Genomic DNA, 54932 nt, shown 5'->3' with positions numbered 1-54932 from the left:
CCGAACTGCGGGTTCAGCATCCCGGCCCAGACGAGCGCGGAGAGGAAGGCGGGGAACGCGTAGGGCAGGATCAGGACCACCCGGTAGACGTTCCGGCCGCGCATCCGCATGTCGTTGAACACGATCGCGAGGAACAGGCCCAGGCCGAAGGTGGTCAGCACGGAGAGGAACGCGAACGCGAACGTCCACAGGGTCACGCTGATCAGCGGGCCGCGGATCGACTCGGAGCCGAACGCCTTGGCGAAGTTGGCGAGGCCGACCTCGACCTTCCAGCCGGGCAGCAGTTCGGTGCCGTCGGCGGCGACGAACGAGCCGGTCTTGCCGTTGTCGGTGTAGACCGTGTTGGTTTTGGTGTCGGTCATCGTGCCCGCGGCCTCGTCGTAGACGAGGTCGGAGAGGTAGAGGTAGGCCTTGGACCCGTCCGGGGTGCGGAGCGTCCCGTCGTTCGGGTCGTCCGAGAGCGGCACCGACAGCGCCGCGATCTTCTCCTGGTTGGCGACGATGTCGTTGAACTTGAGGCTGGTGTAACCGGGGAGCGCCACGGCCTTGCCGGTGTCGTCGAGGGTGGCGTCGGTGACCGTGCGGAGCGGGGCATCCGTTCCACCCAGGCTGACGGTGCCGTCGGGCTCGGTCACCAGGAAGCTGTAGTTGCCGAGCTGCTCGACCACGGTGAGCTTGTAGGTGGCCGAGTCGGGCACGCGCTGCTGGGAGGAGACGATCAGGGCGCTGATCGCGTCCTGCTTGGTGCTGTTGTGGCCGGTGCCGTAGTTGGTGAACGCGATGTAACCGGAGTAGCCGACCACGAAGATCTGGAAGATGAGCAGGAAGATCAGCCCGGGCGTGAGGTACTTGGCCGGCAGCTTCTGCTTGCTGAAGTAGATCCAGTTGACGATGAGGGTGACCAGGAGCACGGCGCCGAAGACGACCCAGTCGGCTCGGAGGAGGAGCACGAAGAGGGCGTACACGCTGATCGCGTCGACGATGGCGAGCAGGAAGATCTTGACCAGGAGCGTCTTCACCCCGGCGGATGCCGCTTCGGCGATGCGGGCGGCCTGCCTCGAGCGCTTCGACTCTCTGACCTGCGCCTCGTCGCGCTCGGTGCCTGGGTGGGTCATCTTCGTCCGCTCTCTGCCGCTCTGCATTGTGGTTCTGTGCGCTTGTGGTTCTGTGCGCCTGTGGTTCTGTGCGCCTGCCGGTGTCGTGCCGGACAGGGGGAACAGGTGGTCCGGGCCGCGTGACGCGGCGGGGCCGGTTGTCGCCCGGCTGCCCCCGGCCTCGAACGGAGGCCGGGGGCAGCCGGGTAACGGGGTGGTGCGCCTACTTGATGGCGGTCTGGATGTCGGCCGTCATCTTCTGCCACAGCGCCGTGGGGTCACCCTGGCCGCTGATGATCGCGGCCTCGGTGACGCCCCAGAACTGCCAGACCTTACCCATCTGCGGGATGCTGGGCATCGGGACGGCCTTGGCCGCGACCGCGCCGAAGCCGGCGGTGATCGGGTCGGCACTGGCTGCCTCGAACGCCGAGGTCAGGGCCGGTGCACGGCCGCCGACCTTGTACAGCTCGGTCTGGACCTTTTCGCTGCCGATGTAGTTCACGAGGAACTCGTTGGCCGCGATGGCGTTCTTCGACTTGGCGGAGACGACGAAGCCCTGCACGCCGACGAACGGCTGCGCGGTTTCGCCACCGGCCGACGGGATCGGGTCGACGGCCACGTTGATGCCGGCCTTCTGGGCGTCCGGCACGTTCCACGGGCCGGTGATCAGGAACGGCGAGGCACCGGCGTTGAACTTCTCCTTGGCGATGTCGCCGGTGACGTTCACGCTGAGGTGTCCGGCGGCGCCTTCCTTGGCGAGCCAGGCCGCGTAGGCCTCACCACCGGCGTTGCCGATGGACAGGTCGCCGGCGTTGTAGCTGCCGTCGGCGTTGGTGCCGAAGACGGGGGCGCCGAACGAGGTCTGGAACGGGTACAGGTGGTACGGGTCGGACTCGGGACCGACCTGCACGAGGAACGGGAACTCGGTTCCGGCTGCTGTGCCGGCCGCGATCATGTCGTCGTAGGTGGCGGGCGCGGTGGGCGCGAGGGCCGTGTTGCGCAGGAGGGCGATGTTCTCGATCGAGTACGGCACGCCGTAGGTCTTGCCCTCGACGCTCATGGCGGTGACGGCGACCTTCTGGAAGTCCTTGGCCGTGTCACCGAGCTCGACCGGCTGCACGACGCCGTTGCCGACGAAGTTGCCGAGCCAGTCGTGGGCGGCGATGGTCACGTCGGGGCCCTTACCGGTGGGAACCTGGGCGATGAACTGCTCCTGGATCTTCCCGAAGTCCTTCTGGACGAGCTTGACCGTGACGCCGGACTCCTTGGTGAAGGCCGCTGCCGCGTCCTTCAGAACGGCCGCGCGGTCGGCGTCGACCCAGACCGTGAGCGTGCTGGAGGCCGCATCGGAGCTGCCGCTCTTGGAGGACGACGCGCCGGAGCATCCGGCCAGGGCGAGGGAAGCGGCGACCGCGACTGCGCCGGCAGCCAGCAGGCCTTTCTTATTCACCATCATTGGTGTGTGCCTTTCGTAAGGACATTGACAATTGTGCAAGCGTTTACATGTATAGCTTCTCGCAGATCGATTGACAACTCAAGAGCTTGAGGCCACGAACTTTTTGTTTGGTTCGTTTAACGGGAATGCCATGCAAGCGCTTCCATGTTGTGGGGAATGCCGTAAGGTTTTCTTTCATGACAGGCACTGAGTGGTGGCGAACCGCAGTTATCTACCAGATCTATCCCCGTTCCTTCGCGGACGCCAACGGTGACGGGATGGGTGATCTGGCCGGCATCACCGGGCGACTCCCGGCCCTCCGCGACCTCGGGATCGACGCCATCTGGCTGTCCCCGTTCTACACCTCGCCCCAGCACGACGCCGGCTACGACGTGGCCGACTATTGCGACGTCGACCCGATCTTCGGCTCCCTCGCCGACTTCGACACCCTGGTGCGCACCGCCCACGCGCTGGCCATCCGGGTGATCGTCGACCTGGTGCCCAACCACTCCTCGAGCGAGCACCCGTGGTTCCAGGCCGCACTCGCCGCCCCGGAGGACAGCGCCGAGCGGGCGCACTACATCTTCCGCGAGGGCAAGGGCGAGCACGGCGAGCTTCCGCCGAACAACTGGGAATCCGTCTTCGGAGGCAACGCCTGGACCCGCGTCACGAACCCCGACGGCACGCCCGGCCAGTGGTACCTGCACCTCTTCGACACCACCCAGCCCGACTTCGACTGGGACAACGAGTGGGTGCGGGCGCAGTTCCGCGACGTGCTCCGGTTCTGGCTCGACCGCGGCGCCGACGGCTTCCGGGTGGATGTCGCCCACGGCATGATCAAGGCGGCCGGGCTGCCCGACTACACCGCTCCCGTCGAGGGCGGCAGCATGGGCGGCGCCTCGGCGCTCGAGCCGGGCATCATCGCCGAGTGGGCCGAGACGGCGCCGTACTGGTCGCAGGGCGGCGTGCACGAGATCTACCGGGACTGGCGCCTTGTGCTCGACGAGTACCCCGGCCAGCGCATCCTTGCCGCCGAGGCGTGGGTCGACCCGCTCCGCCGTGTCGCCGAATGGGTGCGCCCCGACGAGATGCACCAGGCCTTCAACTTCGCCTACCTCGAGACGCCGTGGAGCGGCCCGGCCCTGCGCCGGGTGGTCGACGACTCCCTCGAGGCGTTCAGCGCCGTCGGCGCCCCGAGCACCTGGGTGTTGTCCAACCATGATGTCGTGCGCCACGCCTCCCGCCTGGCCCTCACCGCGGAGAACCTGCAGGGCCACGGCATCGGCCCGAAGACGGCCGGCCTGCCCGACCCCGTGGTGGGCCTGCAGCGCGCCCGCGCCGCCACCGCCCTGATGCTCGCCCTGCCGGGCTCCAGCTACCTCTACCAGGGCGAGGAACTCGGGCTGCCCGAGGTCATCGACCTGCCGGACGCCTCCCGCGAGGACCCGACCTGGTTCCGCACCAACGGCGAACGATACGGCCGCGACGGATGCCGCGTGCCCCTGCCCTGGGAGGGCTCAGCGCCCTCCTACGGTTTCGGCCCGACCTCGGCCAGCTGGCTGCCGCAGCCCGAGGAGTGGGGCACGCTCGCCCGCGACGCCCAGGACGGCGTCGCCGGGTCGACCCTCGAACTGTACAAGCTCGCACTGCGCCTGCGCCGGGAGCACGCCCTCGGCCTGGGCTCGGTGGAGTGGCGGGGCGGGTTCGGCGACCCGATCGTGCACTTCCGGAACGGCGCCGTCGTGGTCGTCGCGAACACGGGCACCGAGCCGATCGAGCTGCCTGCCGGGGACCTGCTGCTCGCCAGTGAGCCGCTCGCCGGACGCATCCTGCCCGGGGACAGCACGGCCTGGCTGCGCGCCTAGGCTCCGCCACGGCAGCCGCGGCAGCCGTGGCAACGGGACAGCCCGCTGGCGCCGATGTCCGCTCGCGAATGCAGGATGCCACCCCGGGAGAGGCCCCGCCCGGCCTCGCCCGGCCCCCGCATCCTGCATTCACCTGCCGGGGGTCGGCCTGACCCTGCCGGCACGCCAGCGGTGCTCATCGCGGCGGACGAGGGCCAGGATGCCGTCCATTACCCGCTGCCAGTCCCGCATGATCATCCGATAGGTGATTCTCAGCACAAGGTAGCCCTGCTGGACGAGCGCGAAGTCCCGGCGACGGTCCTCCTCCCCGGTACCGCGAACCAGCCGTTGCACACCATCCAGACGCTCCCTGAGCGGCACGCGAGGACCACCTAAGACCGGGGCACCCCCGCGGACTCCAACTGCCGGTAGTTCGCGACCCCGCCGCGCCGGGTGATCGCTGCCGCGGCCTCCGTCATCGCCTCAGGATGCCGCGTGCCGGCACCCGCAGCGCTCCGGCCCCGGAATCTGTGCACTCTTCAGCTGCGGGCCGGTCTGCAGGACGCCGACCAGGAACGAGGCCCCCGGCGCCCCGCCCGGCCGCGGCATCCTGCATTCGCGCCCTACCAGCCCACCCGCAACCCCGAGTGGGAGAATCGACCTGCGGCGCCGGCAAGTTGAGCGCCCAGGAGGAGTGACCGTGGCCGTCAGAGGCATCGACAAGGGGTTCGACACCGCCGGGAGCGTCGCCGAGCGTCGGGAGCTGAAGACCGAGCTCACCCGATTCATGATGTCGTACAAGTTCGCGACCGACGAGATGATGACCAAGATCAACATCCTCAAGGAAGAGTTCAGCGCGATCCACGACTACAGCCCGATCGAGCACGTGAACTTCCGACTCAAGTCGCCGGAGGGCATCCTGAAGAAGGCCGTCCGCAAGGGCTGCCCGCTCGTGCTCGATGACATCCGCGCCCAGATCCAGGACATCGCCGGCATCCGGATCACCTGCAGCTTCATCTCCGACACGTACCGCATCCTGGACATGCTCACGAGCCAACAGGACATCACCGTGCTCGACGTCAAGGACTACATCGCGGCGCCGAAGCCCAACGGGTACAAGAGCCTGCACCTCATCGCCGCGATCCCGGTCTTCATGTCGGACCGGGTCGAACCGGTCACGGTCGAGATCCAGATCCGCACCGTCGCGATGGACTTCTGGGCCAGCCTCGAACACAAGATCTTCTACAAGTACCAGGGCGAGGTGCCGGTCGACCTCGTGCGCGACCTGAAACAGGCGGCGGATGTCGCCAATCGCCTCGACGTGAAGATGGAACGCCTGCACGACCAGGTCGTCGCCCTCGAGCCCGACGACCGGGCGGAGACTGACATCCTCAGCATCGCCGGGCTGTCGCAGTACGCGCTGCCTGAGGGCTTTTTGAGTGCCCTCAGCCGTTCCCGCATGCATGATGAGCTGACCGAACGCGACCGCGCCTGAGCCGACGGGCGAGCCGCGCCAGCCGGAGCCGGTGCGGCTCAGCCGTGACGGGCCAAGCCGAGGAATGCCAAGCCGTGGCGGCCGGAGCTGAGGAAGCCGCTAGTTCGTGTTGGCGCGGAGCCAGACGAGCGGGTCGACCTTGGTGCCGTCCTTGCCGCCGAGGCGGATTTCGAAGTGCAGGTGCGGCCCGGTCGACATCCCGGTGTTCCCGACCTTGCCGATGACCTGTCCGACCTTGATGACGTCGCCCGTCTTGAACAGCATCGAGCCGTGGATCATGTGGGCGTAGACGCTGGAGACAAGCTTGCCGTCGATCATGTGGTCGATGATCATGTGCACGCCGAGGCTGCCTTCGCCGTCTTCGGTGAAGCTCACGACGCCGTCGGCGATCGACTGGATCGGGGCGCCGATGCCCGGGTTGAAGTCCTGGCCGCCGTGGTTGGACGAGCAGCCGGCGCAGTCGCGGAAACCGAACTGGTCCCCGATGTGCACGCCGACGGCGAACGGCCACTGGATCGTGCCGTTCGGGTTGTTGGTGAACGTGGCTTCCATCCGGATGCCGCTGGCCGCGGCGACCTCGGCGATGGTCTTCGACTCGTAGCCGTCACGCTGAACGGAGATGACGTCGGTGCCGCCGCTCATCGTGAGCGTCTGGGCCGGCTCGGTGTTGGTCTTCTGCAGTGAGGCGTGGGCCGCGGCCTGCACATCGGCGGAGGAGAGCAGCGCCTCGGCCGGCAGGGAGGTGGAGACGGCCATCAGGGCGACGAACGCCATCGCCACGACTGTCACGCCGGTCGTCGCGAGCCGCCGGGCGAGTCCGTTGGCCGGTTTGGTCGTCCGGGGGGCCGCGGGCGGTGTTGCGGACGCCCGGAGTCGAGGGGCTTCCGTGATGCCCACAACGCGCGCCGATGCCTCGGGCAGCGACGCGGCGGGCCGCGGCGCCTCGGGAAGAGAAGCGGCGGGCCGGGAGGCGGTCTGACCGGAGCGCGAGGCGGCCTGCCGGGCGCGGGCCTGGGCCCGGGTGGGGAATTGGATCGGGGTCGAGGTCGTGACCGGCGAGACGTCCGTCTGGAGCTGCTCCAGGTCGGAGACCGGAGCCTGGGAGGCCGCCGGGGCGGCGACGAGCCGGTCCGTGTCGGCAATCGTGACCAGGTCGAGCTCGGGCAGACGCAGGTCCGCGTCGGCGAGGGCCTCGGCGAGGGGCATGAACACCGGCGCGGGCTCAAGCAGGGCGGGCTCAAGCAGGGCGGCTTCGGGCGATGCCGGCTCGAACGCGGCCGCCTCGATCGGTGCGGTCTCGACGGATGCCGCGGCGACCGGCTCAGCAGCCCCAGGCGTTGCGACGACGCCCGAGTCGTGGCGGCTCGTGTGGCGCGCGTCGGCGACCTCCACGGGTGCGCGCGCAGCACGCTCGCGCTCGCGCAGCTCGCGACGGGTCAGGGATGCTCCTGCGGAAGGCTGTCCTGCCGGGTCACTCGCATCGGGCACAGAGGCAGCCGATGAAGGGGAGTGAGAGGGCAAAGGAGAGGTTCTTTCGGGTGTTGGACAGGGAGCCAGAGTGGTCGTCTTGGCCAGTGCCAAAGTAACGAATCACTACAGGGTAACCCGGGAAGCCCCGATTTCCCATTCCGCGGGGCCGAATGACACCCGAAAACGGGGGTATCCGGGCCTCCCGACGGAGGCTCCTGACTGGGCGTGCCGGCCGGTGACTCGCCCGGTTTTCCGCGGATGCGCCCGGCGTGGCGGCCCTACCGACCGCCCTCATCCATGTGGCGGTCGAAAAGATCGGACAATAGCGGCGCGAACACCTCGTAGAGGTCGGGAGCGCCCGCAATCAGCAGCTCGATCCCTTCCCGGTCGTCGCCGAACGCGCCGACCCGGGCCCCGGCCTCGCGCGCGATCAGGGCGCCTGCCGCCTGGTCCCACGGCTTCAGGCCGCGCTCGTAGTAGAGGTTCAACCGGCCGGCGGCCACCGAACACAGGTCGAGGGCGGCGGAACCGATCCGGCGGATGTCCCGAACCTGGCCGACCAGGCCGCGCACGACGTCGGCCTGCCGCTCCCGGCGTGCCGCCTGGTAGGAGAACCCGGTGCCGAGCAGGGCGAGGGACAAGGGCACGCCGGAGGGAACCTGGAGTCTGCGCTTGCCGAGGAATGAGCCGTGCCCGGCGGCGGCGGTGAAGAGTTCGCCGGCGGCGGGATTCCGCACCGCGCCGGCCAGGGTCGTCCAGGTCGCCGGGTCGGGGTCACCCTCGACGACGGCGATGCTGACACCCCAGGCCGGGATCCCGTAAAGGTAGTTGACGGTTCCGTCGATCGGGTCGACCACCCAGGTCAGCCCGGAGGTGCCACCGGTGGCGGCGGATTCCTCGCCGAAGAAGCCGTCGTGGGGACGGGCGTCGGCCAGGCGGCGGCGGATAAGCGCCTCGGTCTCGCGGTCGGCATCCGTGACCACGTCCTCGGGCGAGGACTTGGACGCCGCAACGTGAACACCCTCGGCCCGCCGGGTCAGGGCGAGCTCGCCCGCTTCGAGGGCGATCTCCTGGGCGAGGCGGAGCAGCTCGGTCGAAGCGGGAGCAGTCATGCTGCAAGGCTACGGGACACGCAAAGAGTGAGTGGCAAGTGAGGGATTCGAACCCCCGAAGTCTAAGACGGCTGATTTACAGTCAGATCCCTTTGGCCACTTGGGTAACTTGCCAATACGCACCCGACCATATGTGAACACGTGACCGGAGACGCTCAGACAGAATACAAGGGTTTTGGTCCCAGTGAGAAATCAAGGCCCGGGATCGGCGCGCATCCGCCGGTCGATATGATCGAAGAAGGCTCAAATTCACCGCCGTTAGGAACCGTATGGTCGGCATCGACGAGGTCGCCCGTCACGCGGGCGTCTCCACCGCCACGGTTTCGCGCGCCCTGAGCGGCAACGGCCACGTCTCCCCCGCCACCCGACTGAAGGTGGAGGCGGCGGCCGACGAGCTGGGCTACGTCGTCTCGTCGACGGCGTCGAGCCTGGCCTCCGGGCGGATGAAGAACATCGGCGTCGTCGTTCCGTTCCTCGACCGCTGGTTCTTCTCCAGTGTGGTCGAGGGCGCCCAGAAGTCCCTGTTGAAGAACGGCTATGACCTCACCCTGTACAGCCTCACCGGCGGCGGCGCCGAGCGACGCAGCGTGTTCGACCATTTCCTGCTTCGCCAGCGAGTGGATGCCGTGATCGCCATTTCGCTCGAGCTGACGGCGACCGAGGTGACCAGCCTGCATGCGCTCGGCAAGCCCCTCGTCGGCGTCGGCGGCCCGATCGAGGGAGTGCGCACCCTCACCATCGACGACGTCGCCGTCGCCCGGCTGGCCACCGAGCATCTCCTGGCGCTCGGGCACACCCGGATCGCGCACATCGGCGGCAACAAGGACCTCGACCTGGACTTCCACCTGCCGACGAACCGGAGGGTCGGCTACGAGAACGCCCTCGACGCGGCCGGGATCACCCCGGCCGCCGAACTGTTCATGACGGCCGACTTCACGATGCGCGGCGGCTACCAGGCGGCGAAGCAGCTCCTCGGCAACCCCCACGACCGCCCGACCGCCATCTTCGCCGCCTCCGACGAGATGGCGATCGGTGCCATCCTGGCGGCCAGGGACCTCGGCCTGGTCGTGCCGCGGGACGTCTCCGTGATCGGCGTGGACGACCACGAGCTGGCCGACTTCTTCGGGCTGAGCACGATCGCCCAGTTCCCCCAGGGCCAGGGCGCGAAGGCGGTCGAGATCCTGCTCGACCAGCTCAGCCCGGGCAAGCACCTCACGCCGAGACTGAACACGCCGATGCCGTTCGAGCTCATCGTGCGCTCGAGCACCGCTCAGACGCCCCGCTGAGCCGGCCCGGGCGGCCGATCTCCGCCGCCGGGCGACACCCGGCTGTCGTGATGGAGCGTCCCACTCGATAACATTGCAGGCATGGCAGACTCAACGTTCGACATCGTCAGCAAGGTCGACCCGATGGAGGTCGACAACGCCCTCAACCAGGCCCACAAGGAAGTCGCCCAGCGCTACGACTTCAAGAACGTCGGCGCCTCGATCGAGATGAGTGGCGAGAAGGTGCTCATGAAGGCCAACTCCGAGGAGCGCGTCAAGGCGATCCTCGAGGTGTTCGAATCGAAGCTGATCAAGCGCGGCATCTCCCTGCGCAGCCTGGACGCCGGCGAACCCTTCGCCTCCGGCAAGGAGTTCCGGATCGAGGCCTCGATGAAGGCCGGCATCGACCAGGAGAACGCGAAGAAGATCAACAAGATCATCCGCGACGAGGGCCCCAAGGGCGTCAAGAGCCAGATCCAGGGCGACGAACTGCGCGTCAGCTCGAAGAGCCGCGACGACCTGCAGGCCACGATGGCCCTGCTCAAGGGCAAGGACCTCGAGGTCGCGCTGCAGTTCGTGAACTTCCGCTAGCCGGCCGGCGTTACTCGGTCGGGACGCTCGCCGGCTCGCGGCGGGAGACCGCGATCATGTCCTCGCGCGGGACGACCTTGATCCGGGTGCGTCCCTCGGCCGCGCCGAGCGCGAGCTCGTGCTGGTCGAGGCGGTGCCAGCCGTCGAGGTTGGTGTACTCGATCCCGCGTTCGTCGAGCATGGCCAGCACGCTCTCCTCCGAGGGCTCGGCCGGGTGCCACCAGTTGCCGAGGTCGTTGATCAGGTGCCGCACGGTCTCCATCGCGTCTGACTTGGTGTGGCCGATCAGGCCGACCGGGCCGCGCTTGATCCAGCCGGTGGCGTAGACGCCGTAGAGCTGCTGGTTGGCGCTGGCCGATCCGGAGTCCGGTTCGCCCTTCCAGAGCACCTGACCCTCGCGGTTGGGGATGACGCCGCGCTTCTTGTCGAACGGCACACCGGGCAGTGGGGAGCCGAAGTAGCCGACGGCGCGGTAGACGGCTTGAACCGGGAGCTCGCGGATCTCGCCGGTGCCGACGACGCCGCCGTGCCCGTCGGGTTTGGTGCGCTCGTACCGGATCGCGCCGACCCGGCCCGTGCCGTCGTCGACGAGTTCGACCGGCTTGGCGAAGAAGTGCAGGTGCAGCCGGCGGCTGGCGGTGCCGGCCGGGCGCTCGCGCCACTTGTTCAGCACCTTGTCGATGACGAAGACCTGCTTGTTGCTGGCCACGGCGTCGCGCGCGGCGTCGTCGTAGTCGAAGTCCTCGTCGTAGACGACGATGTCCACGTCGGGCAGTTCGCCGAGTTCGCGCAGTTCGAGCGGGGTGAACTTGACCGAGGTCGGGCCGCGCCGGCCGAACACGTGCACGTCGGTGACGGCGGACGCCTGGAGCCCCTCGTAGACGTTGGCCGGGATCTCCGTGGGCAGCAGGTCGTCCGCGTGCTTGGCCAGCATGCGCGACACGTCCAGGGCCACGTTCCCGTTGCCGATGACCGCGACCTGCCTGGCCTCGAGCGGCCAGGTGCGCGGATAATCGGGGTGCCCGTCGAACCAGCTGACGAACCGGGCGGCCCCGTAGGAGCCCTCCAGCTCGATCCCGGGGATCTTGAGGTCGGCGTCGCGCACGGCGCCCGTGGCGAAGATGACCGCGTTGTAGTGCGTCTTCAGGTCGTCCATGGTGATGTCGACGCCGAACCGCACGTTTCCGAATACCCGGATGTCGCCGCGGTCGAGCACGTCGCGCAGCGCGGTGATGATGCCCTTGATCCGCGGGTGGTCGGGTGCGACGCCGTAGCGCACCAGTCCGTAGGGTGCCGGGAGGTGGTCGAACAGGTCGATCGACACGTCGAAATTCCGTTCGGCCTTGAGCAGGATGTCGGCGGCGTAGATGCCGGCAGGTCCCGCGCCGACGATGGCCAATCGCAACTTGGTCATGGAAGCCTTTCTAACTGGATCGCTCGACGATCGTGTCCGCGAATCGCGTGAGCGCCTTCTTCACGGATCCGTCGGGCAGCGGGGAGAGCGCGGCGACGGCGTCGCGCGCCCAGCCGTGCGCCTCGGAGAGGGTCTGGGTGGTGACGTCGTGCTCGCGGAGGGCGGCGATGGCCGAGTCCGCCGCCTCGCCGGCGGCGGCGCCGGGGGCCATCACGTCGCGTTCGAGCCTGGCCAGCAGTGCGGCCGCGCCCGCGTCGCCTGGCGCGCGTTCCCGGAGCCGGAGCACCGGCAGGGTCGCCACGCCGGCGCGGAGGTCGGTGCCGGCGAACTTGCCCGTTTCCTCCGGCTGGGGGGACAGGTCGAGCACGTCGTCGATGAGCTGGAAGGCGACGCCGATCTTCTCGCCGAACTGCACCACCGGGCGCTCGTAGTCGTCGGACGCGTCCGAGAAGATGACCCCGGCCTGGGCCGCGGCTGCGATCAGCGAGCCGGTCTTGTCGGCGAGAACCTGGATGTAGTGCTCCACCGGGTCTTCACCGTCGTGCGGCCCGACTGTCTCGTGCAGCTGGCCGAGCACGAGACGTTCGAAGGTGTCTGCCTGCAGGCGGATCGCCCGCTCTCCCAGCCGGGCCATCAACTGGCTGGCCCGCGCGAACAGGAGGTCCCCGGTGAGGATCGCAATGGAGTTTCCCCACACGGTCTGGGCGCTGGGCACCCCGCGGCGCTGGTGCGCGTCGTCCATCACGTCGTCGTGATACAGCGAGGCCAGGTGGGTGATCTCGATCGCGGTGGCTGCGGTGACCACCTCGTCGAGCACGCCGCTGCCGAGGTGGGCGGTGAGCAGGGCGAGCATCGGGCGCACGCGCTTGCCGCCCGCGTTCAGGAGGTATCGGCTGGTGACGTTCGCGACCCCGTCGGCGAAGGTGACCTCGCTGAGCAGGCTCGCCTCGACCTGTTCGAGGCCGACGTCGATGCCGGCCGCGAGGCCGCGGTCGCCTTTCGACGAGAAAATGCGATCGCTGAGGCCGAGCTGGCTCGTCACGGAAGAGCCGCGGCGGAACAGGGGCACGCTCGGTTTCACTCGGTCAGCCTATCGATCGGAACTGGGAGGACTCAGGAAGTGGTATCCGCGGCGGCCGTGTCTTCTGCGTTCGCCGGCTTGACGCCGCGATGCAGGGCCACGATGCCCAGGGACAGGTTGCGGTACGCCACAGCCTCGTAGCCGGCATCCCGCAGCCAGCTGCTCAGAGTGGCCTGGTTCGGCCAGGCGGCGATCGACTCGCCGAGGTAGTCGTACGCCTCCGCGTTGGAGGAGGCCAGCTTCACGACCAGGGGCATGACGTGGTTGAGATAGGCGAAGTAGGCGGCGCGGACAGGCGTGAACGGCGGGGTGGAGAACTCGCAGATCACGATGCGCCCGCCGGGCTTGGTCACCCGGTAGAACTCGGCGATGGCCTTCTTCGGCTCGACGACGTTCCGCAGCCCGAAGGAGATCGTCACGGCATCGAACTCGTTGTCGGCGAAGGGCAGCGCGGTGGCATCAGCCTGCACGAACTCGATCAGCGGGTTGCCGGCGTGGCGTTCCCGGCCGACCTTGATCATCCCGGCGGAGAAGTCCGCGGCCACGACGTGCGCACCGGTCCGGGTCAGCGCCACGCTGGAGGTGCCGGTGCCGGCGGCGATGTCGAGGATCCGGTCGCCCGCTTGCGGGGCCACGGCCCGGGTCGCCGCCATCCGCCAGAGGGCCGCGTTCCCGACCGACAAGACCGCATTGGTGCGGTCATAGTGGGTGGAGACCTGGTCGAACATGGCAGCAACCTGCTCGGGCTGCTTATTGAGGTCTGCTCTGCTCACTCCCTCAGTCTAGATTGCCCGCGCACACGCCCGGCGTCCACCCCCGCTGGCATAGGCTGGGCGAGTGAATGCGCAGGCCCTGACGGTCGAAACCACTCCTATCGCCGACGTCCGCCAACTCATCCTTCTGCTCGACAGCCACGAGCCGCTGCTCTGGATGCGGCGCAACCAGGGTCTGGCCGGCATCGGCACGGCCCTGCGGCTCGAGTTCTCCGGTCCGACCCGATTGACGGATGCCGCCGCAGCCTGGCGGGACGTGGTCGCCGCGGCCACCGTGACCGATCCGCTCTCCCGCACCGGCACCGGGCTGCTCGCCTTCGGGGCGTTCGCCTTCGACGCGTCGTCAGCCCAGACCAGCGTGCTGATCGTGCCGCAGGTCATCGTCGGCCGCGAGGACGACCAGTGCTGGGTCACCCGGATCTGGCCCACCGGCGGCACCCGGCCCGAGATCCCGCTCGCCCTGCGGCCGCTGGGCAACGAGTACCGCATCTCGCTCCTGCCGGGCGCGCTGACCGCCGACGGCTACCGCACCGCGGTGGGCGAGGCCGTCGAACGGATCGCCGCCGCCGACCTCAACAAGGTCGTCCTGGCCCGGGATCTCGTCGGGCGCCTGCCCGCCGAATCCGACCTGCGCCGGGCCGTGAGCGAACTCGCCCTCGGCTACCCGGACTGCTGGACGTACGCGGTCGACGGTCTCGTCGGGTCGAGCCCCGAAACGCTGATCCGCGCCGACCACGGCGAGGTCAATGCCCGGGTGCTGGCCGGCACGATGTCCCGCGGGGCGGACGCGGCATCCGACCTCGAGGCCGCGCTGCACCTGGCCACCTCGTCCAAGGACGGCGACGAGCACGCCTTCGCCGTGCAGAGCGTGCTCGCCTCGCTGCGCCCGCACACCTCGCACCTGACCACGAGCGAGATCCCGTTCACCGTGAAACTGCCCAACCTCTGGCACCTCGCGACGGATGTCGAGGGCACCCTCAGCGACGGGTCGAACTCCCTCGACCTGATCGCGGCGATGCATCCGACCGCAGCGGTCGCCGGCACGCCGACGGAGACGGCGCTCGCGCTGATCCGCGAGTTGGAGCCGTTCGACCGGGGCCGGTACGCCGGGCCGGTCGGCTGGGTCGGTGCCGACGGTGACGGCGAATGGGCGATCGCGCTGCGCTGCGCGCAGGTCACTCCCGCCGGAGACGTCACCGCCTACGCCGGCTGCGGAATCGTGCTGGACTCCGAACCCGACCGTGAACTCGCCGAAACCCGGATGAAGTTCCGCCCGGTCGTCGAAGCCTTCGGCTGACGCCACCCCGCCCGCGCGACCGCCCGCCCGCCCAGGTCGCCCAGATCGCCCAGATCGTCCGTTCCGGTCGAGACCGACCGGTGCGCGAGTCGGCTTCGACCGAAAAGGGCGATCTCGACGCGGGGCCCGCGGGGCCGGGCGGGGCAGGAGAGGTCAGGTGGCGGCCAGCCGGGCCTTCTCCGCGGCCACGTCGAAGGCGGCCGGCGGCCAGTCGAGGTGCAGCCGCTCGAGGGCGTCGATGAGCAGGTGCTGCACGGCGAGGCGGGCGTACCATTTCTTCTCCGCCGGCACGACGAACCAGGGGGCCGCCGGCGTCGACGTGCGTTCCAGGGCGAGCTGGTAGGCCTCCTGGTACTCGTCCCAGCGCAGCCGCTCGTCGACGTCACCCGGGTTGTACTTCCAGTGCTTGTCCGGGCGGTCGAGTCGCTCCATCAGCCGGGCCTTCTGGTCGTCCGAGCCGATCTGGAGCATGACCTTGACGATCGTGGTTCCCTCGTCGGCGAGCTGCTGCTCGAATTCCCCAATCTGGCCGTAGCGGGCCTCGAGTTCGGCCGACGGCGCCAGCCGGCGCACCCGGGCGATCAGCACGTCCTCGTAGTGCGAACGGTCGAAGACCCCGATCAGGCCGGCGTCCGGCAGGCGTTTCCGCACCCGCCAGAGGAAGTCGTGCGCCCGCTCCTCCTCGGTCGGGGCCTTGAACGCGTACAGCCGCACGCCCTGCGGGTCGACCGAGCCGACGACATGCCGCACGATCCCGCCCTTGCCCGCCGTGTCCATCGCCTGCAGCACGAGCAGCACCCGTCGGGTGTCACCGAACTTGCCGCACGCGAACAGCTTCTCCTGCAGGGTGGACAGCACGCCGACCCCCTCGGCAAGCGCGTCGTCCGCGTTCCGCTTGTCCACACCGTCGAAGCCCGGGGTCGAGCCGGGGTCGACCTCGGCGAGCCGGAAACCGGGTCCCACCCTGAGCAGCGAGATCGGGTCGTCGTTCCAGAACTTCTTCGTGAGGTCGCCCACGGTGCACCTTTCGTCCACCTTGCCGGTGCCGGCGATCATTCGCCGGTGGACGCCATTCTGGCGCAGCGGCCCGGTGCCGCGCCAGAGCACACCCCGGCCTGGTGCCCGGGCTACCGGGCGAGCGGAACCTCGAGGAGGCTCGGCCCGGGCGGCGGCATGGTCAGGGCCTGCTCGAGTTCGCTCCGCGTGCCGGCGCGGCCGTACTCCCAGCCGTAGGCGGCTGCGAGCTGCGCGAAGTCCATGCGCTGCGGGGTGAAGAGCACCCGGGCGACCGATTCCGTGCGGGCGGATGCCGCAACCTCGAGACCGTCGAAGATGGTTCCGCCGCCGTCATTGCCGACGATGACCTGCAGGCGAGGACGTGGTTCGCCCGGCGTGAGCAGGAGGGAACCGGCGTCGTGCAGCAGCGCGAGGTCGCCGAGCAGCAGCCGGGTGACCCCGGCCGGGCGCGGCTCCGGGCCGAACTGGCTGGCCAGGGCGATGCCGACGGCCGTGGCCACCGTGCCGTCGATCCCGGCGAGGCCGCGGTTGGAGTGCACCGGGATCTTCTTGCCGCCGACAAGCCGGTCGGCCTCGCGGATCAGTCGGGAGGCGCCGAGCACGAGGCGGTCGTGGGGCCAGGACGCGCGCCACACGGCGTCGACGAGCATCGGCCGGGTGACCGGGGCGCGGAGGGCGGCGAGTTCGGCGCGGGTCATCCCGCGTTCGCCGACCGGGGGCGTGGCCAGGTCGGGTGAGCCGTCGAGCAGCTGACGGCTGGTCATCACCCACCGGCCGAGCCATTCCCGGGCCTCGCGGGTTCCGGCGGCCGCGACGGTCGTCTCGTCGGCGATGACCGACCGGGCGAACACCCGCACCCGTCGGCCGGGGTTGAACCATTCGGCGCCGGTCGCCGCCACGACGATGGTGTCGACGTCGTCCCTCTGGAGCAGCGCCGGGATCTCCCGGCTGAGCGTGGGGTGGCCGAACACGACGGCCCGCTCCACGCGGCCGCCGAACTCGCCGGCCTGGAGCAGCTCACGGTAGGCGCCGACCAGGTTCGGGCCGAAGCGCGCCCCGCTGCTGACCTCGGCGAGCAGCGGCCAGCCGCCGGAACGGGCGAAGGCCTCGGCCGCCGCTGTGGCACCGGTGCCGGCGATGACCACGGTGCGCGGGCCGGCCGCCACCCGCACCGCGGGGGCGGGCTCGGGCCGCGGCCGCACCGGGGCCGGCGAGTCGACGGCAGGAAGGAAGTGTTCCGTCAGGTCGACCGGCGCCGAGAGCGGTTCCCGGAAGGCGAGGTTCAGCTGCACCGGGCCCGGGTCGGCGGAGTCCCGGCCGGTGGCCGCATCCGTCGCCTGTGCCGCCAGCGCCGCGGCAGCCGCCGCCTCCCCCGGTCCCCCGGCCGGCGCCGGCACGTCCACGCAGAGCCGTGTCGCCGGCCCGAACAGCCCGGGCTGCACCGTGGTCTGGTTCGAACGGATGCCGCGCAACTCGTCGGGCCGGTCGGCCGTGATCAGGATCATCGGCACCCCGGAGTGGTGCGCCTCGAGCACGGCGGGGTGGAGGTTGGCCACGGCGGTGCCGGACGTGCAGATGACCAGGGCCGGGCGGCCGGACTCGACGGCCAGGCCGAGCGCCAGGAAGCCGGCGCCGCGCTCGTCGATGCGCACATGCAGCCGGATCAGGTCGAGCCGCTCGAGTTCGGCACAGACCAGGGCGAGCGCCTGCGACCGGGCGCCGGGGCTGAGGACGACGTCGCGCACGCCGAGCCGCAGGAACTCACCGAGGAGCGCGACGCTGAAATCGGTGGCCGGGCTGCCGCTGCCTGACGCCTCAGGCATCCCGTCGGCCGGGCAGTTCGCCCTCGCCCGGATCTGCCTGTTTGGGGTCGAAACCCGTCGTACCGGTCGAACCAGTCGAACCGGTCGTACCGGTCGAACCGGTCGAACCGGCCGGCCCGGGGGTGCCGGTCGAGCCCGTGCGCGGGTCGGGCTTGTCGAGGTCGGCCAGTTCCTGTTCGAGGGCACGGATGCGCTCCTCGTCGGTCTTCTGCCGGCCGAGGCCTTTGAGGAAATCGAGGTCGTCGTCGGGGGCCATCGACCGGGTGACGCCCGCGCCGCGGCGGCCGCGGCCCACGATCAGCCAGAGCAGCGGGCCCACGACCGGGACCAGGAAGATGACGAACATCCACACCCAGCGCGGCAGTCCTCGCACGCGATTGTGGGCGGTGGTCGCACAGTCGACCAGGGAATAGACGGTCAGGATGACGACCGCTAGCCCCACGACAATCCACACCTTGACCATCTGGTCATTCTAGAGCGCCCAGCCGAGAGATCGGTGTGTAGCTGCGGGACGGAGACCTAAGCTGGAACCATGAAAGCTGTTCCCGCCTGGGTGACCTACTCCGTCTACCGCGTGCTCCTGTTCGCCGTTCCGCTCACGATCCTGCTGGCACTGCAGATCACCTGGTGGATCGCGGCCCTCGTCGCGGCATTGATCGGCGTCTGCCTGTCCTACCTCTTCCTGCGCAAGCCCCGCGAGCAGGTCGCCCGCGGGCTGTACGAGGCCCGGCACCCGGTCGCAGAGACGGCCCACACCGACGCCGAGTCCGAGGACGCGGCGATCGACCGCGCTGCGGGTGACGCGCTACAGCGCGAACGCCAGGGCGAGTAACACGCCGTAGGCCAGGGCCGCGAGGCTGGTCAGTTTCAGCGCGAGAACGAGCTCCTTCGACGTGGTCGCGGTGACGACGATGAGGCCGGCGGGCACAGCCAGGAACAACACAAAGAACGTGAACCAGGCCAGCGGGTAGAACAGCCCGAAGAACCCGGCGATCAGGAACGGCACGAGCAGGAAGACGCAGAACACGACCCGCGAGGCCGTGCCGCCAATCAGCACCGCGAGGGTGCGCTTTCCGGAGGCCCGGTCGGGTTCGAGGTCGCGCAGGTTGTTCACCATCAACACGGCGCAGGCGATCAGGCCGATGCCGACCCCGCTCAGCCAGCTTTCCGTGTTGACGGTGCTCACCTGCACGAACGTGGTGCCGAGCGTGGCGACGAGGCCGAAGAACACGAACACGAAGAGCTCGCCGAGGCCGAAGTAGCCGTAGGGACGACGTCCGCCGGTGTAGAACCAGGCGGCGACGATGGCCGCGGCGCCGACCAGCAGCAGCCACCACTGACCGGTCAGCACGACGAGGGTGAGGCCGGCCAGCGCGGCGAGCGCGAAGAAGGCCAGGGCCACGGTCAGCACCGCGCGCGGCCGTGCCGCGCCGCCACCGGTCAGCCGGGCCGGTCCGATGCGGTTGGCGTCGGTGCCGCGGATGCCGTCCGAATAGTCATTGGCGTAGTTGACGCCGATCTGCAGGGAAAGCGCCACCATCAGCGCGAGCAGCGCCCGCACCCAGTGGTAGGTGCCCGGTCCGCTGGCGACGATGGCCGCCCCGGTGCCGAGGGCCACCGGCGCGATGGCCAGCGGAAGCGTGCGGAGGCGCGCGCCGGACACCCAGTCGCCGGCCGTCGCGGGCCGGCCGGCAGCCGCCCCGCTGGTCCGGGGGGCGTTCCGCTTGGCGGGGTTGCCCGATTTCCCGGTCGTCTTGCCGGAGCCGGCCGTTCTGCCCGAACCGGGCTGTGCCCCGGTGGACGCCGAGGGGTTCAAACGCTGCATTTTGGGCCTGATCGGCCGCGCTGGTTGTGCCACGCATTCATGCTACTTCGTGGTGGCCCCGGCCAGTCGCGCGAGCTCCTGGCGATCCGGCTTGCCGGACGCGAGGAGCGGAATCGAGGCGACGACGACGAGCCGCGCCGGCCGCGCCGCGGGACCGAGCACGGCCCCCGTCGCGGCCCTCACCCGGTCGAGCGGCTCCGGGCCGGGCGTCAGGGGAGGGTGCGCTGCCGGGTCCGCCGGGGACGGGACGACGACGACCGGCACCTGGCCCCAGCGGTCATCGTCCGCCGCGACCGCCACGGCGTCGGCCAGGCCGGGAAGCGAGCGCACGACCCGCTCCACGGCGTCGAGGGACACCTTCTCGCCGCCCGAGATGATGACGTTGTCCTGGCGCCCGAGCACCCGCACGACACCGGTGGCCGGGTCGACCTCGCCCAGGTCGCCGGTGCGATACCAGCGCACCCCGCGCACCTGCCTGAAGCGTTCCCGGGTCAGGTCAGGGTCGCCGAGGTAGCCCTCGGCCAGCACCGACCCCGAGATCTCGAGCTGCCCGTCGACGGCGCGCACCAGGGTGTCGCCGATCGGCAGCCCGTCGTAGACGCAGCCGCCGGCCGTCTCCGACGAACCGTAGGTGCGCACCACTCGCAGGTCGAGGTCCGCGGCGCGGGCGAGGAGGCCGTCGGGGGTGGCCTGCCCGCCGACGAGGATTCCGGTGAATCGGCGGAGCACGCCGAGCAGGCGACGGTCGCCATCGGCCGCGGCCACGAGCCGGGCCAGCTGGGCCGGCACGAGGGAGGTGTACCGCAGCGGTTCGACCAGCCGCTCCGCGCCGGCCTGGAAGGCCGCCAGGTCGAAGTGCCCGCCGGGAAGCACCACCGGGGTGGTCTGGGCCGCGATCGACCGCACGAGCACCTGCACGCCCGCGATGTAGTGCGCCGGGAGCGCGAGCAGCCACTGGCCGGCACCACCGAGGGCCACGGTGGAGGCGGCCGCGCTGCTGAGCAGCGCGTCGGTGCCGAGCATCACCCGTTTGGGGACATCCGTCGACCCGGACGTCTCGATCACCACGGCCACCCGGCGCGGCACTGTGGTCCCCCCGGCGACCCCGGGCACCGGGAGCAGGGCCGGCACCGGGAGCAGGGCGGGGCCGGCGCCGGCGAGCGCCTCCCGCAGGAGCACCATCAGGTCGAGGGGCTCGCCTGCCGGAACGGTGCGGAGCTCACGGGTCACCGCTAGAACTGCCAGTCGTAGGGGCCCCAGTCGGGGTCGCGCTTCTCGAGGAACGCGTCGCGCCCCTCGACGGCTTCGTCTGTGCCGTAGGCGAGGCGGGTGGCCTCCCCCGCGAAGACCTGCTGGCCGACGAGTCCGTCGTCGACGGCGTTGAAGGCGAATTTGAGCATCCGGATGGCGGTGGGCGACTTGGTCAGAATGGTGCGCGCCCAGTCCAGCGCCTCGGTCTCGAGCTCGGCGTGCGGCACGACGGCATTGACGGCGCCCATCTCGAGGGCGCGCTGCGCGGAGTACTCGCGGGCAAGGAAGAAGACCTCCCGCGCGGCCTTCTGACCGACCTGGCGGGCGAAGTAGGCGCTGCCGTAGCCGGCGTCGAAGGAGCCGACGTCGGCATCCGTCTGCTTGAACTTGCCGTGCTCGGCGCTGGCGATGCTGAGGTCGCAGACGACGTGCAGGGAGTGACCGCCGCCGGCCGCCCAACCGGGGATGACCGCGATGACGACCTTGGGCATGAACCGGATCAGGCGCTGCACCTCGAGGATGTGCAACCGGCCGCCGCGGGCCTTGTCGATGCCGGTGGCGGTCTCGCCGTCGGCGTACTTGTAGCCGTCGCGGCCGCGGATGCGCTGGTCACCGCCCGAGCAGAACGCCCAGCCGCCGTCCTTGGGACTGGGCCCGTTGCCGGTGAGCAGCACGACGCCGATCCGCGGGTTGACCCGCGCGTCCTCGAGCGCCGCGTGAAGCTCGTCGACCGTGTGCGGGCGGAACGCGTTCCGCACCTCCGGCCGGTTGAAGGCCACCCGGGCGATCTGCCCGGTCAGGTCGTGGTGATAGGTCACATCGGTGAGTCCGTCGAAACCGGCGACCTCCCGCCATTGGCTCGGATCGAAGATTTCGGACACCTGTTCGGTCATCCCGCCAGCCTACGCGGGCGGGGGCGGCGCCGGCCCTCCGACGGGGTCGCTCGCGACACCCGAATAGCAGATCAGGGCCGAGTGCACCGCGCCGACACGCCGTGAGGAGACCTCAATTACTCCTTGCTGGGACGAGAAGTCAACCCCCTTGAGCGTCAGGTTTTCACCATGTGTACTGATGACCTGAGATCACCCGAGATCTACCCGGAGGTAGTCATGGCTGGATATGACGCAGGGGCAGCAATCCACAACGATGTGAACGCGAGTGACGCGATCCGCGCTGAGGGAAACCGCCGTTTCGTGGACACTATTGAGATCGTTTCCCGATCTGCCCACGTCGGGGCGGTGCGCTGATGAGCGCCCTGATCCAGACACCGCTTTCGGCCCCGCTGCAGTCCGCGCCGCCGGCCGCCTCCTCGCCCAGCCGGGGAACCGGTTCCACCTCCGTCTCCCGGTACAGCCGGGCGTCCACGGACGCTTTCGGCGACTACCTGCGCCGCATCGGGAAGGGCCCTCTGCTCACCGCCCTCGACGAGGTCGAGCTCGCCCGCCGCATCGAGGTGGGCCTGTTCGCCGCCGAACGGCTGACCCGGGGAGTGTCGGATCCGGCCTATGCCCGCGAGCTGGCCTGGCTGGCCCACGACGGCGGCCGGGCGAAGAACCACTTCATCGAGGCGAACCTCCGCCTGGTGGTGAGCATCGCCAAGCACTACTCCGGCCGGGGCGTCCCGATCATGGACCTCGTGCAGGACGGGAACATCGGCCTGGTTCGCGCGGTGGAGAAGTACGACTTCATGACCGGCTACAAGTTCTCGACCTACGCCACCTGGTGGATCCGCCAGGCCATCCACCGTGGGATGGCCGACAAGTCCCGGATGATCCGCATCCCCGTGCACACCGCGGAGAAGCTCAACAAGATCAAGCGCATCCGGCGTGACCTGACGAGCACTCTCGACCGCGACCCGACCCTGCGTGAGCTCTCCGACGCGGCGCAGATCCCGGCCAGGGATGTCTCCCGGCTGCTCCAGTACGACAACGAGCCGATCTCGCTGCACGCGCCGGTGGGCGACGGGATCGGGGACATCTCCGAGCTGATCATCGACGACGATCTGCCCCAGCCCGACGAATACGCCACCATCACCCTCCGGGCGGCCGACATCGGCTTCTACCTGGATGCCCTGCCGCCGCGCGAACGGGCCATCCTCATCGCCCGGTTCGGCCTGGATGGGGACGAGCCGCGCACCCTCGACCAGATCGCCGTGATCCAGGGTGTCACCCGGGAACGCGTGCGGCAGATCGAGAAGCGGGCCCTGGCTCTCCTGCACGTGCCTCGTCTCGAACGGTACCTCCGGGATTGACGCCCGGCTTCCCCCCGAACTGAGAGTATGCCGATACCACAGTTCGCGCGTATTGTCGCTTGTAATCACTAAAATGGGGGTTTTGAGATGGGCAAGCTGACCTACAACTCGACGTTGTCGGCCGACTTCGATGATCGGGTCTTAGCCCACATCCAGGTCGTCATCGGCGCGAAGCTGCGTCGCGGCGAGTGCTTCTATTTCACCTGGCGCGACGATCCCCAGGGTGGGGACGGCCGAAGCACCATCTGGCTGCACCCGGCCATCCCCCTGACCTACAAGTACTTCGGCGGCCGGTCGCCCAGCCTCAACCGGGAGTGGATCGAAGCCCTGATGCTCACCGCGAATTCCTCCGGCGGCCTGCAGCTGGTCCCGGAGCCGCACCGCGCCACAGCCGTCGTGACAGTGAAGGATGACTCATGAACCGCGTTGACATCGTCTACGGTGGCCAGCAGTACTCCCTCGCCGGCCGCTCGATCGACTCGATCCAGGCCGAGATCGATGCGGCGATCACGACCGGCAAACCATACTGGCTGATGGTGAACAGCGGCGGCGGCCGGTTCGAGGACGCCTACCTGCTCATCGCCCCCGGCATCCCCTTCGCCGTGCTCAATGTGAAGCCGGAGGACGGCGCGGACATCGATCTCGACGTGGACGGGGTGTTCGGGCAGGACGGTCTCTGACCCACCCGCGCTGCTGGCACACTGGGAACATGCTTCCTGCACTGGACGATCTGCTCGGAACGGCCCGCGTCGTCGCGTTGCCGTTGGTCACGCGTTTTCGCGGCATCGACAGCCGTGAGGCGCTGCTGCTGCAGGGTCCGGAGGGCTGGACCGAGTTCTCCCCGTTCGCCGAGTACGACGACGCCGAGGCCGCCGTCTGGCTGCGCGCCGCCATCGACTTCGGCTGGGAGAAGACCCCGGCCCTGCTCCGCGACCGCATCCCGGTCAACGCCACCGTGCCGGCCGTCGACGCGGCCGAAGTGGCCGGCGTGCTCGCCCGTTTCCCCGGCTGCCGCACCGCGAAGGTGAAGGTCGCGGCCCCCGGCCAGACCCTCGCCGACGATGTTGCCCGGGTGCGGGCCGTGCGGGACGTTCTCGGGCCGGAGGGACGCATCCGGGTCGACGCGAACGGGTTGTGGAACGTGGACGAGGCCGAGCACGCCCTGAACGCCCTCGGCGAGTTCGACCTCGAGTACGTCGAACAGCCGTGCGCGAGCATCGAGGAGCTTGCCGAGATCCGCCGCCGCTCCGCCGACTACCTCGGAATCCCCGTCGCCGCCGACGAGAGCGTACGCCGTGCCGACGACCCGCTGCTCGTCGCGACCACCGGCTCGGCGGACATCCTCGTGATCAAGGCGGCGCCCCTCGGCGGGATCCACGTCGCCCTCGCCCTCGTCGCGGAGGCGGGCCTGCCCGTCGTCGTCTCGAGCGCCCTCGAAACCTCGGTCGGCATCGCGATGGGCGCGCACCTTGCCGCCGCCATCCCGGGCCTCGACTACGACTGCGGTCTCGGCACCGCCTCACTGCTCGCGGCGGACGTCACCCGGGAGCCGATCCTGCCGGTCGGCGGCAGCATCCCGGTGCGCCGGGGCACCCCTGACCCTGACCTGCTCGACCGCTACGCGGCATCCGCCGAACGGCGCGACTGGTGGCTGGCCCGCCTCGAACGCTGCTACGCCCTCCTCGCCGACTGACCTGCCTCGTCGAATTCGACGGGTCAGAGGCCGGAGTAGGCGTGCAGTCCCTTGAAGAACACGTTGACGATGCCGAAGTTGAACATCACGGCGCTGAACCCGACGATCGCGAGCCACGCCGACCGGGAGCCGCGCCAGCCGCGGGTCGCCCTGGCGTGGATGTACCCGGCGTAGATGGTCCAGATGATGAAGGTCCAGACCTCCTTGGTGTCCCAGCCCCAGTACCGGCCCCAGGCCTTCTCGGCCCAGATCGACCCGGCCATCAGGGTGAAGGTCCAGAGGATGAAGCCGATGATGTTCACCCGGTAGGCCAGGTTCTCCAGGGTTGCCGCTGAGGGCAGGGTGGCGAGGAACCGGAGCGGGTTCTTCCATGCCAGGGCCGTCGCACCATCCGGCACGGTGACCGCCGGCACCGACCCGGCCGGCACTGACCCGGCCGGCACCGACCCGGCCGGCACCGACCCGGCCGGCACCGACGACGCGGCACCGAGCGCCGCTTCCCGCCGGAACTGGAGCAGTTGCACGGCCGAGAGAGCGAACCCGAGGGCGAAGAATCCGGTGCCCAGCGACGCGACGAACACGTGGATGACGAGCCAGGCGGACTGCAGCGCAGGCGGCAGCGGGGCGACCTCGACGTAGAAGCGCAGGGCCGCGATGCCGAGCAGCACGAGCACCATGCCGGTCACGAAGGTGCCGAGGAAGCGGAGGTCGGCCCGGGTGAGCACGATGAGGAACACGGTCACGATCAGCAGGGTGCCGGTCATCGCGAACTCGTACATGTTCGCCCACGGCACCCGGCCGGCCGCGAGACCCCGGAGCACGTCTGCGACGAGGTGGATCAGCCAGGCGAGCACGGTGAGGGACACTCCGACGCGCAGGCTGGGCGAACGCCCGTACGGCGTCGACGCGTCGTTGACGATGCGCGCGCTGATCCGGGTGAGGGTGGCGGTGCCACCCGCCCCCCCGGCCGAGCGCGCGGACTCCGGGCCTGCCGATCGAAGCGCGTCGCCCTGGGCCTGGCTCACCGCCGCTGAGCGCTTGGCCAGGTCGAAGGAGAAGGCGATGAACGCCAGGGCGTAGACCGCCATGGCCGAGTACAGGCTCAGGATCGAGAGCTCGTTGAGATTCACTGTGTCAGCCTAAGTGTGTTCGGGAGCCGGGGCGGCCAATTGGGAGGATAACAGCAGGTCCGAGTGCCGGTCGGCGAGGGAGGCCACCACGGATTCGAGGGCTGGGTCTTCGCCGCGGGCGAGCCCGGCGTACTCGAGTCGCACCGAACCGTCGGCTTCCTCGACGGCCTTCACCCAGACGCGTCGGCGCGGCACGAACAGGCTGGTCAGCAACCCGAGCAGGGCGAGCACCGCGAAGGACAGCACCCAGAGCTGGGTGGGGTCGTGGTGGATGTCGAACGAGGCGAACCGGAGCACCGAGCCGGAGAAGTCGCCGGCCTTCGCCCCGGGGTGCGCGTCGTCGAAAGTGACCGAGCCGAGCCCGTTCGGCAGCTGCTGGGTCTCCCCCGGCTTGAGCTCGATCGACTTCGTGCCGGTCTTGCCACCGGTGAGCTGGGTCATCTTGTCGGTGTCGAGGGAGTAGACGGATGTCGGTACCCCCGCGTCCAGGCCGAGGTCGCCGGAATAGACGTTGAGCGTGAGCAGCGGGTACTCGAGGTCGGGGAACGAGGAGTAGAACGCTCCGGAGGTGGCCTTGGCCTGGGTGGGGTAGAAGAAGCCGATCATGCCGAGCTGCTTCGCCAGCCCATCGGGGACCTTGATCACCCCGAGCGAGGTGAGATTGGCATCCTGCGGCAGGAACGGCACCGCGTCGGTGAAGACGACGTCGCCCTGCGGGTTCTTCACCGTGATCGACGGCGCGTAGCCGTTGCCGAGCAGGTACACGTCGGTGCCGCCGGTGCGCATCGGGGAGTTGACCTTGACCTCGCCGGTCTCGGCCGCCTGTCCCCGCCGGGTGACGCTCACGCCGGCGGTGAAGTCGATCGGCTGGCCGTAGGCCTTGAGGTTCTTCGTCTCGTAGGTGACCTGGAAGTCGTTGAGGGTGAGCTTGTACGGGTCGAGGCTGTCGTCGTTGAAGAACCGGCCGGGGTTGAACGAGTCATAGGCCAGCAGCGTGTTCACGAAGGTCTGGCCTTCGACCAGCACCCGCTGCCCGCTGAACCCGAAACCGCTGCCGAACCCGACCGTGATCAGGATGCCGACGAGGGCGAAGTGGAAGACGAGGTTGCCGGTTTCCCGGAGATAGCCCCGCTCGGCCGAGACCGAGAACTCCCGCACATCGGCCTGCGGCGCACTGTCGAACAGGGCGACCCGGTAACCGCCGGCCCGCAGCAGCCCGCGGGCGGAGTCGACGGCGGCCGCCGCATCCGTGCCGGCCGGGGCGGTGCGCGTGGTGAACCCGGCCAGTCGGGCCAGGCGGGCCGGCGTGCGCGGCGGCTTCGCCCGCAACGCCAGGAAGTGATGCTTGGTGCGCGGGATGACGCAGCCGATCAGGGAGATGAACAGCAGAAGGTAGATCGCCGAGAACCAGGCGGACGAGTAGACGTCGAAGGCCTGGATCTTGTCCAGGGCCGGGGCAAGGTCGGGGTTGTCGGTGAAGTACTGGGTGACCCCGTTCGGGTCGGAGCTGCGCTGCGGCACCAGCGACCCCGGCACGGCCGCGATGGCGAGCAGCAGCAGCAGGAACAGCGCCGTGCGCATATTGGTGAGCTGGCGCCAGAACCAGCGCAGCCACCCGACGAAGCCGAGGCGCGGCTGGACGATGCCCTCCGCGGCGACCGGCGCCGGGGAATCGTAATGGTCAGACGGCCGGGACATAGCTGCCAATCACTCCTTGCAGATCGAGGAGCCAGGCATTCCAGATGCCGCTCACCATGAGCACGCCGATGACGACGAGCAGGACGCCGCCGAAAAGATTGATCGTTCGCACGTTCCGTTTGAGGAACGACACCGCGCCCGTCGCCCAGTTCAGGCCCAGCGCGATCAGCAGGAACGGGATGCCGAGGCCGAGCGCATAGAACAGGGCGAGCAGTCCGCCCTGCCACGGTGACCCCGTGGTGAGGCTGAGCGAATTGATCGCGGTCAGCGTCGGCCCGGTGCACGGCGTCCAGCCGACGGCGAAGACGGCCCCGAGCACCGGGGCTCCCGCCAACCCCATCCGCGGTTTCCAGGAGGACTTGACCGTGCGTTGCAGGCGCGCGAACTGGCCGACGAAGACCAGGCCGAGCAGGATGACGACGACCCCGGCGATCCGGGTGACCAGGTCTCGGTACTGGTTGAGCCAGAAACCGGCGAATCCGAAGACGACGCCGGTGAGCACGAAGACGAGGGTGAAGCCGAGGACGAACAGGGCCACGCCGGCCAGCAGCCGGCCCTGGCCGCGCCGGTCCCCGCGCGCCGCGCTGGTGCGCCCGTCGGTGAACCCGCCGATGTAGGCCAGGTAGCCGGGAACGAGGGGCAGGATGCACGGCGACGCGAACGAGACGAGGCCGGCCAGGATCGCGACAGGGATGGCGAAGAGGAGTTGCCCGCTGAAGACGATCTCACCGAAGGGATTGTCCACGCCTAAGCGCCCTCGTCGAGCGCGGAGGTGACCAGCGTCTCGAGGATGGACGGCGAGGACAGCTCGCCGAGGATGCGGGCGGCGACCCGGCCGGACCGGTCGATCACCAGCGTGGTCGGCACCGCGTTGGGCGGGATGCTGCCGCTGAAGGCCAGTTGCATTGCCCCGTCGCCGACATCCATCACCGAGGGGTAGCCGACACCGTAGTTGTCGTTGAAGGCGACCGCGTTCGCGGCCTGGTCGCGCACGTTGACGCCGACGAAGGAGGCGCCCTTGCCCTCGAACTGCGCGCTGAGCTTCTGCAGGGCGGGGGCCTCGGCACGGCACGGTGCGCAGCTGGCGTACCAGAAGTTCACGACGACGACCTGCCCGGCGTAGTCGGCGCTGGAGAGGGCCGCGCCGGTCTCGCTCGTGCCGGTCCAGGTGATCGGGTCGCCGCGTTTGGCCGCGGGGATCTCCGTCCAGCTGCCGTCACCGGCGATGAACCCCTTGTTGCTGCCCTCGCGGTACTGGGCAGCGAGCGGATCGGTCGCGCAGCCGGTCAGGAGCAGCGCCGCCGCCAGGAGTCCGACGATCGCCGCGCGCGCCCGGTTCGTCATACCGCCCCCACGTCGGTGGCGCCGGCCTGCAGGTCGACGGCGGGGTTCGAATAGCCCACCTCGACCGGGCCGTCGCCGCGCCAGGACAGGGTCGTGATGCTCGAGAGACCGCACCGGCGTTTGCGGGGATCGTGCGCGAGGCGTTCGCCGGAGAGCGCGCGGTGCACCATCCAGATCGGGAGCTGGTGGCTGACGAGCACGACGTCGCCGCCGTCGACGGAGTGGTACGCGTCGTCGATGGCGGCGAGCATCCGCTCGGTGATGGACTGGAACGGCTCGCCCCAGCTGGGCCGGAGGGGGTTGACCAGTGCCCGCCAATTGCGAGGGTCGCGCAGGGCGCCGTCGGGGCCGCGCATCCGCTTGCCCTCGAAGAAGTTGGCCGGCTCGATCAGGCGCGGGTCGATGTCGACGGGGAGGCCGAAGGCCGCCGCGATCGGCGCCGCGGACTCGCGTGTGCGCTGCAGCGGCGAGGAGACGATCCGCGCGACCGGGCGACCCCGTTCGACCAGGTCGGCCGCCGCAGCCTCCGCCATGGCCAGGCCGAGGTCGGAGAGCCCGAAGCCGGGCAGCCGTCCATACAGAACGCGTTCGGGGTTGAACACCTCACCGTGACGGACGAGATGTAACTGACTGGCTGCCACCCGAACAGTCTACGGATGCCCCACCCGCGAATTCACCGAGAGCGCACGACGCCGGGAGCGCCGCGGACTGCGCCGGCTGTCGGCCCCCGGTGACGCCTGCCGCTAAACTTGCCAAGTGACTGCGCGCATACTGATCAAGAACCTGGCCGCCCTCTCGAATGGCACCGTCACGGTGTCCGGCTGGGTCGACACCGTCCGCGACCAGAAAAAGGTGCAGTTCGTCGTGCTCAGGGATGAGTCCGGCGCGGTGCAGCTGGTGAACCCGCGCACCACGGATGCCGACGGCGTCATCGTCGCGGACGAGCCCGCCACCACGATCTCCGCCCTCTCCCAGGGCAGCTTCGTCACCGTCACCGGCGAACTCAAGCACGACGAGCGGGTCAAGCTCGGCGGCATCGAGATCAAGCTGGCCAGCCTGGAGCTCGTCACCGTCGCCATCCCGGAGACCCCGATCGCAGCCGACTCCAGCCTCGACAAGCGGATGGACTGGCGCTTCCTCGACCTGCGCCAGCCGAAGCAGAACCTCATCTTCCGCATCCAGACCACGTTCGAGCACGCGCTCCGCAGCTACTGGGTCGAACACGACTTCATCGAGCTGCACACCCCGAAGCTGATGGCCAGCGCAAGCGAGTCCCGCGCCGAGCTGTTCGAGGTGGAGTACTTCGAGACCAAGGCCTACCTCGCGCAGAGCCCCCAGTTCTTCAAGCAGATGGCGCAGTCGGCCGGCTTCGGCAAGGTCTTCGAGGTGGGACCGGCGTTCCGGGCCGACCCGTCGTTCACCAGCCGCCACGCCACCGAATTCACCAGCGTCGACGCCGAGATCAGCTGGATCGACAGCCACGAAGACGTCATGCAGCTGCACGAGGAGCTGCTCGTCGCCGGTTTCGCCGCGGTCAAGGCCAAGCACGGCGACGAGGTGCTCGCCCTGTTCGGCGTCGAAGTGACCGTGCCGAGCCAGCCCTTCCCGCGCATCCCCCTGGCAGAGGCCAAGGAGATCGTCAAGAGCCGCGGCTACGAGGTGCCGCGCGACGACGACGACATGGACCCCGAGGGCGAGCGCCAGATCGCCGCCTACGTGGCCGAGGCCTACGGGCACGAATTCGTCTTCCTCACCGACTACGCCGCCAGCATCCGGCCGTTCTACCACATGCGACCCGAGGGCGACGCGAGCGTCACCAACAGCTACGACCTCATCTTCAACGGCACCGAGATCTCCACCGGCGCGCAGCGCGAGCACCGCATCGACATTCTCGTCGAGCAGGCAAAGGAGAAGGGCCTGGACCCGGAGGAGCTCGGCGGCTACCTGGACTTCTTCCGCTACGGCGTGCCGACCCACGGCGGGTTCGGGATGGGGCTGGCACGGGTGCTCATGCTGATGTTGCACCAGACCAGCATCCGCGAGGTCACCTTCCTCTTCCGCGGCCCGTCGCGCCTGGAGCCCTGACCGGCGCCTGGAGCCCTGACCGGCTCTGACCCGTCCCGGCTGTCGCGCTGATTCCGACGGGCTCGATCACCGCCGGTCGAGCGACCTACGGTACGAGGAAGTCCACGGCCATCTTGGCCGAGACGACCGACCGGATGAAGGCGCCGGCCGCCTGGTGCGCCGGGTGCTCCTGGTAGCGGGCGACCGCGGCGAGGTCGTCGAAGTCGGCGATCAGCACGATGTCCCAGTTGTCGCCGCCCAGCACATCCGCGCCCACCCGCAGCGAGCGGATCTCCGCCACGACGCCGACGAGGGCTTCGAGGCGTGATGCGATCCCGGCCGCGTCGTCGGCCCGGGTCGCCGGGTCCGTCGCGCTGAGTTTCCAGGAGACGACGTGCCGAATGCTCACTGAACGGCCAGGAGCGCGGTGCGCAGTCGCAGCGGGTCGATCCGCCAGTAATTGTGCACCTTGCCGTTGATCAGCAGCACGGGGATGTCCTCCACGTACAGTTCGTTCAGCTCGGCGTCGTCGAGGATGGAACGCTCCTCGAGCACGATCGCCGGTGCCGCCGGGTTGTCGGCGAGTTTCAAGACGACGCTGTCCACCAGCTCCCGCGCGTCGTCGCAGAGGTGACATCCGGGCTTGCCGATCAGGGTGAGGAGTGCGGTGGCCATTGCTTCAGCCTATGCTGGCTCCGGCTGCTTCGCGCAACTAGACTCAGGCGCACATGCCTGACGCCAACGCCGCCCGCTCCATCGCCTTCTTCGATGTCGATAACACGCTCATGCGCGGAGCGAGCCTGTACCACCTCGGCATCGGCGCCTGGCGACGCCGGATGATCACCGGCCGCGACATCAGCTCGTTCGCCTGGAAGCAGGCGAGGTTCATCGCGGTGGGAGAGAACCGGGTGCACCTGGCCAGTGTGCGCGAGCGCGCCCTCGAGGTCGTCGTCGGCCACAACCGCGCCGAGCTGATCGACCTGAGCCGGGAGATCTTCGACGCCCGGCTCATCCGCCTGCTCTGGCCCGAAACCGTCGCCGTGGCTCGGGCGCACCTGGAAGCCGGTCGCGAGGTCTGGCTGGTCTCGGCCACCGCCCAGGAGGTTGCCGATGTGATCGCCGAGCGGCTCGGCTTCACCGGGGCTCTCGGCACGGTGCTTGAGACTGTCGAGGGTGTATTCACGGGTCGCCTGACCGATGGCGTGTGCCACGGAGACCAGAAGGCTGAGGCGGCGCGCGGGCAGGCCCTGCGCAGCGACGCCGACCTCACGGGATGCTGGGCCTACTCCGATTCGCACAACGACATTCCGCTGCTCGACCTCGTAGGCAATCCCGTCGTCGTGAATCCGGATGCGACGCTCCACCGCTACGCGACGGCGCGCCATTGGCCGATCATGCGACTCAAACGTGGGAGCATCACCGCGGCCGCGCGGGCAAGCAAAAAGCGCTAGGTCCGAGGACCTAGCGCTCACGCATAGAACCGGCGCTTGAGGACCGAACGGTCCGGAAGCGACCTACTTCTTATTGCGACGCTGGTGACGGGTCTTCCGAAGCAGCTTGCGGTGCTTCTTCTTCGCCATACGCTTGCGTCGCTTCTTAATTACAGAACCCACACGGACCTCACAAGATTTGGTTACAAGATTTGGTTTCGCCGCGAGACTCGCGGCCGACACGAAAACACCATTCTACCGGAAAAAGAACGGGCCCTTACGCGGTGTCCGCAATCGGGCGCTGAATCACCGCGGAAACAGCCGATTCCGGCACCCGGAATGACCGGCCGAACCGGATCGCGGGCAGTTCTCCGGAGTGCACGAGCCGGTAGACGGTCATCTTGGACACGCGCATCATCTCGGCCACCTCGGCGACGGTCAGGAAGCGTACGTCAGAGAGATCTTGCATTCGGGTTCTCCTCACGATCGTGGCCCGGTCCTGTGACGGACGTTACCCACGTGCTAGATGAAAACTCTAGGGGCTACCCGGAACGGCCGTCTAGTCGTTTTTGCGCCATTTTCTCGGCTTGGCATCTTTGACCGCATGCGCCATCTGGAATGACGTGTCGGCGAAGGCCTTCCCGATGGCCGCGGCGAAGGCCCGCTGCTCCTCCTTCAGCCCCTCGGTCTCCTCGGCGGACTCCTCGGCCGACGCGTCGAAGTCGACGCTGAGGAACGGGATCAGCCAGTCCTCGATCTCCTCGAGGGGCGCATAGTCCAGGTGGTAATAGCGGTGCTGGCCGGCTTCGCGCACGCCGACCAGGCCGGACTCACGGAGCACTTTGAGGTGCTTGGAAACGGTCGGCTGGCTCAGCCCCAGCTTGTCGACGATGTCCGACACGCTGAGCTCGCCGCCGGCGGTGTTCGACTGGTTGTATCGCTCGAGGAGAATGCGTAGTATTTCGCGTCGGGTCGAGTCCGCCACCACGCCGAAGATGTCTGCCATGCCCCAAGGCTAGTCATTCCCGCTGAGGGATACCATGGCGACGGGTCGTCGGCCCCGACCAGCCCGGAGGATTCATGCGCGCAACGAAGGGCGGGGTGTCATTCGGCCATCGTCAGACCCCATGGTTCGTGGGCGTTCGCGACTCGGTTGACGCCCTGGCGCGCAGGTCACCGTCACGCTTCGCCATCCTCGTCTTCACCGGCCTGATCCTCGTTTTCACGCTGCTTTTCTCCCTGCCGGTCGCGTCGTCCGCGCGCACCCTGACGCCCCTCCACGACGCACTGTTCACCGCGGTGTCGGTGATCTGCGTGACGGGGCTCTCGACGGTGGACATGGCGACGCACTGGTCCGCGTTCGGCAACATCCTCGTCGTGGTCGGGGTGAACATCGGCGGAGTCGGCGTGCTGACCCTGGCCTCGCTGATGGGAATGGTCATCTCGCGGCGGCTCGGCCTGCGCGCCAAGCTCATGGCGGCGAGCGACACCAACCCGTCGCGGATCCACGCCGGCCCGGTGAACGAGGGCCAGACGGTGCGCCTGGGCGAAGTGGGGAATCTGCTCCTCACGGTCGCCATCAGCGCACTGGCGATCGAACTGGTCGTCGCGGCGCTCCTGCTGCCGAGGATCCTGGCGAGCGGCGCCGCCCTGGGCGAAGCGATCTGGCACAGCGTGTACTACGCCGCCATGGCCTTCACCAACACCGGCTTCAACCCCAACGTCGGCGGACTTGCCCCGTTCGCGAACGACGAGTGGTTCCTCGGCGCGCTCATGCTCGGCGTCTTCCTCGGCAGCCTGGGCTTCCCGGTCATCTATGCCCTCTCCCGCGGCTGGCGGACGCCGCGGCGCTGGTCCGTGCACGTCAAGCTCACGCTCTTCACGACGATCGCCCTGCTGGTCGCCGGCGTGGTCATCTACATCGTGCTCGAGTTCGACAACCCGAAGACCTTCGGGTCCCTCGGCGTGGGCGACACCGTCTTCCAGTCGCTGTTCATGTCGGTGATGACCCGTTCCGGCGGCTTCGCCACGATCAACGTCAGCGACCTGCACGGGTCGAGCCTGCTGGCCAGTGACATGCTCATGTTCATCGGCGGCGGTTCCGCGTCCACGGCCGGCGGCATCAAGGTCACCACCCTCGCCGTCCTGTTCCTGGCGGCCTTCGCCGAGGCCAGCGGTCGGTCCGAGATGGAGGCCTTCGGCCGACGCATCCCGAGCGACATCCTGCGCCTGGCCGTGAGCGTCGTGCTCTGGGGTGCGACGACCGTCGCCGTGGCGAGCATCCTCATCCTGCAGATCTCCAAGGCCCCGTTCGACCTGGTGCTCTTCGACGTGATTTCGGCGTTCGCCACCTGCGGGCTGTCGACCGGTCTGACCGCCGATCTGCCGCCCGCCGGGGTGTACGTGCTGGCGGCGACGATGTTCATGGGCCGCGTTGGTACAGTGACTCTCGCGGCGGCACTCGCCGCCAGCCAGAGCAGGCAGTTGTTCAGACGGCCGGAAGAGAGACCCATCGTTGGCTGAGCTGTTCAAACACGACTCCCCCGTGCTGGTGATCGGCCTGGGCCGGTTCGGCGCCGCGACGGCCGGGCAGCTCGACCGCCTGGGCCGCGAGGTGCTCGCCGTCGACGACAGCGACGCGCTGGTGCAGAAGTGGTCCGAGCGCGTCACCCACGCGGTCCAGGCGGATGCCCGATCGATCGAGGCCCTGCGCCAGATCGGTGCGCAGGACTTCTCCATCGCGGTGTGCGCCGTCGGTTCATCGATCGAGGCGAGCGTTCTGATCGTGGCGAACCTGGTCGACCTCGGCATTCCGCAGATCTGGGCGAAGGCCATCTCCAAGTCCCACGGCACGATCCTCGAGCGCATCGGCGCCAACCACGTCGTGTTCCCCGAGGCGGAGGCCGGCGAACGCCTCGCCCACCTCGTCTCCGGGCGCATGCTCGACTTCATCGAGTTCGACGACGACTTCGCCCTGGTCAAGATGATCCCGCCGAAGCCGATCCGGGGGCTCAACCTGACCGAATCCGGGCTGCGCCGCAAGTACAACGTCACCGTGGTCGGCGTGAAGAGCCCCGGTCGACCGTTCACTTACGCGACCGAGAAGACCGTCGTCACCGACCAGGACCTGATCATCGTGTCCGGCACCGAGTCCGACATCGAACGGTTCGCCGCGCTCGAATCCTGAGCGCCGCCGGGAGCGTCCGCACCCGCTCGGGGCTTCCGCCAGCCCTGAGTTACGGAGAAAGCACCTTCACAACGCCGACGAAGGTGTTTTCCCCGCAACTCAGCGTGACGGCGGTGGTGCCGGGTTAGTGGCCGGCGAGTTCGCGGGCGCGGGCGAGTGCGGCATCCGTCGCCCGGTCGAAGAGTTCCTTGAGTCCGCCCTTTTCGAGCTCCCAGACGGCCCGCTCGGTGGTGCCGCTCGGGCTGGTGACCTGGCGGCGGAGTTCGGTCGGAGACTGGTCGGAGCCCGCCAGCAGGGTGCAGGCGCCGAGGAAGGTGCCGTTGACCATCACGGCCGCCTCCTCCGGGGTGAAGCCCTTGGCGACCGCCGTGGCCGTGAGCTGCTCGATCAGGTAGAAGACGTAGGCCGGGCCGGAGCCGGAAATGGTGCTCAGCGCGTCGAGTTTGCTCTCCGGCACGACGAGCACGTCGCCGACGGTGCCGAACAGGGCGGTCGCGAGGTCGAGGTCGGTGGCGCTGGAGCGGGTGCCGGCGCTGAGCCCGGTGACCGCCCTGCCGACGAGCGCCGGCGTGTTCGGCATCGAGCGGATGACGGCCACCGACTCGGGCAGCAGCGACTCGAAGGTGGCGATCGTGACGCCGGCGGCGACGCTCACGACGAGCGTTCCCGGCTCGAGGCTGCCGGCGATCTCGGTGAGCAGGTCGGGCACCATGGCCGGCTTGACGGCCACGATCACGATGCGGGCGCCGGCCACCGCCTTGAGGTTGGCCTCGGGGTCCTCCGCCGTGGCGAACGCGGTCACGCCGTCGATGCCGCCCAGCTCGGCGGCCTTCGCCGCGGTTCGGTTGGTGGCACGGATGCCGCCCTCCACGGTGACGCTCGGGGTCAGCAGACCGGTCAGGACGGCCCTGGCCATCGATCCGGCGCCCAGGAACGCGATGGTGGGGAGCGTGGTGGAAGCAGTCGTAGTCATGGAGGGAGTCTAGTTTCGACCTGCTGTCCGGCCGCCGTGCGCGGTGACCGGCACACCGGCTTTGCCCGTCGTTCTAGGATTGCTGCATGAGCGCATCCGGCGGAAGCAAAGCAATCGTGGCCGCCCTGGCGGCCAACCTGGGCATCGCCGTGACGAAGCTCATCGCGTGGGCCTTTTCCGGCTCCTCGTCGATGCTCGCCGAGGGAGTGCACTCACTCGCCGACTCCGGCAACCAGCTGCTGCTGCTGCTCGGCGGCCGCAAGTCGCGCAAGGACGCCGACACGGCGCATCCGTTCGGCTACGGGAGGGAACGCTACGTCTACGCGTTCGTCGTGTCGATCATCCTCTTCTCCATCGGCGGCGTGTTCTCGCTCTACGAGGGTGTGCAGAAGCTGCAGGACCCCCACCCGCTCGAGGTGCCCTGGCTGCCGATCGTCGTGCTTCTGGTCGCCATGGGACTCGAATCGTTCTCCCTGCGCACGGCCGTGAAGGAAGCGAACCTCCTGCGCGGCAAGCAGACCTGGGTGCAGTTCGTGCGGCATGCCAAGGCCCCCGAGCTGCCCGTCGTGCTGCTCGAAGACGTCGCGGCCCTCGCCGGGCTCGTCTTCGCCTTCCTCGGCGTCGGCCTGACCATCATCACGGGCGAGCCGATCTGGGATGCCATCGGCACCCTTTTCATCGGCGTGCTCCTCGTGCTCGTGGCGATCGTGCTCGGCGTCGAGACCAAGAGCCTGCTGGTCGGCGAAGGTGCCGGGCGCACGGATGCCGCCAGGATCGAGCACGCCATCCTCTCCGGCCCCGAGACCCGCCGGATCATCCACCTGAAGACGCTCTACCTCGGCCCGGACGAGCTTCTCGTGGCCGCCAAGGTCGCCTTCGACGCCGAGACCCGGTTCTCGGACGTGGCCGCCGGTATCGACGCTGTCGAGGCCCGGATCCGCGAGGCCGTGCCGATCGCCCGCACGATCTACCTCGAGCCGGACGTGTTCATCGACCCGGGGCACCGCGAACTTCCCACCGACGCGATCGTGATCAAGGGCAGCGAATGAGCCGCATCGCGATCGTGCTCCGCCACGACGACACGATCCACCTCGGCAATCTCGAGCCGGTGCTGTTCGAGCACGGCTACGACGTGCGCTACGTGGACACCATGCGGGAAGACGTGACCGTGATCGACCCCCACGCCGCCGACCTCGTCGTGGTGCTCGGCGGGGAGATGGGCGTCTACGAGGCCGACCGGTTCCCGGCGCTGCGCGACGAGATCACGCTCCTCGAATCCCGGCTCGCCGCCGGCCGGCCGGTCTTCGGGGTCTGCCTGGGCGCCCAGCTGATGGCGACCGCGCTCGGCGCCACGGTCTACCGAGGACCGACCAATGAGATCGGCTACCGCTCAGTGGAACCGACCGAGGCCGGCGCCGATTCCCCCGTGCGGCACATCGCCGGAGTGCCCGTGTTCCAGTGGCACAGCGACACGTTCGACCTTCCGGAGGGCGTCACCCGGCTGGCCGGGTCGCCGCAGTACGGCAACGAGGCGTTCGGGATAGAGAACTGGGCCCTCGCGGTGCAATTCCATCCCGAGGTCACCGAGGAGATGCACGAGGTCTGGCTGGCAGCCTCCGAGGCCGAGGTGGCCGCGGAAGGGTTCGACCCGGCGGACCTCCGCCTGGAGCGTGAACGCTACTCAGCGGGCATGCAGGGTGCCTCCCGGGCCATGTTCAGCGAATGGCTCGCCGGGCTGGATCGCTGAAGAAGTCTCGGAGCAGGATGCCGCACTCCGCGGCATCCACCTCGGCGAAGACCTCCACCCGGTGGTTGAGCCTGCGGTCCCGCAGCACGTCGTAGATCGACCCGGACGCCCCGGCCTTCTCATCCCAGGCCCCGAAGACCACCACCGGCACCCGGGCCGCGACGATCGCACCCGCGCACATCACGCACGGCTCGAGGGTGACCACGAGGGTGCACCCGGTCAGGTGCCAGTCGCCGAGGGCCGCGGCGGCCTCGCGGATGGCGACGATCTCGGCGTGCGCGGTCGGATCCTGGTGCAGCTCGCGCTCATTCCGACCACGGCCGATCACCGCGCCGCCCGCGTCGAGCACCACCGCGCCGACCGGGACATCCCCGGTCGCCAGGGCCGCGCGCGCCTCCGCGAGGGCGAGCAGCATCCACTCGCGGTGCCGACGATCCTGCTCGCCCATCCGGATGCCTCCCCCGACTAGTAGATTGAGCCTATGCGAGTCCACGTAGCCGACCACCCCCTGATCACCCACAAACTCACGGTTCTCCGGGACAAGCGCACCCCGTCGCCGCTCTTCCGCTCCCTGGTCGAGGAGCTGATGACGCTCCTCGCCTACGAGGGCACCCGCGGCGTGCGGGTCGAGCAGGTCACCGTGCAGACGCCGGTGGCCGAGGCCCGCGGCGTGCAGATCAGCGACCCCAAGCCCCTCGTGGTCCCCATCCTCCGGGCCGGGCTCGGCATGCTCGAGGGCATGGTCAAGCTCCTGCCGACCGCTGAGGTCGGTTTCCTGGGCATGGCGCGCAACGAGGAGACCCTCGAGCCAACGACCTACGCCGAGCGCCTGCCCGACGATCTGTCCGACCGCCAGTGCTTCGTGCTCGACCCGATGCTCGCCACCGGCGGTTCGCTGATCGCCGCGATCCAGTTCCTCTTCGACCGCGGCGCGGTGGATGTCACGGCGATCTGCATCCTCGCCGCCCCGGAAGGGCTCGCCGCCGTGGAGAAGGCGATGGCCGGCCGTGAGGTCACCATCGTGCTCGGAGCCGTCGACGAGCGACTGGACGAGCACGGCTACATCGTGCCCGGCCTCGGCGACGCCGGCGACCGTCTCTACGGGCTGGTCTGATCCAGCCCTCCCCTGGTTGCAGGACCTGCGACGAACAACACGCCGCAGGCCCTGCACTTCACGAATCTTTGATGAAATAGCAATCAGACGCGGAATCTTTCACAGAATCCGGATCGATCACGGATCCTCCGATCCGTCCCGGCCCCGGCGAACGTGGTGCGCGTCACACCGCGTCACCCGGGGTCACAGAATTGACACACGCCGTAACAGTGGGCTTTACTCGCAACTATGACAACGAGCGCACGCCCCCTGACCTCCTTCGAGGCCCCCGGGACTGCCGGCATGATGATGCCCGGCAGCTGCTCCGCGTGTTGCCGAATGTCCCGCTAACCGCGAACCATCGCCGAGTTCCCGCCGCTGCACCAGCGCCAGGTTGAACTCCCGCTCCTCCCCGACTTCGCCCCGGGCCTCACCGGCCACGCCTCGCCGAACCATGAATCGCTTCTCGCGATGGTTCCCCCGCATCATCACACCAAGGATTCCTCCCATGTCGCTTGCACACATTGACACCGCCCGCTCAGCCCAGGCCGCCCGCCTCGAGCAGGCACTCAACCAGGCTCCCGCCGCCCCCCGCATCCGTGCCGTTCCGGACGGCACCCAGGCCCGCGGCTTCGTTCTCTACGTCGGCATCGACGAGGCGAAGGCAGCCGCGGCCGGCACTAGCCTCGGTCGCATCGTCGAAGCGCTCAAGGCGTTGACACAGGAGCTGGCACCGGAGGCCGAGACGCATGCCGCCGTCGCCCTGGCACCGGCGGGCGCCGGCGGACGCGATGTGGACGTCGTGCGGCTGGCCCTGCAGGACCCGGCCGCCCTGGCCAGGCAGCGCACCGAGGCCGAGGATCCCGACCGGGCTCCGGGCGGCGTCGTCGTCGACATCTCCCGCAAGCGGGTCATCCTCGACAGTGAGACCGCGGCCCTCACCTACAAGGAATTCGAGCTGCTGCAGTACCTCGTGCTGCGCGAAGGCCGCACCATCGAGCGGGCGGAGCTCATCTCCTCGCTCTGGAACGCCGCCGACGAGGAAGACGCACCGAACGAGCGCACGATCGACGTGCACGTGCGCCGCCTGCGCGCCAAGCTGGGCCGCTACGAGGACATCGTGCGCACCGTGCGCGGCGTGGGCTACCGGTTCGACCGGCACGCCGACGTGTCGATCCGCCAGTCGAGCACCCCGAGCCCCGACGTCTTCTAGGACGGCCCCGACGTCGCCTAGGACACCGACAGGCAGCGCGTCACTGTGCGCGTGAACGTGATTGAGGGCCGGTCGTAGAGGCTAACGACCGACCCTCTTCCCTTGCACCAAGAGTGTCCTGCAATCACATTTCGCGCCTTCCGCCACAGCAAACGGTTGACGCACACTGAATATATAACGAACCGGTAACGGAGCGCTAGCAGTCTGTCCGATATTTTCCTGCGAATTCCCTATCAGCGAATGCGGTGCTCCGCTGGTCGAGTCCCTATCCTTGGGGAACACGACTTTGGAGGCACGGTGAGCGATCGAGCGGCGGCCGTCGGTGCCTGGGAGTCCCTCTTCCGGGCCCAGGTGGCCATCATGCGCAGCCTCGCCTCGGATTTCCCTGCCCAGGGGATCTCCTTCAACGAGTACGACGTGATGTTCAACCTGTCGCGGGAACCCGACCGGCGCATCCGTCTGCGGGACCTCAACGAGCACGTGCTGCTCACCCAGCCGAGCGTGAGCCGCCTGGTCGACCGGCTGGCCTCGCGCGGGTACGTGCTCAAGCTCACCGATCCGTCCGACGGGCGCGGCGCGATCGTCGAGCTCACCCCGGAGGGCTATGACGTGTTCCGCCGGGTGGCGCTGCAGCACATGGACACGATCACGGGCAGAATGGGCGACGCCCTCTCCAACGAGGAACTGGCCGAGTTGACGACGCTCTGCGACCGGCTGCGCACAGCGCCCTCCGGCGCCGGCCGCAAACCCCGGCACCCCTGACCGCGCACCCCAGGTGGCCCTGTGCAGGCGGCGAGTGTCGGCGTAACGTAACGCTCAGGAGGTGAGTCTCATGCGCGCACGCCCAGGAGATCGAATCATCATTCGCGGTCGCACGGTGGAGACACCGGATCGGCACGGCGAGATCATCGAGGTGCGGGGAGAGGACGGCGAACCGCCGTACCGGGTCCGGTTCGGCGAGGGCCACGAGAGCGTCGTCTACCCGGGATCCGACTTCGTGATCGAGCACGCCGAAACGGTCTGAGCCGGTCAGGCACCGCAGCGCGATCCTTCGAATGCACAAAACCGCCCGCCGGTCTAGGGGGTGATCCTCCCCGTCAGCGCGGAGTAACTTCGGTATTACACGTCGCAAACGTGGCGTTCTTGCCCCAGGGGGTACACCATGAGAATCACCTGCCCGTTCTGCCATTCGCCGGCCCGGCTCACGCCGAATCCTGCCCATGCCGACCGGCTGACTCTTCCGCTCTACGTGCTCAAATGCACCGGCTGTGACCGCACCAGCGTGCGGCGCGACTCCGCCAGGCCGATGCGGATAGCCCTCGCTACGCGCTGACCGTCGTTCGCGGGGTCGCCCGTCAGGCCGGCCGATGCGCCGGATCGCTGAACGGGCTGGCCGGCCGCTCCTGCGGCGCCCCGTCAACGGTGATGTCGACCCGCTCGTTATAGAACGCCACCAGTTCCGCGATCTCCGCCACGGCCGGCGTCGGCCGGCTGTAGCTCCAGGCGACGCTCGTGAGGTTCGGGTCGTCGGAGACGTCCCAGTAACGGTCCGCCTGGCCTTTGTAGGCGCACACACTGGTCGTGGCGGCCGGCCGGAGCAAGTCGAGCCGCACGTCGGCCTGCGGGATGTAGAACCGGGTGGGCAACCCGGTTTCGAACAGAAGCACCGGATGCCGGGTGTCGGCCAGCACGACGCCGTCCGCCGCGACCCGCACCTGTCGGCTGCTCGGAAGGGCATCGACCCGATGGAACGGGTCCCGCGGATGACCTCGCACCACGACGTCTTCCTCCTGCCACCGGTCGATCAGCCCGGGCCGCCAGGTGAAGACGATCCGATCGGCCAGTCCGGCCAGCACCCAGGCCGCGTGCGGGAGCATCCGCTCACCGGACACGACGTCGAACCTGGTGCGCACCTTCCCTTTCGGTCCGAAGAAATCAAAGCCGCGGCGCACGGGCGCGTCAGCGGATTCGGAGAGCAGGGCCAGCTCGACGGTCTCCGCCGAGAAGGCGTAGCCGGGCACCGCGAAGCCGTCCTCCCAGAACAGGAGCGGATCCCGGCTGTCCACCACCGTGGCGCCTTCGACGAATGCGCGCACCCACCGGTCGCTGGGAAAGGTCTTCATGGAGGTCTCCCTCGATCGCCTGTCGGACTACTCCAACAGTCTGCCCCCTCGGCTCGGCCGCGAAAAGGGCAGGGCCCTTGCGGGGGAAAACGAAAGCGGCCCACCGAAGTGAGCCGCTTTCTTGCTGTGCGCCCGAAGGGATTCGAACCCCCAACCTTCTGATCCGTAGTCAGATGCTCTATCCGTTGAGCTACGAGCGCAGTGGTGCCGTTCGAACTTGACGCTCGAAGACAACTTAGAAACTATAACAGTTTTTCCGAGCGGTCTCGTTCGTGCGAGGCGACGACCGGGGTGCGGATGCCCAGCCAGGACACGATCCCGCCGGCGAACATGAGCACGGCGACGACGACCATCACCCGCTGGAAGCCGGCCAGATCGAGCCGTTCGCCGATGATCGTGCCGGCCAGGGCCACGGCGATGAGGCCGGCGACCCGCGACACGGCGTTGTTGATCGCCGATCCGATACCGGCCTGCTCCGCCCGGATCGACCCCAGCACCGCCGAGGTGAGCGGCGCCACCGTGATGGCCAGGCCCAGGCCGATCAGCACGATGGCGGGCACCACCTGCAGCCACACGTTGATCGGCGGCACGGCGGCCAGGAGCAGCAGGAAGCCTGCCCCCGCGACCAGCGGGCCGATGGTCATGAACCGGCGCGGGCCGTAGCGGCCGGCGAGGGTGCCGAACAGTGTCGCGAACAGGAGCAGCATGAGTGTGGCCGGCACCCCCGCGAGTCCCGCCGCGGTGGCGGAGAACCCGCCCACCTGCTGCAGGTAGACCGCGAAGATGAAGAAACCCAGGCTCAGGGCGGAGTAGATGCCGACCGTGGCGATGTTGCCGACCCAGAAGTTGCGCACCCGGAACAACCCGAGCGGCATCATCGGCTGCGGCGCCCGCGCCTCCCACCAGAGGAACGCGGCGAGCGCGAGCACGCCCACGATGAGAGGCACGACGACCACCGGGCTGCCCCAGCCCAGTCGGCCCTGCTCGATCAGCGCGAAGACGGGGGCGCCCAGGCCGACGACGGCCAGCCCCGCGCCCGCGAGGTCGATCCGGGCGGCCGGGCCGGTGCGCGCCGGCTCGTCGATCCGGGCCAGCACGATCAGGGTGACCAGGATGGGCAGCACGTTGATCCCGAAGACGAAGCGCCAGCCGATCGTGTCGACCATGACGCCGCCGAGCACCGGCCCCGCGATGCCGGCGATGCCGGTCCAGCCGGTCCAGGCGCCGATCGCCTTACCCTGCGCCGGGCCGGAGAAGGTGGAGGTGATCAGGGCGAGGGAGCTCGGCACCAGCAGCGCGGCCGCCACGCCCTGCAGGATCCTGGCCACCACCAGCAGGGTCCCCAGCGGCGCCACGGCGCAGGCCAGCGAGGTGATCCCGAACCAGATCAGGCCCGCCCGCAGCACCCGCACCCGGCCGTAGGTGTCGGAGAGGGAACCGGCCACGAGGATCAGCGCGCCGAGGGAGAGCAGGTAGCCGTCGACCACCCACTGTTGCAGGGCCAGGTCGCCGCCGAACTCCCGCCCGATCGCGGGCAGCGCCACGTTGATGACGGAGCCGTCGAGGAAGGCCACGAAGGACGACAGGATGGCCACGATCAGGACGCGGCGCTGGCGGGGAGTCACGCCGAATTATAGCCCCGATGACGGAGCCCGGGCAAAGGGACCTCGCCCGGCCGGGACCCCTAGCCGGAGCCCGGGGCCGGTGCAAAACTGGCGCCATGACCCCGACCCGCAACACCCAGGCATCCTTCGAGTACTCCGGCCTGCGGGCCCTGTTCATCAACTGCACCTTGAAACGCAGCCCCGAGGTCAGCCACACGCAGGGCATCATGAACCTCAGCGCGGCGATCATGCACGAGCAGGGCGTCTACGTCGAAACGCTCCGGGCGGTCGACCATGAGATCGCCACCGGCGTCTACCCCGACATGACCGAGCACGGCTGGAGGACGGATGCCTGGCCGGCCCTGTTCGACAAGGTGCGCACCTCCGACATCCTCGTCATCGGCGGGCCGATCTGGCTCGGCGACAACGGCTCGGTCACCAAGCGGATCATCGAACGGCTCTACGCGATGAGCGGCGAATTCAACGACAAGGGCCAGTACGTCTATTACGGCAAAGTTGGCGGGGCGATCATCACCGGCAACGAGGACGGCGTGAAACACTGCGCATCGAACATCCTCTACAGCCTGCAGCACATCGGCTACACGATCCCGCCCGCGGCGGATTCCGGCTGGATCGGCGAGATCGGCCCGGGCCCGAGCTACCTCGACCCGGGCTCCGGCGGGCCGGAGAACGACTTCACCAACCGCAACACCACCTTCATGACCTGGAACCTCATGCACCTGGCCGCGATCCTCAAGGCCAACGGGGGGATCCCCGCCTACGGCAACCTGCGCCAGGACTGGGACAAGGGCGAGCGATTCGGCTTCCAGGCGAACCCGGAATACCGGTAGCGGCGCCACCGGCCGCACCAGCACCAGCACCAGCACCGAGAAGGCCAGCAAGAGGAGACGAGGACGGCATGAGCGCGATCCTGGCCTACGACACACCGGTGCCGCTGCCTGGCCGCCTGGATGTGCGGGTCACCGGCGGCATCGTGCGCGGCGTGCAGGAGGACGGCATGCTGGCCTGGCGCGGGATCCCCTACGCCGCTCCGCCGGTGGGCGAGTACCGGTTCCGCGCGCCCCAGCCCGTCGTGCCGTGGGACGGCATCCGGGACGCGTCGGCGTTCGGGCGGATCGCGCCGCAACCGTACAAGGGCCAGTTCAAGGGGGCCGGGCCGAAGGTGCCCGCCGGCGAGGACTGCCTGACCATCAACGTGCTGCGCCCGGCGGCGCCCTCCCGCAAACGGCTGGGCCGGCCGGTGATGGTGTTCATCCACGGCGGCGGGTACAGCGTGGGCTCGTCGCAGGAATTCGCCGGCCGCGGCGAACGCTTCGTGCGGAGCGGCCGGGTCGTCTACGTCAGCTTCAACTACCGGCTCGGCGCGCTCGGCTACCTCGACTTCAGCCGGTACTCGACGCCGGAGCGACCCCTCGAGAGCAATCTCGGGCTGCGCGACCAGGTGGCCGCCCTGCAATGGGTGCGGGACAACATCCGTGCCTTCGGCGGCAACCCGCACAACGTGACGGTGTTCGGCGAATCAGCCGGCGGCAACGCGGTGATCACGCTGATGGCGACACCGAGCGCCACGGGCTTGTTCGCCCGGGCGATCGCGCAGAGCGCCCCGACGAACGCCGCGTTCTCCACCGCGCTCACCGACGGCTGGGCCGCGGAATTCGTCGACGAGCTGCGGGCGATCACCGAGGTTCCCAGCGAGGAGCAGGCCGACCCGAATGACCTGCTCTGCTCCGCTGAGGTCGCCGACCTGACCCGCGCGGCCGTGGTCGTGCAATCCCGCACCCCCGACGCCAACCCCGGCACGTTCTGCCTGGTGCCCGTCGTGGACGGCGACTTCCTGCCCGAACGGCCGCTCGACGCGTTCCGGCACGGGCGGGCGCACCGGGTGCCGCTGATCATCGGCACGAACGAGCGGGAGGGCTCGCTGTTCCGGGGCCGAGTGGACATCCTCCCCCGGTCGCCGTGGCGGATCGTGTCCGTCTACGACAACGCCCCCGTGGCCTCGCACGACGCGATGCGGGCGGTGTACTCCCGGCTGCCGGCGAACCGGTCGGCCGTCGACTTCGGCGGCGACTTCGTGTTCTGGTACCCGAGCATGCAGATCGGCGAACTGCACTCCCGGGTGGCGCCGGTCTACGTGTACCGGTTCGACCTGGCCCCCCGGCTCATGCACCTGCTCGGCATCGGCGCCACCCACGGCCTGGAACTGTTCGCCCTGTTCGAGCAGGTCGACGCCCCCTTCGCCCGGGCGATGAGCCTGCTCGGCGGCCGCGCGGCGTTCATCGGCGCCGGGGAAGGGATGCGGCGGCACTGGCTGCGTTTCGCCGTCACCGGCCGGCCGGACGACACCTGGCCGACCTACACCGAGACCGAACGCCTGACCTTGATCATCGACGAGGAGGACAGGATCGAGTCGGACCCGCGCGGGGAACGGCGTGCGGTCTGGCAGAGCTTCATGCCCGAGTTCTGAGCGCCGCGGCCCCTGCCCGCCCCGCCGGTACATCCGGCCGGTGCGGCGGGTGCCAAACGGGGGTAGAACAGTCACTAGCCACCTCGCCCACCGTTGGGAGCACCGATGACCGACACCGTTCCCCCGCAGCCGGACCAGGTCGACAGCAAAGGCCTGAAGGGCGGCGCGCTCGGCCTGGTGTCGAGCATCGTCGTCGGGATGGCCTCCACCGCGCCGGCCTACAGCCTCGCCGCGAGCCTGGGCTTCATCGTGGCCAGCGGCGGCGCGCTCCTGGCCGGGGTCAAGGCGCCCGGCATCGTGCTGCTGGCTTTCATCCCGATGTACCTGATCGCCGTCGCCTACCAGGAGCTGAACAAGGCCGAACCGGACTGCGGCACCACGTTCACCTGGGCGAGCCGGGCATTCGGCCCGATCACCGGCTGGCTCGGCGGCTGGGGCATCATCGCCGCCGACGTGATCGTGATGGCCAACCTGGCCCAGGTCGCCGGCTCCTATTCGTTCGTCTTCCTGGGCGACCTCGGCCTGACCGGGGTCGCAGATCTGGCCAACGACCAGTTCTGGTCCACCGTCGCCGGGGTGCTGTGGATCACCGTGATGACCTACATCTGCTACCGCGGCATCGAACTCTCCGCACGGATCCAGTACTGGCTGCTGGCGATCGAGGTGATCGTGCTGGTCATGTTCGCCGTGTACGCGCTGGTGCGCGTCTACTCGGGGAGCGCCGAGAGCTACTCCCTCACGCCCAGCCTGGACTGGTTCAACCCGTTCACCCTCGACTTCGGCACCGTGATCGCCCCGGCCGTGCTCACCGCCGTCTTCATCTACTGGGGCTGGGACACCGCCGTCTCCGTGAACGAGGAGACGGAGGACCCCGGCACCACCCCCGGCCGCGCCGCCGTGATCAGCACCTTCCTGCTGCTCGGCACCTACGCCCTCGTCACGGTCGCCGCGATCGCGTTCGCCGGGGTCGGTACCGACGGGATCGGGCTCGGCAATGACGCGAACTCGGCGGACGTCTTCACCGCCATCGGACCGGCGCTGTTCGGCAACAGCGTGCTGGGCAACATCGCGATGCTGCTGCTGGCCGCGTCCATCCTGACCTCGGCGTCCGCGTCGACCCAGACCACGATCCTGCCGACCGCACGCACCGCACTGTCGATGGCCGTCTACCGGGCCCTGCCGGAACGGTTCGCCCGGATCCACCCCCGGTTCCTCACCCCGACCTGGTCGACCGTGGCGATGGGGGCTGTCTCGATCGGCTTCTACGTTCTGTTCACGCTGATCAGCCCCCGGCTCCTGGGCGCCCTGATCGGCTCGGTCGGCCTGATGATCGCCTTCTACTACGGGCTGACCGGCTACGCCTGCGTCTGGTTCTACCGCAAGACCCTGTGGTCGTCGTTCCGGAATGTGATCATGCGCGGGGTCTTCCCGCTGCTCGGCGGCCTGATGCTCACCGCCGCGTTCGGCTACGGGCTGGCGCAGTACGCCCTGCCCGACTGGTTGCAGGACGACAACGGCAACAACGTCACGATCTTCGGCATCGGCGCCGTCGCGGTAGTGGGGATCGGAGCGATGCTGCTCGGGGCCGTGCTGATGCTGGTCTGGTGGAGGGTGCATCCGCCGTTCTTCCGCGGCACGACCCTGCCGCGCCGAACGGACGGGGTCGTGCCGCAGCAGGAGGCCTAGACGGCGGCCGACTGAGCCCAGAGGTTGATGCCCAGGTCGACCGCGTGCAGGTCGATGCGGGCGAGTTCCTCGTCGTCGAAGGCCAGGTTGTCCAGGGCGGCCAGGTTCGTCTCCAGCTGGGCGACGGATGACGCCCCGACCAGGGCGGACGTGACCTCGCGGCGCCGCAGCACCCAGGCCAGCGCGAGCTGCGCGAGCGACTGCCCGCGGTCGGCCGCGATCGCGGTGAGCGCCCGGATGTGCCCGAGCGTCTCCTCGTTGATCATGTCCTTGCTCATCGAGCCGGGGCGGGCTGCCCGCGAGCCCTCGGGCACCCCGTGCAGGTAGCGGTCGGTGAGCAGCCCCTGGGCCAGCGGCGAGAACGCGATGCAGCCGACGCCGAGCTCGTCGAGGGTGCCGAGGAGTTCGGTCTCGACCCAGCGGTTGGCCATCGAGTAGGAGGGCTGGTGGATCAGCAGCGGGGTGCCCAGGCCGGCGAGGATCTCCGCGGCCTGCCGGGTGCGCTCGGGCGAATAGGACGACACGCCGGCGTAGAGGGCCTTGCCGCTGGTGACCGCGGTGTGCAGGGCGCCCATGGTCTCCTCGAGCGGCGTGTCGGGGTCGGCGCGGTGCGAGTAGAACACGTCGACGTAGTCGACGCCCATCCGGCCGAGCGACTGGTCCAGGCTGGCAAGCACCGACTTGCGGGATCCCCACTCGCCGTACGGTCCCGGCCACATGTCGTAGCCGGCCTTGGTGGAGATGACCAGTTCGTCACGGTGCGCGGAGAAATCCTGCCGCAGGTGCGCGCCGAAGTTCGTCTCGGCGCTGCCGTAGGGCGGGCCGTAGTTGTTGGCGAGGTCGAAGTGGGTCACCCCGAGGTCGAACGCGCGGCGCAGGATGTCCCGCTGGGTCTGGCGCGACGTGGTGTCGCCGAAGTTCTGCCACAGCCCCAGGGAGATGGCGGGGAGTTTGAGGCCGCTCCGCCCGGTGCGGCGGTAGGGCATGGAGTCGTGTCTGGTGTCAGCGGGGAGATAGGTCACCCATTCATGCTGGCACACTCCGCCTCGTCCCGGGCGGGCGGGTGGTCGGTCGGTCGGTCGATCGGTCGAGCGTGCTCAGTCGCCGGCCGGCTCGAGATCGGCCGGGCGTCGCCCGCCGGCCCGGTGGGCGAGGAACGACAACGGCCAGATCAGGATCCAGCTGTACATCGCGGCGAGGGGCTGGCCCAGCAGGGCGATCACGATCGACGCCGCCAGGACGACAGCGCTCACCAGGCTGTTGCGGAGCAGGTAGCGGTACACGCCACGGTCGACCGCGGGGTGCAACAGTCCGGCGCGACGCGCGGCCACCCACAGCCAGGCCTGCACCGCGCTGATCGCGGCCACCGTGGCCGCGTACAGCACCACGGCCTCCGTCACCTCGCCGTACTCGCTCAGCACGGCCGTGGGGAAGGGCACGAAGGCCACGAGCAGCAGGAGCAGCAGGTTGATCTGCACGAGACGCCGGGTGAAGCCCGTGATCACCCGGAACTTGCGGTGGTGGCTGGCCCAGTTGATCCCGATCACCGCGAAGCTCAGCGCATAGGCGAAGAACTTGGGGGTGAGGTCGACGAGGGCCTCGCCGAGCCCGCCGTCCGGCACGTCCGGCACCCGGATGTCGAGCACCAGCAGTGTCATCGCGATCGCGAACACGGCGTCGCTGAAGAACTCGACCCGTTCGGTTCCGCTGCCGGCGGCGAGGAGCGCGCGATACCGGTCGGCCACACCAGGGGGCCGAACCCTGCGGGGCGGGGCCGGGACGGACTGGTCGGCGCTCATGCGACCAACGTACCGTCCGGCTGGGGAGGAGAACAGCCCGCGACGGTAGACTTGCGGGGCCAAGCATCCGCTATCCCTGGGAGAACGCCTCGTGACCGCTGTTTCCACTTCATCCTCCCGCGGCGTCGCCGACACCGTGACCAACGCGATCGCGACTCCCGACAAAGAGCAGCCGTTCGACGCGCTCGGCCTGACCCCGGGCGAGTACGCGGAGATTCGCACCATCCTCGGCCGCCGCCCCACCTCGGGCGAGCTCGCGATGTACTCGGTGATGTGGAGCGAGCACTGCTCCTACAAGAGCTCGAAGAAGTACCTGCGCCAGTTCGGCGACAAGGTCTCCCCCGCCATGAAGAAGAACCTGATGGTCGGCATGGGCGAGAACGCCGGCGTACTCGACGTCGGCGAGGGCTGGGCGGTCACGTTCAAGATCGAGTCGCACAACCACCCCTCCTACATCGAGCCGTTCCAGGGCGCCGCGACCGGCGTCGGCGGCATCGTGCGCGACATCATCTCGATGGGCGCCCGCCCGGTCGCCGTGATGGACGCCCTCCGCTTCGGCGACATCGACGACCCCGACACCATTCGCGTCGTGCACGGCGTCGTCTCCGGCATCTCCTTCTACGGCAACTGCCTCGGCCTGCCCAACATCGGCGGCGAGACCTGGTTCGACAAGGTCTACCAGGGCAACCCCCTCGTCAACGCCCTCTCGGTGGGCGTGCTCCGGCACGAGGACCTGCACCTGGCCAACGCCACCGGCGCGGGCAACAAGGTCGTGCTCTTCGGGGCGCGCACCGGCGGAGACGGCATCGGCGGGGCATCCATTCTCGCGTCGGACACCTTCTCCGAGGGCGGGCCGACCAAACGCCCCGCCGTGCAGGTCGGCGACCCGTTCGCCGAGAAGGTGCTGATCGAGTGCTGCCTCGAGCTGTACCGCGACAAGCTCGTCGAAGGCATCCAGGACCTCGGGGCGGCCGGCATCTCCTGCGCGACCAGCGAGCTCGCCTCCAACGGCGACGGCGGCATGTTCATCGAGCTCGACAAGGTGCTGCTGCGGGACCCGTCGCTCACCGCCGAAGAGATCCTCATGTCGGAGAGCCAGGAACGGATGATGGCCGTCGTCACCCCGGAGAAGCTCGCCGGGTTCCTCGCCGTCACCGCGAAGTGGGACGTCGAGACCAGCGTGCTCGGCGAGGTCAACGACTCCGGCCGGCTGATCATCGACTGGCACGGCGAGGAGATCGTCAACGTGGACCCGCGCACCGTCGCGGTCGACGGCCCCGTCTACGACCGCCCCGTGGCCTACCCGGCCTGGCTCGACGCGCTGCAGGCGGACACGGCATCCGCCCTGCCCCGCCCGACGGATGCTGCCACCCTCCGGGAGCAGTTCCTCGCCCTGCTCGGCTCGCCCAACCTGGCCGACCCCAGCTGGATCACCGACCAGTACGACCGGTACGTGCTAGGCAACACGGCGCTCTCCTTCCCCGACGACGCGGGCATGATCCGGATCGACGAGGAATCCGGCCTCGGCTTCGTGATCGCCACCGACGCGAACGGCCGCTACTGCCAGCTCGACCCATACCGCGGCGCGCAGCTCGCCCTCGCCGAGGCGTACCGGAACGTGGCCGCGACCGGCGCGGTGCCGGTGGGTATCAGCGACTGCCTCAACTTCGGCTCGCCGGAGAACCCCGAAGTGATGTGGCAGTTCGAACGCGCCGTGACGGCGCTGGCCGACGGCTGCCTCGAGCTGGAGATCCCGGTCACCGGCGGAAACGTCTCGTTCTACAACCAGACCGGCGACCAGCCGATCCACCCGACCCCGGTCGTGGCCGTGCTCGGCGTGATCGACGACGTCGCCCGCCGCGTGCCCAGCGGCTGGCAGGACGACGGCCACAACATCTACCTGCTCGGCATCACCCGTGAGGAGCTCGACGGCTCCGCCTGGGCCGGCGTCATCCACGACCACCTCGGCGGCATGCCGCCCGTGGTCGACCTGGCCGGGGAGGCCACCCTCGCCGGGCTGCTGCACGCGGCGTCGGTGGAGGCGCTGATCGACAGCGCGCACGACCTCAGCACGGGCGGGCTGGCGCAGACGCTGGCCGAGGCGGTGCTCCGGTTCGGGGTCGGCGCCCGGGTGTGGCTCGGCGACATCTGCGAGCGCGACGGGGTGGACGCATCCGTCGCCCTGTTCTCGGAGTCGGCCGGCCGCGTGGTCGTGTCGGTGCCGCGCGAGGACGACGTGAAGTTCCTCGGCCTGTGCGAGGGGCGCGGCTACCCGGTGCTGCGCATCGGCGTGACGGATGCGACGGCGCCGGTGCTCGAGATCCAGGACTACTTCACGGTGAGCCTGCTCGACCTGCAGTCACGCCACCGCAGCACCCTGCCGTCCCGCTTCGCGCAGTAGCGAGCGATTCGGCCGCGAGAGCGGGTGAATCGTCGGTTTCAGCGTCTGATACCGACGATTCACCCGCTCTCGTGTGAGGGCACCTCGGGTCGGGCCGGGGCGCCGGTGAGGCGCCGGCGAGGGTGCTGGGGTTCGGGTGTGGATGAATCGGGCGAACGGATGCCGGTTTGGGGCATCCTCGGGGGATGAAACGGGCTGGGAAGCTCCCGCACCACTTGAGCGCCCGAGCATTCACGACGGCAGAGGGACTCGATGCCGGTCTCAGCCGTGAGCGTTTGCGGCGTGCCGACCTGGAGCATCCGTTTCGGGGCCTGCACGCAGCCCCCGGGACCACCACCACGATCGAGTCCCGGATCGTGGCCTACAGTCTGCGGATGTCCCGCGACCAGTTCTTCAGCGACGTGACCGCGGCCATCATCCTTGGTCTGCCCTTGCCGCTCGGCCTCGCGCGTTCGCAATTGCTGCACGTGTGCACCGACGAGCCGGCCGCCCGGCACGGAAGCTCCGGGGTCATCGGCCACCATGTCCGCGCCGGGAGCATTGCCGTCGTGGAGGTCCGGGGGCTGCGGGTCACATCGCCGGTCGATACCTGGTGCCGACTCGCATCCGTGCTCGATCTCGACGACCTGATCAAGGTCGGCGATGCGCTGGTTCGCCGCAAGAAACCGCAAGCGACGATGGAGTCGCTTCGGGCAGCAGTCCTGCGCTATGCGGGGCATCGGGGCGTGAGGAAGCTGCGCGAGGCCTTCGAATGGGTGCGGCCCGGGGTCGACTCCCCGAAGGAGACCGAGTTGCGTCTGTTGATCGTGCGAGCAGGGCTGCCGGAGCCGGAGGTGAACTGCGACATCGCCGACCGCTTCGGGGTGAAGATCGCCACCGGGGATCTGGTCTACCGCCGGTACCGCGTGCTCGTCGAATACGACGGCGAGCAGCACCGCACCGACGAGGATCAGTATCACTGGGATGTCGACCGGCTCGACCGGATCATGGAGGAGGACTGGCGGGTGATCCGGATCAACAAGTCCCACCTGCGAAGGATGCCGGCGTCGGTGCTCCGCAAGGTCGAAACGGCACTGCGCGCCGCTGGATGGCGTCCCTGACGCAGATCGCGTCGCAGCGGTGCCCCTCCGTGCGCGGCATGCGCGGCACTTCCGTGCACGCGAGAGCGGGTGAAACGTCGGTTTGGACAACTCAGACCGACGATTCACCAGCTCTCGCGGCGTGCAGCGGGGAGCAGCGGAATGACTCGACCTGGGCGGGCGCCGCAGCGGGGATGGGCGTGCTACAGCGGGAAGGGGACACCCAGGAGTTGCTCCGAGCGCGACCAGAGCGACTCGGCGACCGCCCGGTCGAGGGAGGTGCGGGTGGGTCGTTGCAGCGCCGGGGCGCCGCGGGTGATCAAGCGGGGGCCGTAGTACTGGCCGCCGACGGCATCCGGTTCGGCGGCGGCGCGCACGACCGACCAGGCGCCGCGATCCTTGCCCTGGGCCATGAGACCCTGCAGGTTGTCGACGAAGCGCGTGCCGCGGCTGGGCTCGCTGACCCCGCGGATGCCGGGCGTCAGCCCCGAGATCGAGTAGCCGGGGTGTGCGACCAGCGATGCGACCCCGCCGGGACCGCCGGCATCCGCTGCCCGCAGCCGGCGGTCGAGCTCGAACCCGAACACCTGCAGGGCGATCTTCGACTGCGCGTAGGCGGTCCACTGCCTGTAGCCCGCCTCGAGCTGCAGGTCGTCGAGGGTGGAGTCGATGATGCGGGAGATCATCGAGCCGAGGGAGACGACCCGGCTGCCCGGCGTGCGCCGCAGCGCCGGCAAGACCAGCGCGGTGAGCGCGAAATGGCCCAGGTAGTTGGTGGCCAGCACGAGTTCGTTGCCGTCGACGCTGACCTCCCGGTGGCGCGGCGGGTGCACGATCCCGGCGTTGAGGATGAGGCCGTCGATGGCCGGGAGTTCGAGCAGGGCGTCGGCCGCCCGCCGCACGGAGGCAAGGTCGGCAACGTCGAGCGGCACGGTCGAGACGGATGCCCCCGGCACCCGCCCGCGGATCGCCCCGGCGGCGGCCCGGGCCCGGTCAGGGTTGCGGCAGGCGAGCACGACGTGGGCACCGGCATCCGCGAGCTGCTCGGCGGTGAAGTAGCCGAGCCCCGCGTTGGCGCCCGTGACCACGAAGGTTTTGCCGGCCTGGCCGGGAAGGCGTCGCGGGTTCCAGGTCACGTGGCC

The 54932-nt window shown here is 69.3% G+C and carries 57 protein-coding genes and 2 tRNA genes (2 of these 59 only partly in view); 25 read left to right on the top strand and 34 right to left on the bottom strand.

Translation table 11 applies throughout. The features are described 5' to 3' along the window. Together IWX89_RS00730 and IWX89_RS00725 are read right to left on the bottom strand one after the other, a co-directional pair. Window positions 1–1115 carry the 5' portion of an ABC transporter permease subunit gene (locus tag IWX89_RS00730; protein WP_196901679.1) on the bottom strand. The gene continues 508 nt to the left of window position 1, outside the view, so only the first 1115 of its 1623 coding nucleotides appear in the window; it begins with the start codon at window positions 1113–1115; its stop codon lies beyond the left edge, outside the window. 202 nt (window positions 1116–1317) lie between these two features. Continuing rightward, window positions 1318–2550, bottom strand: a complete 1233-nt coding sequence (locus IWX89_RS00725; protein ID WP_196901678.1) for a maltose ABC transporter substrate-binding protein — start codon at window positions 2548–2550, stop codon at window positions 1318–1320. A gap of 176 nt (window positions 2551–2726) precedes the next feature. On the opposite strand from IWX89_RS00725, the gene IWX89_RS00720 reads away from it, so the two are divergent. Continuing rightward, window positions 2727–4394, top strand: a complete 1668-nt coding sequence (locus tag IWX89_RS00720) for a glycoside hydrolase family 13 protein (protein WP_231382736.1) — start codon at window positions 2727–2729, stop codon at window positions 4392–4394. 129 nt (window positions 4395–4523) lie between these two features. On the opposite strand, the gene IWX89_RS00715 is transcribed toward IWX89_RS00720, so the two are convergent. Next, window positions 4524–4727 carry a DUF559 domain-containing protein gene (locus IWX89_RS00715; protein WP_196901676.1) on the bottom strand — a complete coding sequence of 68 codons (204 nt, stop codon included), beginning with the start codon at window positions 4725–4727 and terminating at the stop codon, window positions 4524–4526. Window positions 4728–5073: 346 nt separating this feature from the next. On the opposite strand from IWX89_RS00715, the gene IWX89_RS00710 reads away from it, so the two are divergent. Continuing rightward, window positions 5074–5868: a GTP pyrophosphokinase family protein gene (locus tag IWX89_RS00710; RefSeq protein WP_374220473.1), complete on the top strand. Its 795-nt coding sequence runs from the start codon at window positions 5074–5076 to the stop codon at window positions 5866–5868. 99 nt (window positions 5869–5967) lie between these two features. On the opposite strand, the gene IWX89_RS18895 is transcribed toward IWX89_RS00710, so the two are convergent. From IWX89_RS18895 to IWX89_RS00695, 3 genes are all read right to left on the bottom strand, one after another. Then, window positions 5968–7356, bottom strand: a complete 1389-nt coding sequence (locus IWX89_RS18895; RefSeq protein WP_196901675.1) for a peptidoglycan DD-metalloendopeptidase family protein — start codon at window positions 7354–7356, stop codon at window positions 5968–5970. 260 nt (window positions 7357–7616) lie between these two features. Then, window positions 7617–8450, bottom strand: a complete 834-nt coding sequence (locus IWX89_RS00700) for an inositol monophosphatase family protein (RefSeq protein ID WP_196901674.1) — start codon at window positions 8448–8450, stop codon at window positions 7617–7619. A gap of 32 nt (window positions 8451–8482) precedes the next feature. After that, window positions 8483–8564: transfer RNA gene (locus IWX89_RS00695), tRNA-Tyr, on the bottom strand. Window positions 8565–8719: 155 nt separating this feature from the next. On the opposite strand from IWX89_RS00695, the gene IWX89_RS00690 reads away from it, so the two are divergent. Next, window positions 8720–9736 carry a LacI family DNA-binding transcriptional regulator gene (locus tag IWX89_RS00690; RefSeq protein WP_196901673.1) on the top strand — a complete coding sequence of 339 codons (1017 nt, stop codon included), beginning with the start codon at window positions 8720–8722 and terminating at the stop codon, window positions 9734–9736. Between the two features lie 81 nt (window positions 9737–9817). Beyond that, window positions 9818–10306 (top strand): YajQ family cyclic di-GMP-binding protein, encoded by a 489-nt coding sequence (locus IWX89_RS00685; RefSeq protein WP_196901672.1) that lies wholly within the window; start codon window positions 9818–9820, stop codon window positions 10304–10306. Between the two features lie 10 nt (window positions 10307–10316). Here the strand turns inward: IWX89_RS00685 and IWX89_RS00680 are convergent, their stop codons facing one another. Genes IWX89_RS00680 through IWX89_RS00670 form a run of 3 tightly spaced genes read right to left on the bottom strand, consistent with a single transcriptional unit; the run spans window position 10317 to window position 13529 of the window. Next, window positions 10317–11720 carry an FAD-dependent oxidoreductase gene (locus IWX89_RS00680; protein ID WP_196901671.1) on the bottom strand — a complete coding sequence of 468 codons (1404 nt, stop codon included), beginning with the start codon at window positions 11718–11720 and terminating at the stop codon, window positions 10317–10319. Window positions 11721–11730: 10 nt separating this feature from the next. Further along, window positions 11731–12801, bottom strand: a complete 1071-nt coding sequence (locus IWX89_RS00675; protein WP_196901670.1) for a polyprenyl synthetase family protein — start codon at window positions 12799–12801, stop codon at window positions 11731–11733. A gap of 32 nt (window positions 12802–12833) precedes the next feature. After that, a complete protein-coding gene (locus IWX89_RS00670; protein ID WP_196902089.1) occupies window positions 12834–13529 on the bottom strand; it encodes a class I SAM-dependent methyltransferase in 696 nt (231 codons plus the stop codon). A 109-nt stretch (window positions 13530–13638) separates the two neighbouring features. Between IWX89_RS00670 and IWX89_RS00665 the strand changes: the two genes are divergently transcribed. Further along, window positions 13639–14871 (top strand): isochorismate synthase, encoded by a 1233-nt coding sequence (locus tag IWX89_RS00665; RefSeq protein WP_307836300.1) that lies wholly within the window; start codon window positions 13639–13641, stop codon window positions 14869–14871. A 153-nt stretch (window positions 14872–15024) separates the two neighbouring features. Here IWX89_RS00665 and IWX89_RS00660 read toward each other — a convergent pair whose 3' ends face one another. The 3 genes from IWX89_RS00660 to IWX89_RS00650 all read right to left on the bottom strand — a co-directional run bounded on the left by IWX89_RS00660 (window position 15025) and on the right by IWX89_RS00650 (window position 18174). Then, entirely contained in the window at window positions 15025–15927 is a 903-nt protein-coding gene (locus tag IWX89_RS00660) for a polyphosphate kinase 2 family protein (protein WP_196901669.1), read from the bottom strand. Window positions 15928–15998: 71 nt separating this feature from the next. Next, window positions 15999–17711 (bottom strand): 2-succinyl-5-enolpyruvyl-6-hydroxy-3-cyclohexene-1-carboxylic-acid synthase, encoded by a 1713-nt coding sequence (gene menD / locus IWX89_RS00655; protein WP_196901668.1) that lies wholly within the window; start codon window positions 17709–17711, stop codon window positions 15999–16001. Continuing rightward, a complete protein-coding gene (locus IWX89_RS00650; RefSeq protein WP_196901667.1) occupies window positions 17704–18174 on the bottom strand; it encodes a PLDc N-terminal domain-containing protein in 471 nt (156 codons plus the stop codon). The genes menD and IWX89_RS00650 overlap by 8 nt, the downstream gene beginning before the upstream one ends. 69 nt (window positions 18175–18243) lie before the next feature. Here IWX89_RS00650 and IWX89_RS00645 point away from each other — a divergent pair, with 69 nt between their 5' ends. Next, entirely contained in the window at window positions 18244–18543 is a 300-nt protein-coding gene (locus IWX89_RS00645; RefSeq protein WP_196901666.1) for a DUF4229 domain-containing protein, read from the top strand. Here the strand turns inward: IWX89_RS00645 and IWX89_RS00640 are convergent. Genes IWX89_RS00640 through IWX89_RS00630 form a run of 3 tightly spaced genes read right to left on the bottom strand, consistent with a single transcriptional unit; the run spans window position 18517 to window position 21680 of the window. Further along, window positions 18517–19536: a 1,4-dihydroxy-2-naphthoate polyprenyltransferase gene (locus IWX89_RS00640; protein WP_196902087.1), complete on the bottom strand. Its 1020-nt coding sequence runs from the start codon at window positions 19534–19536 to the stop codon at window positions 18517–18519. The genes IWX89_RS00645 and IWX89_RS00640 overlap by 27 nt on opposite strands. A 42-nt stretch (window positions 19537–19578) precedes the next feature. Then, complete coding sequence (locus IWX89_RS00635; RefSeq protein ID WP_307836298.1) at window positions 19579–20766, bottom strand: AMP-binding protein; 1188 nt, start codon at window positions 20764–20766, stop codon at window positions 19579–19581. A 2-nt stretch (window positions 20767–20768) separates the two neighbouring features. Next, window positions 20769–21680, bottom strand: a complete 912-nt coding sequence (locus IWX89_RS00630) for a 1,4-dihydroxy-2-naphthoyl-CoA synthase (RefSeq protein WP_134509050.1) — start codon at window positions 21678–21680, stop codon at window positions 20769–20771. A gap of 353 nt (window positions 21681–22033) precedes the next feature. Between IWX89_RS00630 and IWX89_RS00625 the strand changes: the two genes are divergently transcribed. From IWX89_RS00625 to IWX89_RS00610, 4 genes are all read left to right on the top strand, one after another. Then, window positions 22034–23038, top strand: coding sequence for an RNA polymerase sigma factor RpoD/SigA (locus tag IWX89_RS00625; RefSeq protein ID WP_196901665.1), 1005 nt, complete (start codon window positions 22034–22036; stop codon window positions 23036–23038). Window positions 23039–23125: 87 nt separating this feature from the next. After that, the gene (locus IWX89_RS00620) at window positions 23126–23458 is read left to right on the top strand and encodes an ATP-dependent DNA ligase (RefSeq protein WP_134509046.1); all 333 of its coding nucleotides are present in this window, start codon (window positions 23126–23128) and stop codon (window positions 23456–23458) included. Next, a complete protein-coding gene (locus IWX89_RS00615) occupies window positions 23455–23718 on the top strand; it encodes a hypothetical protein (RefSeq protein ID WP_196901664.1) in 264 nt (87 codons plus the stop codon). Before IWX89_RS00620 ends, IWX89_RS00615 begins: the two co-directional genes overlap by 4 nt. Before the next feature lie 29 nt (window positions 23719–23747). Then, the gene (locus IWX89_RS00610; protein ID WP_196901663.1) at window positions 23748–24731 is read left to right on the top strand and encodes an o-succinylbenzoate synthase; all 984 of its coding nucleotides are present in this window, start codon (window positions 23748–23750) and stop codon (window positions 24729–24731) included. A 23-nt stretch (window positions 24732–24754) separates the two neighbouring features. On the opposite strand, the gene ccsB is transcribed toward IWX89_RS00610, so the two are convergent. The 5 genes from ccsB to IWX89_RS00585 are packed head-to-tail and all read right to left on the bottom strand — an operon-like array spanning window position 24755 to window position 29544. Next, entirely contained in the window at window positions 24755–25819 is a 1065-nt protein-coding gene (gene ccsB / locus IWX89_RS00605; RefSeq protein ID WP_231382781.1) for a c-type cytochrome biogenesis protein CcsB, read from the bottom strand. Between the two features lie 51 nt (window positions 25820–25870). Continuing rightward, window positions 25871–27559: a cytochrome c biogenesis protein ResB gene (locus tag IWX89_RS00600; RefSeq protein ID WP_196901662.1), complete on the bottom strand. Its 1689-nt coding sequence runs from the start codon at window positions 27557–27559 to the stop codon at window positions 25871–25873. Beyond that, window positions 27543–28304: a cytochrome c biogenesis CcdA family protein gene (locus IWX89_RS00595; RefSeq protein ID WP_196901661.1), complete on the bottom strand. Its 762-nt coding sequence runs from the start codon at window positions 28302–28304 to the stop codon at window positions 27543–27545. Before IWX89_RS00595 ends, IWX89_RS00600 begins: the two co-directional genes overlap by 17 nt. 2 nt (window positions 28305–28306) lie before the next feature. Further along, the gene (locus IWX89_RS00590) at window positions 28307–28903 is read right to left on the bottom strand and encodes a TlpA disulfide reductase family protein (RefSeq protein ID WP_196901660.1); all 597 of its coding nucleotides are present in this window, start codon (window positions 28901–28903) and stop codon (window positions 28307–28309) included. Continuing rightward, complete coding sequence (locus IWX89_RS00585; protein WP_196901659.1) at window positions 28900–29544, bottom strand: histidine phosphatase family protein; 645 nt, start codon at window positions 29542–29544, stop codon at window positions 28900–28902. The genes IWX89_RS00590 and IWX89_RS00585 overlap by 4 nt, the downstream gene beginning before the upstream one ends. Before the next feature lie 130 nt (window positions 29545–29674). Between IWX89_RS00585 and aspS the strand changes: the two genes are divergently transcribed. Then, window positions 29675–30988: an aspartate--tRNA(Asn) ligase gene (gene aspS, locus IWX89_RS00580; protein WP_231382778.1), complete on the top strand. Its 1314-nt coding sequence runs from the start codon at window positions 29675–29677 to the stop codon at window positions 30986–30988. A gap of 85 nt (window positions 30989–31073) precedes the next feature. Here the strand turns inward: aspS and IWX89_RS00575 are convergent, their stop codons facing one another. Then, window positions 31074–31376, bottom strand: a complete 303-nt coding sequence (locus IWX89_RS00575; RefSeq protein WP_196901657.1) for a Dabb family protein — start codon at window positions 31374–31376, stop codon at window positions 31074–31076. Then, window positions 31373–31642 (bottom strand): glutaredoxin family protein, encoded by a 270-nt coding sequence (locus tag IWX89_RS00570; RefSeq protein ID WP_196901656.1) that lies wholly within the window; start codon window positions 31640–31642, stop codon window positions 31373–31375. Before IWX89_RS00570 ends, IWX89_RS00575 begins: the two co-directional genes overlap by 4 nt. 53 nt (window positions 31643–31695) lie before the next feature. Here IWX89_RS00570 and IWX89_RS00565 point away from each other — a divergent pair, with 53 nt between their 5' ends. Beyond that, window positions 31696–32418: an HAD family phosphatase gene (locus IWX89_RS00565; protein WP_196901655.1), complete on the top strand. Its 723-nt coding sequence runs from the start codon at window positions 31696–31698 to the stop codon at window positions 32416–32418. A gap of 63 nt (window positions 32419–32481) precedes the next feature. On the opposite strand, the gene IWX89_RS00560 is transcribed toward IWX89_RS00565, so the two are convergent. The 3 genes from IWX89_RS00560 to IWX89_RS00550 all read right to left on the bottom strand — a co-directional run bounded on the left by IWX89_RS00560 (window position 32482) and on the right by IWX89_RS00550 (window position 33403). After that, window positions 32482–32580 carry a 30S ribosomal protein bS22 gene (locus IWX89_RS00560; RefSeq protein ID WP_003792170.1) on the bottom strand — a complete coding sequence of 33 codons (99 nt, stop codon included), beginning with the start codon at window positions 32578–32580 and terminating at the stop codon, window positions 32482–32484. A gap of 94 nt (window positions 32581–32674) precedes the next feature. Continuing rightward, on the bottom strand, window positions 32675–32866 hold the full coding sequence (locus tag IWX89_RS00555) for a helix-turn-helix domain-containing protein (RefSeq protein ID WP_134509026.1): 192 nt from the start codon (window positions 32864–32866) through the stop codon (window positions 32675–32677). Between the two features lie 90 nt (window positions 32867–32956). Next, window positions 32957–33403 (bottom strand): helix-turn-helix transcriptional regulator, encoded by a 447-nt coding sequence (locus tag IWX89_RS00550; RefSeq protein ID WP_196901654.1) that lies wholly within the window; start codon window positions 33401–33403, stop codon window positions 32957–32959. A gap of 74 nt (window positions 33404–33477) precedes the next feature. On the opposite strand from IWX89_RS00550, the gene IWX89_RS00545 reads away from it, so the two are divergent. Both IWX89_RS00545 and IWX89_RS00540 read left to right on the top strand, forming a co-directional pair. Continuing rightward, window positions 33478–34920, top strand: coding sequence for a TrkH family potassium uptake protein (locus IWX89_RS00545; RefSeq protein ID WP_196901653.1), 1443 nt, complete (start codon window positions 33478–33480; stop codon window positions 34918–34920). After that, window positions 34913–35584, top strand: coding sequence for a TrkA family potassium uptake protein (locus IWX89_RS00540; protein ID WP_196901652.1), 672 nt, complete (start codon window positions 34913–34915; stop codon window positions 35582–35584). Before IWX89_RS00545 ends, IWX89_RS00540 begins: the two co-directional genes overlap by 8 nt. A gap of 124 nt (window positions 35585–35708) precedes the next feature. Here the strand turns inward: IWX89_RS00540 and proC are convergent, their stop codons facing one another. Next, window positions 35709–36557 (bottom strand): pyrroline-5-carboxylate reductase, encoded by an 849-nt coding sequence (proC, locus tag IWX89_RS00535; protein ID WP_196901651.1) that lies wholly within the window; start codon window positions 36555–36557, stop codon window positions 35709–35711. An 86-nt stretch (window positions 36558–36643) separates the two neighbouring features. Here proC and IWX89_RS00530 point away from each other — a divergent pair, with 86 nt between their 5' ends. Both IWX89_RS00530 and IWX89_RS00525 read left to right on the top strand, forming a co-directional pair. Next, the gene (locus tag IWX89_RS00530; RefSeq protein ID WP_196901650.1) at window positions 36644–37606 is read left to right on the top strand and encodes a cation diffusion facilitator family transporter; all 963 of its coding nucleotides are present in this window, start codon (window positions 36644–36646) and stop codon (window positions 37604–37606) included. Continuing rightward, on the top strand, window positions 37603–38304 hold the full coding sequence (locus IWX89_RS00525) for a glutamine amidotransferase (RefSeq protein WP_196901649.1): 702 nt from the start codon (window positions 37603–37605) through the stop codon (window positions 38302–38304). The genes IWX89_RS00530 and IWX89_RS00525 overlap by 4 nt, the downstream gene beginning before the upstream one ends. On the opposite strand, the gene tadA is transcribed toward IWX89_RS00525, so the two are convergent. Then, on the bottom strand, window positions 38273–38752 hold the full coding sequence (gene tadA, locus IWX89_RS00520) for a tRNA adenosine(34) deaminase TadA (RefSeq protein WP_196901648.1): 480 nt from the start codon (window positions 38750–38752) through the stop codon (window positions 38273–38275). The two genes, IWX89_RS00525 and tadA, sit on opposite strands and share 32 nt — an antisense overlap. A gap of 33 nt (window positions 38753–38785) precedes the next feature. On the opposite strand from tadA, the gene upp reads away from it, so the two are divergent. The 4 genes from upp to IWX89_RS00500 all read left to right on the top strand — a co-directional run bounded on the left by upp (window position 38786) and on the right by IWX89_RS00500 (window position 41634). Next, window positions 38786–39418 carry a uracil phosphoribosyltransferase gene (upp, locus tag IWX89_RS00515; RefSeq protein ID WP_134509016.1) on the top strand — a complete coding sequence of 211 codons (633 nt, stop codon included), beginning with the start codon at window positions 38786–38788 and terminating at the stop codon, window positions 39416–39418. A 487-nt stretch (window positions 39419–39905) separates the two neighbouring features. Beyond that, the gene (locus IWX89_RS00510; protein ID WP_196901647.1) at window positions 39906–40610 is read left to right on the top strand and encodes a winged helix-turn-helix domain-containing protein; all 705 of its coding nucleotides are present in this window, start codon (window positions 39906–39908) and stop codon (window positions 40608–40610) included. Window positions 40611–40907: 297 nt separating this feature from the next. Continuing rightward, window positions 40908–41372, top strand: coding sequence for a MarR family transcriptional regulator (locus IWX89_RS00505; RefSeq protein ID WP_307836297.1), 465 nt, complete (start codon window positions 40908–40910; stop codon window positions 41370–41372). A gap of 70 nt (window positions 41373–41442) precedes the next feature. Beyond that, window positions 41443–41634, top strand: coding sequence for a DUF1918 domain-containing protein (locus tag IWX89_RS00500; RefSeq protein ID WP_134508981.1), 192 nt, complete (start codon window positions 41443–41445; stop codon window positions 41632–41634). 331 nt (window positions 41635–41965) lie between these two features. Here the strand turns inward: IWX89_RS00500 and IWX89_RS00495 are convergent, their stop codons facing one another. From IWX89_RS00495 to IWX89_RS00485, 3 genes are all read right to left on the bottom strand, one after another. Next, window positions 41966–42733, bottom strand: coding sequence for a DUF427 domain-containing protein (locus tag IWX89_RS00495; protein ID WP_196901645.1), 768 nt, complete (start codon window positions 42731–42733; stop codon window positions 41966–41968). Between the two features lie 127 nt (window positions 42734–42860). Continuing rightward, a tRNA-Arg gene (locus tag IWX89_RS00490) sits at window positions 42861–42933 on the bottom strand. Between the two features lie 42 nt (window positions 42934–42975). Then, window positions 42976–44358, bottom strand: coding sequence for an MFS transporter (locus tag IWX89_RS00485; RefSeq protein ID WP_196901644.1), 1383 nt, complete (start codon window positions 44356–44358; stop codon window positions 42976–42978). 95 nt (window positions 44359–44453) lie between these two features. Between IWX89_RS00485 and IWX89_RS00480 the strand changes: the two genes are divergently transcribed. The 3 genes from IWX89_RS00480 to IWX89_RS00470 all read left to right on the top strand — a co-directional run bounded on the left by IWX89_RS00480 (window position 44454) and on the right by IWX89_RS00470 (window position 48511). Beyond that, window positions 44454–45188 carry a flavodoxin family protein gene (locus IWX89_RS00480; RefSeq protein ID WP_196901643.1) on the top strand — a complete coding sequence of 245 codons (735 nt, stop codon included), beginning with the start codon at window positions 44454–44456 and terminating at the stop codon, window positions 45186–45188. Between the two features lie 68 nt (window positions 45189–45256). Further along, entirely contained in the window at window positions 45257–46825 is a 1569-nt protein-coding gene (locus IWX89_RS00475; RefSeq protein WP_196901642.1) for a carboxylesterase/lipase family protein, read from the top strand. A gap of 105 nt (window positions 46826–46930) precedes the next feature. After that, window positions 46931–48511: an APC family permease gene (locus IWX89_RS00470; RefSeq protein WP_196901641.1), complete on the top strand. Its 1581-nt coding sequence runs from the start codon at window positions 46931–46933 to the stop codon at window positions 48509–48511. On the opposite strand, the gene mgrA is transcribed toward IWX89_RS00470, so the two are convergent. Together mgrA and IWX89_RS00460 are read right to left on the bottom strand one after the other, a co-directional pair. Continuing rightward, window positions 48508–49533: an L-glyceraldehyde 3-phosphate reductase gene (gene mgrA / locus IWX89_RS00465; protein WP_196901640.1), complete on the bottom strand. Its 1026-nt coding sequence runs from the start codon at window positions 49531–49533 to the stop codon at window positions 48508–48510. The genes IWX89_RS00470 and mgrA overlap by 4 nt on opposite strands. Before the next feature lie 75 nt (window positions 49534–49608). Next, window positions 49609–50310: a TMEM175 family protein gene (locus tag IWX89_RS00460; protein WP_196901639.1), complete on the bottom strand. Its 702-nt coding sequence runs from the start codon at window positions 50308–50310 to the stop codon at window positions 49609–49611. A 91-nt stretch (window positions 50311–50401) separates the two neighbouring features. On the opposite strand from IWX89_RS00460, the gene purL reads away from it, so the two are divergent. Beyond that, complete coding sequence (gene purL / locus IWX89_RS00455) at window positions 50402–52711, top strand: phosphoribosylformylglycinamidine synthase subunit PurL (protein ID WP_196901638.1); 2310 nt, start codon at window positions 50402–50404, stop codon at window positions 52709–52711. A gap of 374 nt (window positions 52712–53085) precedes the next feature. Next, a complete protein-coding gene (locus tag IWX89_RS00450; RefSeq protein ID WP_196901637.1) occupies window positions 53086–53811 on the top strand; it encodes a DUF559 domain-containing protein in 726 nt (241 codons plus the stop codon). 182 nt (window positions 53812–53993) lie between these two features. Here IWX89_RS00450 and IWX89_RS00445 read toward each other — a convergent pair whose 3' ends face one another. Both IWX89_RS00445 and IWX89_RS00440 read right to left on the bottom strand, forming a co-directional pair. Continuing rightward, a complete protein-coding gene (locus IWX89_RS00445; RefSeq protein WP_196901636.1) occupies window positions 53994–54926 on the bottom strand; it encodes an SDR family NAD(P)-dependent oxidoreductase in 933 nt (310 codons plus the stop codon). Further along, on the bottom strand, window positions 54923–54932 hold the 3' portion of the coding sequence (locus tag IWX89_RS00440) for a chorismate mutase (protein WP_196901635.1). It continues 374 nt past the right edge of the window; the window shows 10 of its 384 coding nt (coding positions 375–384); its start codon lies beyond the right edge, outside the window; its stop codon occupies window positions 54923–54925. The genes IWX89_RS00445 and IWX89_RS00440 overlap by 4 nt, the downstream gene beginning before the upstream one ends.

It is taken from the genome of Cryobacterium sp. MP_M3, assembly GCF_015752155.1.
Classification (GTDB): Bacteria; Actinomycetota; Actinomycetes; order Actinomycetales; family Microbacteriaceae; genus Cryobacterium.
The sequence above is the reverse complement of the archived record's forward strand: the minus strand, read 5'-3'. Positions and strand labels throughout refer to the sequence as shown.

Bases quoted from the DNA above. Each gene is read 5' to 3' on its own strand.
- menD (WP_196901668.1), bottom strand. From the start codon at position 17,711: ATGCCTGAGGCGTCAGGCAGCGGCAGCCCGGCCACCGATTTCAGCGTC.
- IWX89_RS00600 (WP_196901662.1), bottom strand. From the start codon at position 27,559: ATGTCCCGGCCGTCTGACCATTACGATTCCCCGGCGCCGGTCGCCGCG.
- IWX89_RS00630 (WP_134509050.1), bottom strand. From the start codon at position 21,680: ATGACCGAACAGGTGTCCGAAATCTTCGATCCGAGCCAATGGCGGGAG.
- IWX89_RS00530 (WP_196901650.1), top strand. From the start codon at position 36,644: ATGAGCGCATCCGGCGGAAGCAAAGCAATCGTGGCCGCCCTGGCGGCC.
- IWX89_RS00495 (WP_196901645.1), bottom strand. From the start codon at position 42,733: ATGAAGACCTTTCCCAGCGACCGGTGGGTGCGCGCATTCGTCGAAGGC.
- IWX89_RS00650 (WP_196901667.1), bottom strand. From the start codon at position 18,174: ATGGTCAAGGTGTGGATTGTCGTGGGGCTAGCGGTCGTCATCCTGACC.
- IWX89_RS00470 (WP_196901641.1), top strand. From the start codon at position 46,931: ATGACCGACACCGTTCCCCCGCAGCCGGACCAGGTCGACAGCAAAGGC.
- IWX89_RS00615 (WP_196901664.1), top strand. From the start codon at position 23,455: ATGAACCGCGTTGACATCGTCTACGGTGGCCAGCAGTACTCCCTCGCC.
- IWX89_RS00645 (WP_196901666.1), top strand. From the start codon at position 18,244: ATGAAAGCTGTTCCCGCCTGGGTGACCTACTCCGTCTACCGCGTGCTC.
- IWX89_RS00475 (WP_196901642.1), top strand. From the start codon at position 45,257: ATGAGCGCGATCCTGGCCTACGACACACCGGTGCCGCTGCCTGGCCGC.
- IWX89_RS00525 (WP_196901649.1), top strand. From the start codon at position 37,603: ATGAGCCGCATCGCGATCGTGCTCCGCCACGACGACACGATCCACCTC.
- IWX89_RS00670 (WP_196902089.1), bottom strand. From the start codon at position 13,529: ATGTTCGACCAGGTCTCCACCCACTATGACCGCACCAATGCGGTCTTG.
- IWX89_RS00720 (WP_231382736.1), top strand. From the start codon at position 2,727: ATGACAGGCACTGAGTGGTGGCGAACCGCAGTTATCTACCAGATCTAT.
- IWX89_RS00640 (WP_196902087.1), bottom strand. From the start codon at position 19,536: ATGCAGCGTTTGAACCCCTCGGCGTCCACCGGGGCACAGCCCGGTTCG.
- IWX89_RS00510 (WP_196901647.1), top strand. From the start codon at position 39,906: ATGTCGCTTGCACACATTGACACCGCCCGCTCAGCCCAGGCCGCCCGC.
- IWX89_RS00570 (WP_196901656.1), bottom strand. From the start codon at position 31,642: ATGGCCACCGCACTCCTCACCCTGATCGGCAAGCCCGGATGTCACCTC.
- IWX89_RS00680 (WP_196901671.1), bottom strand. From the start codon at position 11,720: ATGACCAAGTTGCGATTGGCCATCGTCGGCGCGGGACCTGCCGGCATC.
- upp (WP_134509016.1), top strand. From the start codon at position 38,786: ATGCGAGTCCACGTAGCCGACCACCCCCTGATCACCCACAAACTCACG.
- IWX89_RS00545 (WP_196901653.1), top strand. From the start codon at position 33,478: ATGCGCGCAACGAAGGGCGGGGTGTCATTCGGCCATCGTCAGACCCCA.
- IWX89_RS00565 (WP_196901655.1), top strand. From the start codon at position 31,696: ATGCCTGACGCCAACGCCGCCCGCTCCATCGCCTTCTTCGATGTCGAT.
- IWX89_RS00660 (WP_196901669.1), bottom strand. From the start codon at position 15,927: ATGATCGCCGGCACCGGCAAGGTGGACGAAAGGTGCACCGTGGGCGAC.
- IWX89_RS00725 (WP_196901678.1), bottom strand. From the start codon at position 2,550: ATGATGGTGAATAAGAAAGGCCTGCTGGCTGCCGGCGCAGTCGCGGTC.
- IWX89_RS00625 (WP_196901665.1), top strand. From the start codon at position 22,034: ATGAGCGCCCTGATCCAGACACCGCTTTCGGCCCCGCTGCAGTCCGCG.
- IWX89_RS00620 (WP_134509046.1), top strand. From the start codon at position 23,126: ATGGGCAAGCTGACCTACAACTCGACGTTGTCGGCCGACTTCGATGAT.
- proC (WP_196901651.1), bottom strand. From the start codon at position 36,557: ATGACTACGACTGCTTCCACCACGCTCCCCACCATCGCGTTCCTGGGC.
- IWX89_RS00480 (WP_196901643.1), top strand. From the start codon at position 44,454: ATGACCCCGACCCGCAACACCCAGGCATCCTTCGAGTACTCCGGCCTG.
- IWX89_RS00555 (WP_134509026.1), bottom strand. From the start codon at position 32,866: ATGCAAGATCTCTCTGACGTACGCTTCCTGACCGTCGCCGAGGTGGCC.
- IWX89_RS00500 (WP_134508981.1), top strand. From the start codon at position 41,443: ATGCGCGCACGCCCAGGAGATCGAATCATCATTCGCGGTCGCACGGTG.
- IWX89_RS00690 (WP_196901673.1), top strand. From the start codon at position 8,720: ATGGTCGGCATCGACGAGGTCGCCCGTCACGCGGGCGTCTCCACCGCC.
- IWX89_RS00685 (WP_196901672.1), top strand. From the start codon at position 9,818: ATGGCAGACTCAACGTTCGACATCGTCAGCAAGGTCGACCCGATGGAG.
- IWX89_RS00700 (WP_196901674.1), bottom strand. From the start codon at position 8,450: ATGACTGCTCCCGCTTCGACCGAGCTGCTCCGCCTCGCCCAGGAGATC.
- IWX89_RS00550 (WP_196901654.1), bottom strand. From the start codon at position 33,403: ATGGCAGACATCTTCGGCGTGGTGGCGGACTCGACCCGACGCGAAATA.
- IWX89_RS00590 (WP_196901660.1), bottom strand. From the start codon at position 28,903: ATGACGAACCGGGCGCGCGCGGCGATCGTCGGACTCCTGGCGGCGGCG.
- tadA (WP_196901648.1), bottom strand. From the start codon at position 38,752: ATGGGCGAGCAGGATCGTCGGCACCGCGAGTGGATGCTGCTCGCCCTC.
- ccsB (WP_231382781.1), bottom strand. From the start codon at position 25,819: ATGGCGGTCTACGCCCTGGCGTTCATCGCCTTCTCCTTCGACCTGGCC.
- IWX89_RS00610 (WP_196901663.1), top strand. From the start codon at position 23,748: ATGCTTCCTGCACTGGACGATCTGCTCGGAACGGCCCGCGTCGTCGCG.
- IWX89_RS00450 (WP_196901637.1), top strand. From the start codon at position 53,086: ATGTCCCGCGACCAGTTCTTCAGCGACGTGACCGCGGCCATCATCCTT.
- IWX89_RS00460 (WP_196901639.1), bottom strand. From the start codon at position 50,310: ATGAGCGCCGACCAGTCCGTCCCGGCCCCGCCCCGCAGGGTTCGGCCC.